Origin of the sequence: Embleya sp. NPDC005575, assembly GCF_040605455.1 — a bacterium.
Taxonomy (GTDB): Bacteria; Actinomycetota; Actinomycetes; order Streptomycetales; family Streptomycetaceae; genus Embleya.
Genome location: NZ_JBEXCV010000017.1, coordinates 1 through 57671 on the forward strand (window position 1 = coordinate 1; position 57671 = coordinate 57671).

Here is a 57671-nt window from a genome sequence, read left to right on the forward strand (position 1 = left end):
TGGCCCGTCGCGTGGCCCGGGCCCAGCGCACCGAGCTGACCGGATGCCGGCTGACCGAGGGCTACGCCGACGTCGAGGTGACCGCCCCCGCTCCTGCGGGCACGGCTCACGCCACCGCCCGCGCGGGCCCCGTCGACCCGATGATCACATCATCCGAGCCGACCCCCGGCGCGTCAGCGCCCCCGACCCCCGGCCGTCCCGCCCGACCCCAGCAGGGCGTCCAGTAGGGCGACCGCGCCGGGTTTGTCCAAGGGCTGGTTGCCGTTGCCGCATTTGGGGGATTGCACGCAGCTCGGACAGCCGTGTTCGCATGTGCAGGAAGCGATCGCCTCGCGGGTCGCGGTCAGCCAGGCGGCGGCGGTGACGTAGGCGCGTTCGGCGAAGCCCGCGCCGCCCGGATGGCCGTCGTAGACGAACACGGTCGGCAGGCCGGTGTCGGGATGCAGCGACGTGGAGACTCCGCCGATGTCCCAGCGGTCGCATGTGGCGAACAGCGGGAGCAGGCCGATCGAAGCGTGTTCGGCCGCGTGCGCGGCTCCCGGCAGGTCGGTCGGCTCGATGCCCGCCGCGGCCACCTGGTCGGGCGTCACCGTCCACCACACCGCGCGGGTGCGCAGGCTGCGCTCGGGCAGGTCCAGCTTGTGCTCGCCGAGCACCTCACCGGTGATGATCCGCTTGCGCTGGAAGGAGACCACCCGGCTGGTGACCTCGACCGAGCCGAAGTGCAGCCGGGCCGCGCCCCACTCCTGGCTGCGCACCGCCTCCAGGATCCGGATCTCGGTGACCTCACGTGCACTGGTGGTCCAGTCGGGGTTGGCAGCGCGCACCAGCGCCACGCCCTCGCCGAGGTCGAGTTCGCGGACCAGGAACGTGTCGCCCTGATGCAGGTGCACCGCGCCGGGATGGACCGCGGCGTGCGCCGCGGGCGCGTCGACCGTGCCGAGCAGGCGCCCGGTGTCCTGCTCGACCACCCGCACCGCCGGCCCGCCGGCGCCGCGGATGTCGGTCAGGTCGGTGGCCCGCTCCCGACTGGTCCAGTACCAGCCGGTGGACCGCCGGCGCAGCAGCCCGCGCCGCTCCAGACCCGGCAGCAGTTCCGCTGCCACCGGCCCGAACAAAGCCAGGTCCTCCTCGGTGAGCGCGAACTCCGCCGCGGCCGCACACAGGTGCGGGGCCAGTACGTACGGGTTGTCCGGATCCAGCACGGTCGCCTCGACCGGGCGGTCGAACAGGGCCTCGGGGTGGTGCACCAGGAAGGTGTCCAGCGGATCGTCGCGCGCGACCAGCACGGCCAGCGCCTCCTGCCCGGCCCGACCCGCGCGCCCGGCCTGCTGCCACAACGAGGCACGGGTGCCGGGATAGCCCGCGATCAGCACCGCGTCCAGGCCGGAGATGTCCACACCCAGTTCGAGCGCGGTGGTCGCGGCCACCCCGAGCAGGCTGCCGTCGTGCAGCGCGCGCTCGATCGCCCGGCGCTCGTGCGGCAGATAGCCCGCGCGATAGGTGGCCACCCGATCGGCCAGCGCCTCGTCCACCCGGGCCAGGTGGTCGCGCGCGATCACCCGCACCACCTCGGCGCCGCGTCGCGAGCGCACGAAGGCGACCGTGCGTACGCCGTCGAGCACCAAATCGGTGAGCAGATCGGCGGTCTCGGAGGTCGCGGTACGCCGGATGGGTGCTCCGTGTTCACCCTCATGGCCGGTCAGCGGCGGCTCCCACAGGGCGAACACCAGTTCGCCGTGCGGCGAGCCGTCCTCGGTCACCTCGACCACGGGCGCGCCGATCAGCCGCTCGGCGGCGAGTGCCGGATCGGACACGGTCGCCGACGCCAGGATGAACACCGGATCGGATCCGTACCGGCGACACACCCGGCGCAGCCGGCGGATCAACTGGGCCACATGAGAGCCGAAAACCCCGCGATACGTGTGGCATTCGTCGATCACGACGTAGCGCAGCGAGCGCAGGAACGCCGCCCACGAACGGTGTCCGGGCAGCAACGCACGGTGCAACATGTCCGGATTCGTCAGGACGTAGGACGCGTGCGCACGGATCCACTGCCGGACCTCCACGGGGGTGTCACCGTCGTAGGCGGCGACCCGGACACGCCCGAGCGCGGGGCTCGCCGCCCGCAACTCGTCGACGGCGCGCGCCTGATCCGAGGCCAGCGCCTTCGTCGGAGAGAGGTAGAGTGCGGTCGCACCGCGCCCGCTGGGCGCGTCCGCGCCCTCGACCAGGGTCGTGAGGACCGGCAACAGATAGGCGAGGGACTTGCCCGAGGCGGTGCCGGTGGCGATCACGACCGAGCGGCCCTGTGCCGCAACAGAGGCGGCGCGGGCCTGATGCTCCCACGGCAGTTCGATACCCGCAGCGCGAAACGCGTCGCCGACTTCCGGTCGAACCCAGTCGGGCCAGGCCGCGGTAACGCCTTCGCGAGCGGGTATACGCCGGACGTGCGTCACTCGATCGGGTCGATCCCGACCCGCCAAAAGGCGGCCGAGAAGACCTTCCGGGGGGCGTGTTCTGGGCTGCATCGGGCACCAGTGTTACATCCAATGTCGCGGGATTCATCGTCCCCTACTGCCCATAAGTGGTTGAATGCCTTGGCGGCTGCCGATCCATGGGGGGCGACCGCTCAAGAGCAAGGTGCTGGAGGATCCGTGGACTTGTCCCTGTCGACCCGAACCGAGGGCGGTCGTACGATCGTCGAGGTGGGCGGCGAGATCGATGTATACACCGCACCCAAGCTGCGCGAGCAACTGGTGGAACTCGTCAACGAAGGCCAGTTCCATCTGATCGTCGACATGGAAGCCGTCGACTTCCTGGACTCGACCGGGCTCGGTGTGCTGGTGGGTGGCCTGAAGCGGGTGCGTGCCCACGAAGGGTCGCTGCAGTTGGTGTGCACTCAGGAGCGCATCCTGAAGATCTTCCGCATCACCGGCCTGACCAAGGTCTTCCCGATTCATCCGTCGGTGGCCGTAGCCATCGCCTCGTCCGACTGACCGACGTACGTCCTGACCGGACGCACACCGCACCCGCGCCGGCCCGGGCGGGTGCTCGCACGGCTGGGGGAACCATGGCCATCGTCGAGCTGCGCTTCAGCGCGCTGCCCGAACACGTCCGCACGGCGCGGCTCGTCGCCGCCGCCGTGGCGCGGCGCGCGGGGGTTGCTGAGACGGTGCTCGACGAGGTGCGCCTCGCCGTCGGCGAGGCGTGTTCCCGCGCCGTCGGGATGCACCAGGACGGGGTGGACGACGACCACCCGGTCACGGTCACCCTGGACGACGGCAACGGCCGCTTCAGTATCGAGGTCAACGACGGCGTGCCACAGCCGGCGTTGACCGAGGCGGGCCTCGCGGAGGGCGCCGGGCTGATGCCCGACATGTCCACGAACGGCTCCGGCCTGGATCTGATCGAGAACGAGATGGGCCTCGCCGTGATCCTCGGCCTGGTCGACGACCTCGACGTGCGGGCCGGCGCCGAGGGCGGCGTGATCCGCATGTCGTGGCCCTCCGGCGCGAAGTCCGCCGAGACGGTGGGCTGAGCAAGCCCCACTCCGTACGACCCTCATCGCCCCCGGGACGCCCGGGGGCGATTTCGGCGTTCTCGTGTATCCCCTTTTCCGGGTCGTAAAACCTGATTCCGGATCGATACGCCGATTTTGGGAATCGCGCTCGGATTTCGTCGGTAATTTGATCTGATCATGGCGATTCCCATGGTCTGATCTTGATCATTTGCATACACTCCTTTCGCATTGAGAAGTCCCGATCTGAAAGTGCTCCTAGCCAAGGAGGACGAATGTCCGGGATCCACCCCTCCGAACTCACCGTCGCCGCGGACGTCTCCGTCTCCGGCGGCAACCTCACCTACGTCGTCATCGTCGCGGTGATCGCCCTCGGTGCCCTGGGCGTCGCCGCCGGACTCGTGCGTCAAGTGCTCGCCGCAGACGAGGGCACCGAATCCATGCGCCGGATCGCCGGCGCGATCCAAGAGGGCGCGGCGGCCTACCTGACCCGTCAGTTCCGCACCCTCGCGGTCTTCGCGGTGGGCGTCTTCTTCCTGCTCATGCTGTTGCCCGCGGACGACTGGAACGAGCGGATCGGCCGCTCGATATTCTTCCTGGTGGGCGCGGTCTTCTCGGCCGTCACCGGGTACGTGGGCATGTGGCTGGCGGTGCGCAGCAACGTGCGCGTCGCGGCAGCCGCCCGGGCCGGCAATGCCGGTCGGGACGCGGCGATGCGGATCGCCTTCCGCACCGGCGGCGTCGCGGGCATGTTCACGGTCGGCCTGGGCCTGTTCGGGGCCGCGCTCGTGGTGATCCTGTACCGCGAGGACGCTCCCAAGGTGCTCGAGGGCTTCGGCTTCGGCGCCGCGCTGCTCGCGATGTTCATGCGGGTGGGCGGCGGCATCTTCACCAAGGCCGCCGACGTCGGCGCGGACCTGGTCGGCAAGGTCGAACAGGGCATCCCCGAGGACGACCCGCGCAACGCCGCGACGATCGCCGACAACGTCGGCGACAACGTGGGCGACTGTGCGGGCATGGCCGCGGACCTGTTCGAGTCGTACGCGGTCACCCTGGTCGCCGCGCTGATCCTGGGCAAGGCCGCCTTCGGCGACGCGGGTCTGGTCTTCCCGCTGATCGTGCCCGCGATCGGCGTGCTGACCGCGATCGTGGGCATCTACACGGTCGCGCCCCGGCCGGGCGACCGCAGCGGCATGACCGCGATCAACCGGGGCTTCTTCGTCTCGGCGGTCATCTCGCTCATCCTGGTCGCGGGCGCCGCGTTCCTGTACCTGCCGAGCAAGTTCTCGGACCTGGACGGGCTGAGCGATCAGGAGATCCTCGCGCACGACGCCGATCCGCGGGTGTTCGCGCTGGTGGCGGTGCTGATCGGGATCGTGCTCGCGGCGGTCATCCAACAGTTGACCGGCTACTTCACCGAGACCAGCCGGCGACCGGTGCGCGATGTCACCAAGACCTCGCTGACCGGTCCGGCCACGGTGATCCTGTCCGGCATCGCGCTCGGCCTGGAGTCCTCGGTGTACGCGGCGGTGCTGATCTCGGTGGCGGTGCTGGGCGCGTACCTGCTCGGCGCCGGGATCATCATGCTCGCGCTGTTCGCGGTCGCGCTCGCGGGCACCGGCCTGTTGACCACGGTCGGGGTGATCGTGGCCATGGACACCTTCGGCCCGGTCTCCGACAACGCGCAGGGCATCGCCGAGATGTCCGGCGACGTCGAGGGCGAAGGCGCCCAGGTGCTCACCGAGCTCGACGCGGTGGGCAACACGACCAAGGCGATCACCAAGGGCATCGCCATCGCGACCGCCGTGCTCGCGGCGACCGCGCTGTACGGGTCCTATCGCGACGCCGTGCGCACGGCCGTGGACGAGGCCGGCGGGCTCGCGGACGCCTCCAAGCTCACCTCGTTCGCGCTCTCCACCGACATCACCCAACCGAACAATCTGGTCGGGCTGATTCTGGGCGCGGCCGTGGTGTTCTTGTTCAGCGGCCTGGCGATCAACGCGGTCTCCCGGGCGGCCGGCGCGGTGGTGTTCGAGGTGCGCAACCAGTTCCGGACCCGACCCGGGATCATGGACGGCACCGAACTGCCCGAGTACGGCCGGGTGGTGGACATCTGCACCCGCGACTCGCTGCGTGAGCTGGCCACGCCCGGGCTGCTCGCGGTGATGGCCCCGATCGCGGTCGGGTTCACCCTGGGCATCGGCCCGCTCGCGGCGTTCCTCGCCGGTGCGATCGGCACCGGCACGCTGATGGCGGTGTTCCTGGCCAACTCCGGCGGCGCGTGGGACAACGCCAAGAAGATGGTCGAGGACGGCAGCTACGGCGGCAAGGGCTCCGCCGCGCACGAGGCCACGATCATCGGCGACACGGTCGGCGACCCGTTCAAGGACACCGCCGGACCGGCGATCAACCCGCTGCTCAAGGTGATGAACCTGGTGTCGCTGCTGATCGCGCCCGCCGTGATCAAGCTGAGCATCGGCGCGGACGAGAACGGCGCGCTGCGTGCCCTGGCGGCGGCCTTCTCGGTCGTGGTGATCGTGGGCGCGGTCTGGTACAGCAAGCGCAAATCGGTGGTCGTCGGCGAGGACGAGGACGACCACGAGGAGCAGGTGACCAAGGCGGCCGCCTGATCCGATCCGAGGTACGTACGGGCGCGGAACCGGAGAAACCGGGACCGCGCCCGTGCCGCGTGCAAAGTGCGCGTTTGGCCGAACACCTTTGCGCTGTGCGACTCTGCGTCCGGCTCCGAGCAAAGGTGGAAAGCGTGTCGAGGAAGTTCCTGGTGGTCTCCGCGCTGGTCCTGGCATCGGCCTTGACCGCGTGTGGCGGCGGCGACGACAAGAACGACGAGAACAAGAAGAAGCAGGCCGAACTGCGGGCCTGGGCCGCGAAGGTCTGCGCGGTGGATGTGACGGCGCGGATCGACGAGGCCCGGGTGGCGCTGGCCGACGTGGACAAGGTGATCCCCAACGAGCAGCCCGCGACCCTGCGCACCCGGTTGGCGGCCGACATCTCGCGACTCGCCGACGCGGACAACGCGCTCGCCGACGCGATCGACAAGGCGGGCATACCCGCCGTCTCGGACGGCGCCGCGCTGCGCACGTCGGTAGTCGAGGAACTGCGCAACGCGGCCAAGGGGTGGGCCGGAATACAGGCCAAGGTCGAGGGCCTGGTCATCGACAAGCAGAACGTGTTCGCCGACGGGCTGCGCTCGCTGAACCCGGGGATCGACGGGCTGCGCGCGTCCTCGCACACGGCCCTGGACAAGCTGCACCGCGGCGACGCGGGCAAGGCGCTCGCGGCGGTGCCGGGCTGCGCGGCGGGCAAGCCGGACGCGATCCCGACCGCTCCGGTCACCTCGGCGCCCACGACGAGCACCACTCCCGGGGCCGGCGCCTCGGGCGCCGCGCCGAGCAAGTCCACCTCGCCGAGTGCTTCCTCGACCGGTTCCACCGCGCCGAGCAGCCCGCCGCCGAGCGCCGGCGCGGAGTCCTCGTCGGCGCCGCCGACCACCACGGCACCGGCCGGCTGACCGCCGCGGCGGCGCGCACGAGGCAGGATGGTGCGCGTGACCATGAACGACACCTCCCAGGTGGCCCGACTTCGCGAGGCACTGATCGCGGCCGGCTACACCGTCGACGGCTGCCTCGATGCCCTCGGCCCGCAGGCGTACGCGGCGCTGTCGCGCGGCGAGACCGTGCCGGCGCTGCGTGCCCTGCGGGCGGACGCGGCGAGCCCGCTCGCGGTGCTGATCCGGCTGTTCCTGCTGCAGACGCCGGCGCCCGAGGCGCACGTGCGGCGTGCCATCCCGCTGGCCGAGGCGCTCGCCGGCGGGCTGCTGGCGCAGGACGGCGACCACGTACGGCCGCTGGTGGACATCCGGCCCTATGGCGAGGCGGACACCGACTGGTGGGTGGTGTCCGACCTCGGCGCGGGCATCGGTGGGGTCAACGGCCCGGTCCGGGCGGACCACGTGCTGGGCATCGGCGGGGCGTCCACCACGCTCGCCGGGATCACCGTGCGCGAGCCGGTGGGCCGCGCGCTGGACCTGGGTACCGGGTGCGGCGTGCAGGCGCTGCACGCGTCGCGGCACGCCGACTCGGTGCTGGCCACCGATGTCAACAAGCGGGCGCTCGACCTGACCCGGCTGACCATGGCGCTGTCCGGGGTGGGCAACGTCGGCCTGGCCGAGGGCAGCCTGTTCGAGCCGGTCGAGGGCGAGCGGTTCGACCTGATCGTGTCCAATCCGCCGTTCGTGATCACTCCGGTGGGCGAGCGGTACACCTACCGGGACGCGGGTCTGCCCGGCGACGAGGTGTGTCGGCTGCTGGTGGCGCAGGCGCCGCGTTTCCTGAGCGACGGCGGCTACTGCCAGCTGCTGGCCAATTGGCAGCACCTGCGCGGCCAGGACTGGCAGGACCGGCTGGCGGCCTGGCTGGCACCCACCGGCTGCGACGCGTGGGTGGTCCAGCGCGACGTGCAGGACCCGGCGCAGTACGCCGAGCTGTGGTTGCGCGATTCGGGTGACCACCACGGCACCGCGTACGCCGAACGCTACGACGCGTGGTTGGCGGCTTTCGAGCGGGACGGCGTGGAGGGGATCGGATTCGGCTGGATCACGCTGCGTGCATCGGGCTCCGACACGCCGAACGTGCGGATCGAGGACTGGCCGCACGCGATCGAACAACCGCTCGGCGCGGAGGTGCATGCCTGGTTCGGTCGCCAGGACAGGTTGGCCGGGACGGACGACGACGGCCTGCTCGACCTCGCCTTCCGGCTCGCCGACCACGTGGTCCAGGAGCAGACCGGCGCGCCGGGCGCCGAGGATCCCGAGACGGTCGTGCTGCGGCAGCGGCGCGGCATGTGCCGGGCGGACCGGGTGGACACCGTCGGCGCGGCGCTGGCCGGGGCCAGCGACGGGCAGCTTCCGGCCGGCGTCATCGTGGATGCGATCGCCGAGCTGCTCGACGAGGACGCCGCCGGGCTGCGCGATGCCGTACCCGGCGAACTGCGCGGTTTGGTGGCCGACGGATTCCTGCTGTTCCCCGAGGTCGCAGAGCCTGCCGGGGAGGCATCCGACCCCACCGGCTGAGCGCGGCTTGGGCCGGTGCACCGTGATCCGGGGCGGTACGCCTGTACAGTCGCAGGTGTTGTCCCCACGGGATGCTCCTTGCCGTTGCCAAGAAAATGTGTTGTATGGAGGCGGCGGCCTCCCGCTCGACCGCGAACCAACGGGGTCGGGAGGCGGGAACCGCGATGCGCGCGTTACCGTTCGAGGGGCGGGGGACCCGGCCGTCGAAGCGAAGCGCCGGATCCGGGGGACGGTCCGGTCGGACCGCGGCCTCGGGACGACTCCGTGACGCAAGCCGAGCAGAACCGGTTTGACACACGGGGCCGACTCCCGGTCACGCTCCGCCACCCGGCAACCGCAATGTGAATACGAACCCCCGAGTACGGCCTTGCCCAACCGGGCACGGCCGCTGCCGACGACGATGGAGAGAGAAGCGAAGGTGTCCCCGAGCAGCGAGACCGCGCGCGACGGCCTGAGACTCGTCATTGTCGAGTCCCCGGCCAAGGCGAAAACGATCAAGGGCTATCTCGGCCCCGGTTACGTGGTCGAGGCGAGCGTGGGACACATCCGCGACCTGCCCAACGGCGCCGCCGAGGTACCGGCGGAGTACGCCGGCAAGCCGTGGGCCCGACTCGGTGTCGACGTCGACGCCGACTTCGAGCCGATCTACGTGGTCAACGCGGACAAGAAGTCCCAGGTCGCCAAGCTGAAGAAGCTCCTCAAGGACGCCGACGAACTCTTCCTCGCGACCGACGAGGACCGCGAGGGCGAGGCCATCGCGTGGCACCTCCTCGAAGTACTCAAGCCCAAGGTGCCGGTGCACCGGATGGTGTTCCACGAAATCACCAAGGACGCGATCCGCACTGCGGTGAACAACCCGCGTGAGCTGAACCAGCGGCTGGTCGACGCGCAGGAGACCCGCCGCATCCTCGACCGCCTCTACGGCTACGAGGTCTCGCCGGTCCTGTGGAAGAAGGTCGGTCCGCGCCTGTCGGCCGGCCGCGTGCAGTCGGTGGCCACCCGCCTGGTGGTCGAGCGCGAGCGGGAGCGCCGCGCGTTCACCTCGGCCTCGTACTGGGACCTGCTGGGCGTGTTCGGCACCGGCCGGGCGGGCGACCCCACCGACCCGAGCACGATGAATGCGCGCCTGGTCTCGCTGGACGGCAAGCGGGTCGCCTCCGGTCGCGACTTCGGCCCGGACGGCAAGCTCAAGAACGCCGGTGTGCTCCAGCTGGAGGAGGCCGGCGCCCGTGCACTGAGCGCCGCGCTGGAATCCGCCTCGTTCACCGTACGCGCCGTCGAGCGCAAGCCCTACCGCCGCTCCCCGTACGCTCCGTTTCGCACGACCACCCTCCAGCAGGAGGCCTCGCGCAAGCTCGGCTACGGCGCCAAGCGCACCATGCAGATCGCCCAGAAGCTGTACGAGAACGGCTTCATCACCTACATGCGTACGGACTCCACCACGCTGTCCGAGACGGCCGTCACGGCCGCCCGGGCGCAGGTGCGGGAGCTGTACGGCGCCGAGTACGTGCCGGACGCGCCGCGCGTCTACGCCGGCAAGGTCAAGAACGCGCAGGAGGCGCACGAGGCGATCCGTCCCTCGGGCGAGAGTTTCCGCACCCCCGCCGAGACCGGGCTGGCCGGCGACGAGTTCCGGCTGTACGAGCTGATCTGGATGCGCACCGTCGCGTCGCAGATGAAGGACGCGGTCGGCCAGTCGGTGACCGTGCGCATCGGCGGCATCGCCCAGGGCGCGGACCTGCCCGGGCGTGACGCGGAGTTCACCGCGAGCGGCAAGATCATCACCTTCCACGGCTTCCTCAAGGCCTACGTGGAGGGCTCGGACGACCCGGACGCGGAGTTGGACGACCGCGAGCGGCGGCTGCCGATGGTCACCGAGGGCGACGCGCTCAGCGCCGACGAACTCACCCCGGAGGGCCACGCGACCAAGCCGCCGGCCCGCTACACCGAGGCGTCGCTGATCAAGGAGCTGGAGGACCGGGAGATCGGCCGCCCGTCGACGTTCGCGTCGATCGTCGGCACCATCCTGGACCGCGGCTACACCTTCAAGAAGGGCACCGCGCTGGTGCCCTCCTTCCTGGCCTTCGCCGTGGTCGGCCTGCTCGAGGGCCACTTCGCCACGCTGGTGGACTACGACTTCACCGCGAAGATGGAGGACGACCTCGACCGGATCGCGCGCGGCGAGACCGAGGCCGTGCCGTGGCTGCGCAGGTTCTACTTCGGCGACGAGAGCCGGCCGGACGAGGACCACCTCGGCGGCCTCAAGGCCCTGGTCACCGACCTCAGCTCGATCGACGCCCGCGAGGTCAACTCGTTCCCGGTCGGCGACGGCATCGTGCTGCGCGTGGGCCGGTACGGCCCCTACGTCGAGCGCGGCGACCGGCGCGCGGACGTGCCGGACGACCTGCCGCCGGACGAGCTGACCGTGGCCAAGGCCGAGGAACTGCTCGACAAGCCCAGCGGTGACCACGAGCTGGGCATCGACCCGGTCAGTGGGCACATGATCGTGGCCAAGGACGGGCGCTACGGCCCGTACGTGACCGAGGTGTTGCCCGAGCCCGAGGCGCCCGCCGCCCCGGCCCCGGCCGCGGACGGCGCCAAGCCGGCCAAGAAGACCGCGAAGAAGGCCGCTGCGAAGAACGGCCCCAAGCCGCGCACCGCGTCCTTGTTCAAGTCGATGGCGCTGGACACGGTCACCCTGGAGGACGCGCTCAAGCTGTTCACGCTGCCGCGTGTGGTGGGTAAGCACCCGGAGACGGGCACCGAGATCACCGCGCAGAACGGTCGCTACGGGCCGTACCTCAAGATGGACACCGACTCGCGCTCGCTGGAGACCGAGGACCAGTTGTTCACGGTGACCCTCGAGGAGGCGCTGGCGATCTACGCCCAGCCCAAGGCGCGCGGGCGGGCCGCGGCCAAGCCGCCGCTGAAGGAACTGGGCACCGACCCGGTCAGCGGCAAGGCGGTCACGGTCAAGGACGGCCGGTTCGGCCCGTACGTGACCGACGGCGAGACCAACGCGACGCTGCGTGCGGACGACTCGGTCGACACGATCACCCCCGAGCGGGGCTACGAGCTGCTCGCGGACAAGCGGGCCAAGGGCCCGGCGAAGAAGACGACCAAGAAGGCGGCGGCCAAGAAGGCCCCGGCGAAGAAGGCGGCGGCGACGAAGACCGCCGCGAAGAAGACGGCGGCCAAGAAGACGGCCGCCGACGGCAAGACCACGAAGTCGGCGGCCGCGAAGGCGACGGCGAGTGCCGGTGCGAAGAACGCGGCCGACAAGGCGTGAGGCGACAAGGCTGAGGTAGGGATATCTCGGCACGTATCGATCAGGCGGTGCCGGCGGGATCCGGCGCCGCCTTGGTCGGTTCCGGCGACGACATCGGGCCCTGTGCTACGGTCCGCCGCCGGAGCACGGGGGATCCGGTCGAGGTTGCCGTTTCCCGTCAGGTGACGACGTTAGGGTTCTCCGTATGACGCACGCGGAGCAGCAAGCGCCGGATTCGGCGATACCGCCCCGTCAGGTCGAACCGACAGAGGGCATCGGGGGCGTGCTGAGCATCCGCCCCTTCCGCCGCTTCTGGTTCGCGGTCGCGGCGTCCGCGCTGGGCGATTGGCTCGCGTTGCTGGCGCTGACTTCGGCCGCGCTGTGGACCGTGGAGGGCGACTACCGCAAACACGCCACCGCGGTCGCGGTGGTGTTCGCGCTGCGGATGTTGCCGGCCGCGGTGGTCTCCTCGGTGGCGGGCGCGGTCGTGGACCACCTCGACCGGCGCTGGACGCTGGTGACGTGCGACGTGATCCGGGCCCTGGTGCTCGTGTCCGTGCCGTTGGTGGACGAGATGTGGTGGGTCTGGGGCGCGACCGCGGTGGTCGGCGTGGTCGGCGCACTCGCCGGGCCCGCCCGGGATGCCACCGTGCCCAACCTGGTGCCTCGCCAACGGCTGGGCACCGCCAACCAGTTCAACCTGGTCACCTCCTACGGCGCGGCCCCGGCGGCGGCGCTGCTGTTCATCCTCGGCGCGCTGATCGGCACCGCGTTCTCGCACGACGTGTCGATGTTCGTCGAGCATCCCTCGAACCTGGCCTGCTACACCGCGGGCGCGGTGTTCCTGCTCGCCTCGGTGTTCGCCTTCCTGATCCGGATGCCCACCCGCGGGCGCTCGGTCAGCACCCGGCGACCCAACCCGTTCAAGGTGCTCGCCGATGGGCGCAAGGTGTTCGGCCACGGTCGGACCGCGCGCGGCCTGATCGTCGGGATGATCGCGCTGTTCCTCGCGGGCGGCGCGCTGGTGGCCACCACGCCGCTGCTGGTGGTCGGCCTGCACGCGGGCAACGCGGCCTACGGCACGGTGTTCCTGATGCTCATCGTGGGCGTCAGCGCGGGCATGTTGTGGGGCCCGCGGGTGGTGCCGGCGTTCAGCCGGCGGCGGCTGTACGGCATGGCGGTGATGCTCGCCGGACTGACCCTGCTGATCCTGGCCGCGGTCGCCAACGTGGTGGTGGCCGCGGTACTGGCCGCCGTGCTCGGCGTGTTCGCGGGCGTCGCGTGGGTCACCGGATACACCATGTACGGCCTGGACTTCGGCGAGGATCTGCGGGCCCGAGCGTTCGCCTTCGCCCAACTGATCGTGCGGATCGTGCTGTTCGTGGCGCTGGTCGCCGGGCCGATCGGCGCGGGCTACGTGGGCATGCGCTCGTGGGTGATCGCGGACCGGTTCACCTTCGACTACAGCGGAGCCGCGCTGGTCCTGGCCGGCACCGGTGCGCTCGTGGTGATCCTGGGCTGGGTCGCGCTGTTGAGCGTGGACGACCGGCGTGGGGTGCCGATCCTGCGCGACCTCGCCGCGGCGACCCGCAACGAGGACCACATCACCGGCCGACCGGCCGGGGCCACCGGCTTCTTCATCGCCCTGGAGGGCGGCGAGGGCGCGGGCAAGTCGACCCAGGCCAACGCGATCGCCGCGTGGATCCGTGCCAAGGGGCATGAGGTCGTGGTCACCCGCGAGCCCGGCGCGACCGAGGTCGGCAAGCGGCTGCGCGCGATGCTGCTCGACCTGGACGGTGCTCCGGTCGACCCGCGCACCGAGGCGCTGCTGTACGCGGCGGACCGGGCCGAGCACGTGCAGACCGTGATCCTGCCCGCCCTGCGGCGCGGCGCGATCGTGATCAGCGACCGCTACATCGACTCCTCGATCGCCTACCAGGGCGCCGGGCGGGGCCTGGGCGCGCGTGAGATCGGCCGGGTCTCGCGCTGGGCCACCGACGGGCTGTTGCCCGACCTGACCATTCTGCTCGACCTGGACCCCGCGGTGGGACACGGCCGCTTCACCGAGGCGCCCGACCGCCTGGAGTCCGAGCCGCGCGAGTTCCACCTGCGGGTGCGGCACGCGTTCCTGGACCTGGCCGCGCACGACCCCGACCGCTACCTGGTGGTGGACGCCGACCAGGAGCCGGACGCGGTCACCACGCCGATCCGGCACCGGCTCGACCGCGAACTGCCGCTGTCCGAGCAGGAGAAGCGCCAGGCACTGGAGCTGGCCAAGCGCATGCGCGAGGAGGACGCCCGGCGCAAGGCCGAGCAGGCCGCCCGGGACGCGGAGAAGGCCGCGCTGATCGCCCGACTGCGGGCGGAGAGCGAGGAGCGCCAGCGCCAGGCCGAGCAGGCCCGGCTGGAGGAGGAGTCCGCGCGGCTGGCCGAGGAGGAGCAGCGGCACGCCGAGGAGGAGGCCCGTCGGATCGCCGCCGAGGCGGACGAGCGGGCCCGCACGGCGGCCGAGGCGGCCGAGGAGGCCCGGCTGCACGCCGAGGCGGAGCGCCGCCGGCTCGCGCTGGAGGCCGAGCGCCGGGCCGAGGAACAGCAGCGGGTCGCCGAGGAGGCCAAGGCCCGGGCCGAGGAGGCCCGGGTGCGCGCCGAGGAGGAGGCCGAACGCCGCGACGAGCAGCGCCGCCGGCTCGAGGAGGCGTCCGCGCTCCAGGCCGAGCAGGCCCGAGCCGGTGCCGAGGAAGAGCGCGAGGCGGCTCTGGAGCGGCAGCGGTTGGCCGAGGAGGAGCGCGACCGGTTGCAGGCCGAGGCGGCCCGCGACGTCGAGCGCATGCGCGCCGAGGAGGCGATTCGGGTCGCAGACGAGCGCCGGGCCGCCGAGGAGCGCCGCCGGGCGGAGGACGCACTGCGCCGCGCCGAGTCGGATCGCCGCCGGGCCGAGCGGGAGGCGACGCGCGCGGCCGAGGCCGCGGCATCGGCGCAGGCCCGCGCGGCGCAGGAGGCCGCCGCGCTTGCTGCGGAGGCGGGCCCTTCCCGGGACAGCGACATGGTCGAGACGCCCGTGCACGGGATCCGGCGGCCCGACCCGGCCCTGGCGGACACGCCGGTACACGGCATCCCGAAGCCCCCCGCGGACGACGCCGACACCACCGAGTTGCAGCAGATCCGGCTGCGCGAGGCGGCCGAGGACACCCGGGAGATCCCGCAGCTGAGCCTGGACGAGACGCACGCGCTGCCCACGGTCGTGCCGCCGGCGGAGCCGGGCGATCACACACTGGCCGACGATCTGCTCGGGCCGTGGACGGGCGCCCCGGACGCGGACGACGCGGACGACACGGACGCGGGCTCTCCCGACGAGCCGGCCGAGTCGGGGCGCAAGCGGCGCTGGCGCCGTAACAAGGCCTGAGCCCGGGCTTCGCCGGTCCGGCCGGTCGGCCGGGTCCGTCCGAGGGTGACGTGGCCTCGATTGTCACGTCACCCCGGTACGGTCGTACCGGGGGTACACCGGAACGAGGAGACAAGAGCGCGTGACCGTCTGGGACGACCTCGTCGGGCAGGATCGCGTCGCCGAACAGCTGCGCACCGCGGCCGGCGCCGCCCGGGCGGTCCTGGCGGGCGAAGGCGTCGGCGGGATGACCCACGCGTGGCTGTTCACCGGCCCGCCCGGGGTCGGCACGGCGACCGCCGCGCGCGCGTTCGCGGCGGCGCTGCAGTGCGTCAGTCCGGATCTGGCGCTGGGCGCCGAGCCCGGCTGCGGGCACTGCGACGGCTGCCACACCGCGCTCACCGGGACACACGCCGACGTCGACGTGGTCGCCACCGAACTGCTCTCGATCGGCGTCAAGGAGACCCGAGATCTGGTCCGACGTGCGGCCATGACGCCGGCGGGCGGGCGCTGGCAGGTGATCATCCTGGAGGACGCGGGCCGACTCACCGAGGGCGCGGGCAACGTACTGCTCAAGGCGATCGAGGAACCCGCCGACCGCACCGTGTGGTTGCTGTGCGCACCCTCCCTGGAGGACGCGCTGCCCACGATCCGCTCGCGCTGTCGCAACGTGGCGCTGCGTACGCCTCCCGCCGGCGCGGTGGCCGACCTGCTGATGCGCCGGGACGGAATCGACCCGGCGATGGCCGCGTTCGCCGCATCCGCGTCCGGCGGCGACATCAAGAGCGCCCGCCGGTTGGCACTGGACGAACAGGCACGCGGACGCCGCGCCGACGTCCTGCGGATCCCGATGGTGGTCGGCGACATCGGCCTGGCGATGGCCGCCGCACAACGGCTGGTGGACGCGGCCGCCGAGGACGCGAAGCAGGTCGCGGCGGACCTGGACGGTCGCGAGACCGAGGATCTGCGGGCCGCGCTGGGCGCGGTCGGCGGCGGCCGGATGCCCAGCGGCACGGCCGGCGTGATGAAGGAATTGGAGAACAAGCAGAAGAAGCGGGCCACCCGCACCCAGCGGGACTGCCTGGATCGAGCGCTGGTGGACCTGACCGCGTTCTACCGCGACGTACTGGCACTGCAACTGCGCGCCGCCGTTCCCTTGGCCAACGACGTGCTGCGCGCGGACCTGGACACGATTGCCCGTACCTCCACGCCGGAGGCGACGCTGCGCCGGATCGAGGCGATCCTGGCCTGCCGGCGGGCGATCGACGCGAACGTCGCGCCGCTGCTCGCGGTCGAGGCGATGGTGCTGATGCTGCGGACGGGGTGAAATCCCGGTTGGGCCGGGGTGGGCGGGGCTCATGCTCGCGTTGCACATCCGCCCGTCCGCTCCGCTGACCCGAGGTCGCGGGGTGGGCGGGAGCGGTCGGAATGAGGTGACCACTTCAGCCAACGGGAAGCCCCGCCGCGCCCTGCTCCGTACCAAACCCCGGGCCCGGTGTGCGCTGCTCGTCCGCTACGTGGCCGGGTGTGTGCGGCGTGGGGCGTGTTGGTGTTGCTCGTCCACTTCGTGGCCGGGGCGGGGTTGGTTCGCTGCGCGCCGGGGTGCTCGTCCGCTACGCGGCCGTGGAGGTGGGCGTGTGTCGTGGTGATGATGCTCGGCCGTCCGCTGCGCGCCCGGGTTGCCCGTGCGTGCCGCGCCTGTTGCCTGCCTTTCGTCGGTGTGCGCCTGTTGGGCCGGGGTCCGGCTGTGGGCGTTGCCCGTGCGGGTGGGTTCGGCCGCGTAGCGGACGTGTGTCCCGGCGCGGAGCGAACGGCGCGACGTGCAACGGGCCACGACCGGCCGGGCCGCGTGCGCGTTGGGCGTGCCCGGGCGGGTGCGTGCGGCCGCCCCCGCGCAGGTACTCATGCGCCACCGGCCGGCACTGCCTTTCGTCGGCGCGCGTCTCCCAGGCCGCCGGTCGCGTGTTGGGCGTCGCCCGAGCGGTGGCTGCGGCTGCGGAGCAGTCGGGCAACCGGCCACGCCCCGTGTCGGGTTGCGCCTCGCCGCCGCCCGCCCCAAGCCCGCTCCGCGTTGGCCCGCGGCGACGCCTCCATCGCCGCGCCGCCCGCCACGGACCAGGCAACGCTTCCACCAACCCGGGCTTCACCACGGCGCACTCGTCCGCCTGGTTGCCCGCTCGGCGGGTGTGTGCCGGTTGTTTGTACGTGCGTTCGGTTCGGTCCTTCACCCCTTGGAGCGGAGGTGCTCTTCGGGCGGAACCCGGAACCCCCACTTGGACGTCATCGTGGGAGAGTTCGCGGGAACATTGTGGCTGGTGAGGTTCGGAAGGACGGTGCGGGGTTGCGTTCCGTGACCAGGACGCTCAAAGGTCTGCTGATCGCGGTGACCCTCGGGGCGGTTGTCGTTCTCGTGCTGCGGGCGCGTAAGTCGCGTACCGCGGCCGACCCGGTCGAGAGCCTCTCGTCGACCGATTCGACAGCTGATCCACAGGCCGATCCGAAAGCCCATCCGAGGGCAGACGCAAAGGCCGAACCCGGGCCTCGCGCCGCCGCGTTGCCGCCGACCCAGGCGCGGATCCCGGGCCGAGAGCACGCGCCGACGCCGGAGCGGGGCGGCGCATCGAAGCGGCCCGCCCCGGTCGCCCCGGCCCAGCGGATCCATCCGGCGCAGCCGACGAGCGCGCCGGCGCCGACGAGCGCATCGGAGCCGCCCCGGGTCCGGGCCGAGGCGCCGCTGCCGTTCGCCTCGGTGGAGCTCACCTCCTCGGCGCCCGCGGGTCTGGCTCGACACGAGTCGATCCGCGTCGCCGAGCCCCGGCCGATCGGGGCCGATCCGGCACCCGTTCGCCGCAAGCGTGGTGTGCGTTCGCCGCTGGGCATCGGGCTGCTCGCGATGGCCGTGATCGCGGCGGGCGTCGGCGGCACCTTCGCGTACAAGGGGATCGCCGACGACGACAAGCAGAACGTCGCGTCCGCCACCAAGGCCGACCCGTCGGCGGAACCGCCCACCACGTCGGGCCGACCCAAGGCCGCGCCGCAGAAGTTCACCAAGGTGGCCGTCAAGTCCGGTGGCATGCTGACCAAGATGACCGTCGCGGGCAGCCGGTCCGGGGTCACCGCCGATGTGTGGGTCTGGCTTCCGCCGGGCTATGACACCCCTGCCAACCAGGGCCGCAGCTACCCCGTACTGGTCGCCCAGTCCGCGCTGCCCGGCGTCGAGTCGAACAGCTTCGTGGACGACTCGGTGGCGTTCCTGCCCAAGCTCGCGGCAGCCATCGACGAGGGCACCGTCCCGCCGTACATCGTGGTCGCGCCCGAGCTGATGCCGTACTCGAAGCAGGAGGTGGACGCCGGCCAGACGGCGGCCAAGGACACCGAGTGCAGCGACATCCCGAACCGGCCGAAGATGGCCACTTTTCACAACGAGGACGTGCGCGAGGCGGTGCTGGCAACCCACCGAGCGAGCGCCGACCGCGCCTCGTGGGCGCTGATCGGGGACGGCTCGGGCGGCCTGTGCTCGGTCAAGTACGCGTTGCAGTACCCGCAGTACTACGCGGCGGCGGTCAGCCTCTCCGGCCGGACCACGCTCAAGTCCCCGCTGTGGAGCACCGATGCGGCGGCCAAGGCGGCGAACGATCCGGTCAAGCTGCTCGACGCGCGGCCCGACGTACGGATCCTGCTCTCCGGCCACACCGGCAGCACGGGCAACGACTTCGCCGGGAAGGCGAAGGCGCCGACCACGGTCAGGGCGATCCCGGGCGCGGGCGGAGCGTCCGGCGACATAGGGCGTCAGCTGCCCGAGGCATTCACCTTCCTCGGCCGCAACACCCGGAATCCAACGGCGTGACGCGGCGCGGCGGGACCGGACCGGATACCCCCGGGTGGGGGTCGCGGGCCGGCACCGCCGCGTACCGTTCGTGCGTGAGTGTCCGTTCGATGGTAGGCAGTACGCGTGAAACGAATATCCCGGGTGGGACTCCTCGGCCGTGCGATTCCGGTCGCGCTCGCCGTCGCGACAGTCGCGAGCTGTTCGGTCGCGTCCGATCTCGGTGATGCCGCGGGGGGTGGGCGACCCGGCATGTCCCGGCCCACTGCGGCCGGAGCCAAGGGGCCGGCCACGCCCGGGGACCCCGACCCCCGGTTGGCGCGCTTCTACACCCAGCAGCCGACCTGGAAGGTGTGCGAGAGCGACGACCCCGATGAGCGCAGTCAGGCCAAGGCGTTCCGCTGCGCGACGTTCACCGTGCCGCTCGACTACTCCCGGCCGACCGGCAAGACCATCGACATCGCGGTCACCCGCAAGGCCGCGGGCAAACCGGGACAGCGGATCGGCTCGCTGCTGATCAACCCCGGCGGTCCGGGCGGCTCCGGGGTCGAGGCGGCGTGGTGGATGGCCGAGGACACCATCGGCAAGCCGGTCCAGGACGCGTACGACGTGGTCGGCTTCGACCCGCGCGGGGTCGAGCGCAGCGCGCCGGTGAAGTGCATGACCGACGCCGAGCGGGACAGGTACGTGGCCGAGGACCTGCCGGAGGACCCGGCGCGGGCCGAGGCACGGGCCAAGGAACGCGAGAAGACCTACGCGACGGAGTGCCAGAGCCGGTCGGGTGAACTGCTGCCCTACGTCGGCACCGACAACGCCGCACGCGACATGGACGTCCTGCGCGCGGCCCTGGGCGACGAGAAGCTCAACTACATCGGTTTCTCCTACGGCACCTACCTGGGCGCCACCTACGCGGAACGGTTCCCCACCCGCACCGGCCGACTGGTCCTGGACGGCGCGGTGGACCCGGCCGCGGACAACCTGAGCGCGTCGGTCGAGCAGCAGGTGGGCTTCGACCGGTCGTTGCGCCGATTCGCCGAGGACTGCGCGGGGCGTTCGGGCTGCGCGCTCGGCAACGACCCGAAGACCGCGCCGATCAGGGCCGCCGACTTCCTCGACGGCCTGCAGGAGAACCCGCTCACCGGCCGGGGCGGCCGCAAGCTCACCTCCAGCCTGGGCTGGACCGGCGTGATCAGCCTGCTCTACGGCGACAAGGACACCGCGTGGAAATACCTGCGCGACTCGCTCGCCGACGCGATCGTGCGCAAGTCGCCGGACGCGCTGCTGTTCTACGCCGATAACTACAACGGGCGGGACGAGGAAGGGCACTACGACAACAGCGCGGACGCGTTCATCGCGATCGGCTGTGCGGACGGGTCCGGGGACGCGCCGACGCCGGAGCAGGTGCAGGCCGCGCTGACCCGACTCAAGACCGACGCGCCGCTGCTCGCGCGCGATGTCACCGCCGAGGACCTGACCGGGCAGAGCTGCGAGGACTGGCCGTTCAAGTCGCCGGCGAAGCCGCACGCGATTCGCGCGCAGGGCAGCGCGCCGATCCTGGTGGTCGGTACGACGGGAGACCCGGCCACGCCCTACGCCTCGGCCGAGAAGCTGGCGAGCCAGCTGGCCGACGCGACGCTGCTGACCTTCGAGGGCGAGGGGCACACCGCGTACGGCGGCAACAGCACGTGCGTGGACGGGGCGGTGGAGGGGTTCCTGCTGCGGGGGACGATGCCGGCGAAGGGGAAGCGGTGTAGTTGACCGGCGGGGGCGTGGGGGCGCAGGGGTGCGGGGGTCGGCGGGGCGCGGCGGGTTCGGGAGGTCGCGCCGCCGGGTTGCCGGGTCAAAGCGTCGCCGTGCGGCTGCGTCTTGGCGTCACGGGCACCATGGCGTCGTCGCGTCGTCGCGTCGTTGGGGAGTATCGCCGAGCTGCGCGGTTACCCTCCCCAGGAGGTGCACGGTCGTACTGGGCTAGCCGAGGAGCGGGTCGCATGCTGCGGGGTTCGTGCGCGAGGGTCGTCGCGGCGGCGGTCGGCCTGCTCCTGGTGGCGGGATGCGGATCGGGATCGTCGGCGAAATCACCGGACCGGGTCGCCGACACGGCCAAGGCGCCCGTGACCGCAGACCCGGACGGCAAGGCGACCGACAAGGCGCCGCCGACCGCGGCGGTGGAGCCGATCGGGTGGACCGCGTGTACCGGCGGCTTCCAGTGCGGCACGCTCCAGGTGCCGCTGGACCATGCCAAGCCGGACGGTCCGAAGATCAAGCTCGCGGTGATCAAAAAGCCCGCCACCGGCCCGAATCGCATCGGCTCGCTGGTGCTCAACCCGGGCGGTCCGGGCGGCTCCGGCCTGGACTTCGCGCAGTACGCGGCCGTCAGGTATCCGGCCGACCTGCGCAAGCGCTTCGACATCGTCGGCTTCGACCCGCGCGGCGTCGGCCGCAGCACCGCGGTCGGCTGCCTGACCGACAACGCGATGGACACCTTCACCCAGCTCGACGCGACGCCGGACACCCCCGACGAGGAGCAGGCCTGGCTGGACGGCACCGGTGCCTACGGGCGGGCCTGCGCGAGCAAGTCGGGCGACCTGCTCGGCCACGTGAGCACCGTGGACGCCGCGCGTGACATGGACCTGCTGCGCGCGGCCCTGGGCGACGCGAAGCTCTACTACCTGGGCGCGTCGTACGGGACCTTCCTCGGCGCGACCTACGCCGAGCTGTACCCGAGCCGGGTCGGCCGGCTGGTCCTGGACGGCGCGATGGACCCGAGCCAGTCGGCGGTGGCCGCCAACAAGGTGCAGGGCGGCGGCTTCGAGACCGCGCTGGCGGCGTTCCTGGACAACTGCGTCGGCGGTGGCTCGTGCTCTCTCGGCGCGACCCGCGAGGCCGGACTGGCCAAGATCCGCGGTCTGCTCGAACAACTCGACGCACGCCCGCTGCCCGGCGACGCGACCCGCAAGGTCACCGAGTCGATCGCGACCACGGGCATCCTGTCGCCGCTGTACTCCAAGGACCAGTGGCCGGATCTGCGGCAGGCGCTGGAGGCCGCGCTGCGCGGCGACGGGCAGCCGCTGCTCGAACTCAACGACCAGTACTACGAGCGTGGCCCCGACGGAAAGTACAACAACCTGATGGCCGCCAACGCGGCGGTGAACTGCCTGGACGCGCCGCCGGCCGCCACGTCCCGCGAGGACGTCGAGCGCGAGCTGCCCGGCTACCTGGCCGACTCGCCGACCTTCGGCCGCAACCTCGCCTGGGCGGGCCTGACCTGCGCCTCCTGGCCGGTCCCGCCGACCGGCCGGCCCCACCCGATCAGGGCCGAGGGCGCCGCCCCGATCCTGGTGGTGGGCACGACCCGGGACCCGGCCACCCCGTACGCCTGGGCCCAGTCCCTGGCCGGCCAACTGGCCTCCGGCGCCCTCCTGACCTACGACGGCGACGGCCACACCGCCTTCGGCCGAGGCAGCGACTGCGTCGACCGCACGGTGGTCGACTACCTCACCCAGGGCACCGTCCCCACGAAGGGCAAGACCTGCCGCTGACCCCCGACAAACGCGCGTGTGGACCACCCCGGCGGGTGTGTACACTCATTCCCTGTCGCCACCTTCGAGGTGGGCAGACAAGCCGCCTTAGCTCAGTCGGCTAGAGCGACGCACTCGTAATGCGTAGGTCAAGGGTTCGACTCCCTTAGGCGGCTCAAAATATATGGACAGGTAGAACCTCATCGACGCGAGGTTTTACCTGTCCATTGCTTTTTGTTGCGCCTGTATTCGGACATCTACATCGAGCCTGCCGTTCCGCTGGCCCACCGCACCACTGCGTACGGGCCCCGCCGAATCGGCGGGGCCCGTGGTGTGTCCGCAGGGCACGCGGGGAGCAGCCGCAGACGCGGCGCGGTGCCGTGGGTCCGCTCCCAGCGACGACGCTGTCCCGAGGCCGGTCACCCGGCTCGCCGTGGTGGCGCTGTTCCCGCTGGACACGGCCTGCGGCGGCTCGATCCGAGGCGCGTTGTTGTCGCCCGTGATGTGCAGGTTGGACGTCTGCTGGACAGCCTGCTGCACCTGTTCCGGGGTGGGGTCCTGCTGTTCGGCGGGCATCGAGGCGCTCAGCTCTCCAACGAATCCGGCGAGACGGGCGCCGACAGGCTCGATCAGCCGATCGGTGGTGCGAGGTATTCCAGCGCATAACCGTCGCCGGAGGGGGTTACGCGGGCGATGCCGGGTGAGTCGAGATGGGCGCCGGCTACGAAGTGGTGTGGCTGGGTCAGTTGTTCGAGGAGGGCCGCTCGCGCGGCGCGGGCCTGGGATTGGTTGCCGTCGAGCTCCCAGGACACGTTCGGCTGATCGAATTGGAGCGTGGGAACGTGAACGGTGTCGCCCCAGGCGAGAAGGTGGCCGGTGCCGCTCCTGACCTCGTAGACGGTGTGACCGGGTGTGTGGCCCGGTGTCGGGATCGCGGTGGTCCAGTCGTTGATCGCGACCTTCTCCGACACGGGTACGACCCGGTCGCGGATCGGCTCGAGCCGCCCCGTGAACACCGAGGTGTCGCCGGCGCCGATCCACACGCGCTCAAGTTTGGTGAACGCCTCCGAACCGTCCGGCGCGATCAGGCCGCTCACGTGGTCTTCGTGCTTGTGGGTGATGGCCACATCGGTGACATGTGCACGGTCGATTCCCGCTTCGTCGAGCGCGTCGTAGATCAATCCCATGGTGGGGTCGTGCCAGGCGTTGGACGCGCCGGTGTCGATGAGAACCGACCGCGTGCCGTCGGTGACGAAGAAGGCGTTGACCGACAGCCGCAAGTTGTCGCCGGCCAGCGGGACGGCGGCCGGCAGCTCATCGAGCGTGCACCCGTCCTCGTCGCGGAGCCGTGTCGGCGGCATGTCGATGTACCCGTCTCGCAACGAGATCACCTGCAGATCGCCGAATTCGAACGTGGCATGGTGCCGGCCACTTGAGATCAGACGCATGGAACCTCCGTCGTGTCGGGCGCACATCGCACGTCTCTGATAGAAGATCATATCTTCTTTAGGAGAAACCCTACACTGTGGGCAGCGAGGTACTCATCGATCGAGGAGCACGGTGGCCGAGCAAGACGAAAACGCGGCCGAACCACGGCACGGTGACGACCTGGCAGGCGCGTTCGGCGGTAACGTGCGGCGACGCCGCGAGGAGGCGGGCCTGACGCTGGAGCAGCTGTCCACACAGTCGTCGGTCAGCCGGGCGATGCTGTCCAAGGTCGAACGCGGCGAGAAGAGCCCGACGATCGGCGTCGCGTCCAGGATCGCCCACGCGCTCGACGCGTCGCTCTCGGACCTGATCGGTGCGCCGGCTGCTGCCGCGTCCGGTGTGGCCGTTGTCATGCGCAAGAACGATCGCCCCGTTTTCCGTGACCCGGAAACCGGCTTCGAGCGGCACATCGTGTCAGCGGCCCCGGGCGCGGGACGATCCGAGATGGTCGTCCACTACCTCCCCGCGCAGGTCTCCACCGGGCTGCTGCCCGCGTATCCGCCGGGTACGGAGAAACAACTCGTGGTGCTCGAAGGCGCCCTCACCGTCGCGATCGGCGGGATCAGCGAGACCCTGAACACAGGCGACTCCCTGTTTTTCCAAGCCGACGCGGACCACGGCTTCGCCAACCGAACGAACGTTCCCTGCGAATACATCATGGTCATCTCGCGCAGAACCTGATCGGCCGCAGCTTGCGGGCCTGGACAAAGCCGGCTCGCCCGGGTCGAGCCCACCCGGTTCGGCAGGCCGTACTACTTGCGCCCCAACGGGCCTGGCGCCCTCAACCCGTATGTGCTCTTGCGCGAGGCGCAGCGCCGCTCCGGCAAGTCCGCGGTCGCCAGGTTCGCGATGTGCGGCCGCGAGATCCTCGGCTTCATCCACCCGCACGGCGACGTACTGGTCCTGTACCAGGCCTACTGGCCGGTCGTCTGCGTCATAGAAACTCAAACGAACCATCACAGCCCTGGCGCTGGCAACGGGTGCACTCGTCGGCGGCATGTCCCCGGCCGGAGCGGCCGACGCCGGCCCGGGCCAGGCCACGGTCAAGGCGAATGCTCCCGGAATCGAGAAAGGCAGCCCTGCCTACAGGACCGAATACCGAGACAAGAACGAGGCCACCAACTGCCCGTCAGGAGCCATGTGCCTCAGTGTGTGGGACACCACGCGCAGCCCGGATCAGTGGAAGGTGTTCATTCTCAGGACGTGCGGCATCTACAACTTGGCCTACTGGGAAGGTGGCGGCTTCTGGGAGAACAACCAGACCGGCGACGCCCGGGGCACCTTCTACCGGGGCAAGCACGGCACCGGCATCTACACCACCACCGACAAGCCCTACTCCAACGGCCTACGGCTGGGGTCCGATCACCGTGCACCCAACCGGCGCCGTGTAACTGTACGAGGCCCTCGCAGATCTGCGTGAACAGGGTCTCGGCGGACGCGGGTCGCGCTGTCCGCGCGAGGATGTGGTCGAGCGAAGTCTCGGCGTGGTCCAGCACCAGGACGGTGGCGCCGTCGAGGTCGGGGAGGGCCGAGTCGTCGACGGTCAGCACCTCGTGCATGCGGATCAGCCGGGGTGCGCGCACGCGGCGCAGCACATCGATCTCGCGCTCCGCCAGGTCCTGGAGGTGACGCAGTTGCCTCGGTGTGCGTGTCCCGGTGGGGAGGAACTTGAGCGCGGCTCTGCGCGGTTCGTCCGCCGTGGATCGTCGCGCGGTGTAGACGCTCCCGAACCCGCCGGACCCCAGGAGGCGTTCGACCCGCCACGAGCCGATCTCGTATCCCTCGGGTACGGCCACGGTGCTGGGTCGTGGCTGACGCTCGGTCATTCGGTCTCCCCGATCGCTGCGGCGTCGTCGAGGAGGGCCAGGTCCTCTTCCCGGACCAGATCAAAGCGAAGCGCGACCGCGACGAGCGACTCTTTGGTTCCGTTGCGCCGCGGCCCCGCTTCGGCGCCCTCCCGCGGGGGTCGCAGGCGGAGCTTCACGGCGAGGTAGTTGATGTTCCATTGGACTGCTGTTCTGCCGGCGGCGGACCATCCGGGGCGCAGCCGCCGTGCGATCTCCTCGGAGGTGGGCAGCGCGGTGTGGGCCGGCGTGTCGCGCAGTCGCGGCTCGCACAGGGCGACGAGGACCGCGAAGTAGCGCTTCGTGCGGTCCAGGCAGAATGCCGGGACGGTGGTGGCGCCGTGCGGCGCCCATGGCTCGGAGCCCAGGTAGTCGTGGCGCGGTGCCCATACCTCCAAGGCGAGGAGTTCGTCCGCCGCAGGCACGAGGATACGGGCGAACTCGAAGGGGATGGGCGCGTCCAGGCGGCCGGGGGCGAGTTTGATGTGTTCGCCCGCCCCCTCCGGATTCTCCACCACGTACGTCTGCCGGCGGTTGAGGTTGCTCAACGTCCAGAACGTGTTCACGGCCGTGATCTCGCCCGCGAGCCGGGACACGCCCGCGTGGGCGACCACCAGACCATGGCTGCGGCCGGTCAGGATGTCGGGCTCCCTCCCGAAGACGAGCCGTTCACCGGCGCCGAGTTCCACGTGGTCCTGGCGTCTCGTGCTCCCTGGCGGTACCACGATGATGCCGTGCATGTGTCCCCCAGCTTTTGTCGTCGGACAGAGTACGACCGCGACTCCGCCGCGAACGGCTCCGAACGCGGCGCGTGACATGCGCGGCGTCACGGCAACAGTAGGAACTCCGCCTCGTCCGCACGCGAGTTTCCGGACACCCGTTCGCGGCTTTCGATCAGGCCGATACGTCGGTGTCGGTGGATGGTGTGGACTTCTTTCGGGGCCCTGGTGCCGTACGGCACCAGGGCCCCTCGACGCGTTCCCGGGCAGCCCCCTCACGGATGTGAACTCGAGAGAGGCGCCGATGGCCCCCGAACCCGGCTCGACCTCGTCCAGAGCCGACAGGCTCGACGACGACTACCCCGCCTACACCATGGGCCGCGCGGCCGAGATGATCGGCACCTCGCAGGGCTTCCTGCGCGCGATCGGCGTCTGAGCAACGACCCACGACTTCGGGACAAGTGACGGTCATCCTTCGTGGGTGCCTGAGCAGGTAGAGTCGGGCGCATTCCCGGGCCGGCCCATGGCTGCCGGAAGAGAGCCTCCACGCGTGAGCCTCGCGTGCGCGGACGTTCCGGCACTCGCCGCCACGGCGCGGCATCGGCGCCCTGAAATGGCACTCCAGACCCTGTCAAAAGTGGACACACTGGCACCGCCCGGCACCCCACGTCATGATCCCTCTCGCGCTCGTAATGCGTAGGTCAAGGGTTCGACTCCCTTAGGCGGCTCCCCGAAAGCCCAGGTCACATGCTCTGTGACCTGGGCTTTTTGTCATTCCTTGGCCTTCGGTGGTGATCAGCCGGGAGTGTGCCGGTAAAAGAAGGTGGCGTTGAAGCCCGTCCGCACACCCGCCACCTGCCTCCTGCCGTCCGGGGAAGATCACTGACCGTGCCGCCGAGCAGGTCGAGCTGTTGGGCGAGGTGCACGAGCGCAGCGTGCGACTGCCGGTCTGAGTAGCCGTATGCCCAAGTGGGATGTGCGTCGAGGATCCGCCGATACGCAACGCCGTGGCGACTGTTGCTGTGCGGTTGATGACCCGGGCCTTTTTGGGGTGCTCCCGGTCATGCCCAGAGGCCGTTGCCCAGGGCTGTGCCCTGGGGGATGCCCGGGAGGATGTAGGCCACTGCGGAGGCTCGGTGTTCGAGGAAGGGGTTCAAGGCGTCTCGGGCCGATAGGCGGGTTTGGACTCGGGTGAACAGGGATGGGTCGCGCATGTAGGCGCAGAACAAGAGGCCTCTGTCGTTGGGGCCGTCGTCGTAGTTGTAGCTGCGGCGGAGCATGCGGGCGCCGGCGTCGAGGCGGGGACTGCTGAGGCGGACGTGGGCCGATACCGGGATGATGTAGGAGCCGTCCGGGTGCTTGGCGTAGATGTCCGGGTCGTCGTGTTCGGCGGTGCCGGTGAGGGGGACGCCGTCGGTGGCTCGGCGGCCGATCATCCGGTTTTGGTGGTCTTCCGGGACTGCGGCGAAGCCGGCTACGTCCATATGGATCCTGCGGAAGACCAGGGTGGTTCCGTGTTCGTGGGCTCCCGGTGGGCCCCAGACCCAGCGTTGGGCGGTGGGGTCGTCGGGATTGGCGGTGCCGTCCTTGAGGCCGAAGAGGTTGCGCGGGGTGATGCCCGGTGGGGTGTGGGGCAGGAAGCCGGATTGGGTCCAGCGGGGGACGGCGCCGGCGGACTGCGCGGCGGCGGTGGCCAGTTCGGCCACGATGGTGAGTGTCCAGCGGTCGGCGGCGCATAGCTGGAGCAATACGTCGCCGTTGCTGCGGGCCGGGTCCAGGCGGTCGCCGGGGAACGATGGCAGGTCGGCCAGTTCGGCGGGCACATTCAGGGCGAGGCGGGCCGCGAGGGCGGGGCCGACGCCGACGGCGCAGGCGAGGCGGGTCGGCTCTCCGGTGTGCAGGCGCGGGTCGGGCAGTGTGCCCGCGGCCGCGGTGGACAGGGTGTGGGTCAGTGCGGTGAGGATGTTCCGCAGCGTCTCGCGGTCCGCGCCGGCGGTCGTCGGCGGGACGTCGAAGGACAGTATGTGGGTGGCGGGCAACTGAAGCCCCGTCACGCCGGCTTGGCGCGGGCCGTGAAAGGGGATCGCGGCCGCCGGCGGGGCGTCGGACACGGTGTCGCGGCGCTGTGGTCGGCTCGCCTTCGGTTCCGCCGCCGCGCCGACCGTCGCGGCCAGCGCGGCTCCGGTCGCGAGCAAGGCTCTGCGTCCCAAACCGGATGTGGCAGGGCGCGCCTGCTCCTGTCGAGATTCCGGGTCGGTATGCATGGGCGACATTGCAGACGATAGAACACCTGTCATGCAACTCCTGTCTCCGCAAGGCTCGTTAGCTCCCGTGACGTCCCGGTCTGTCATGGTCCGGACGAGTACGACGACGCTTCGCTACCTGTCGCTGGTGCTCGTCTGCATCGCGCCGGTGCTCGCGGGTTGCTCGTCGACGGACTCCAAGGCGTCCGCCGAAAAGCACCCGGCCGGAAACGTGGTTCGCGTGCCGCAGGACTTCCGCACGGTGCAGAAGGCGGTGGACGCCGCCCGTGAGGGCGACACGGTGCTGGTCGACCCCGGCGTGTACCGCGAGAGCGTGCGGGTCACCACGCCACGCGTGGTGCTGCGCGGCGCGGACCGCAACGCGGTGATCTTCGACGGAGGTGTGCGGCTCGCCAACGGCATCACCGTCACCGGCGCCGGCTCGGTGGTGGAGAACCTCACCGTTCGCGGATACCTCGCCAACGGCGTCCTGTTCACCGGCGTCACCGACGAGCGACTGCAACAGCGAGGCGCGGGCGGCTCGGCGTACAGCCCGCTGGACACCGCCCGCTTCCCGATGGTGCGGGGGTTTCGGGCCACCAAGGTGACGGCGTACAACAACGGGCTCTACGGCATCTACGCCTTCGACGCGCGCGGCGGCGTCATCGAGGACTCCTACGCTTCCGGTCAGGCCGATTCCGGAATCTACGTCGGCCAGTGCAAGCCGTGCGACACGCTGGTGCGCGGCAACACGGTGGAGCGCAACGCGGTCGGCATCGAGATCACCAACGCCTCGGAGGGCTTGTCGGTGCTCGGCAACCGCGTCGTCGGCAACCGGGTCGGAGTGACGGTGAATTCCAACGACCTGGAGGCGCTCGCGCCTCAGCACGGCGCGGTGATCGCCGGCAACGTGATCACCGACAACAACGCGTCGGACACGCCCGAACAGGCCGACGGCGGCTTCGGCATCGGCATCGGCATCGGTGGCGGCCAGGAGAACCAAGTCGTGCGCAACCTCATCCGGGGCAACCGCTCGGCCGGGGTCGTCGTCACCGACCCGGCCGGGCATCCGGCCGTCGGCAACCGCGTCGAAGGCAACCGCGTCACGGGCAACGGCGCCGATTTGGTGGCGGCCGCAGCCGACCCCGGCAACTGTTTCACCGGCAACTCGCCCGCGACACAGAGCCCGAACGGCCTGGAGGACCTCGCCGGGTGCGGCGTCACCCCACGCCGGGCCGTCCCGCCGGGCCGGGTCGTCCCCGTCCAGCCGCCGCCCGGCGTTCCATTCCACGCCGTGCCCGCCCCGCCCGCCCAACCTTCGATGCCCGACCCCACGGTGCCCGGTCGTCCGGCGACGGATCTGCCCGGAACGGTCGATCCCGACCGCTACGCCCTGCCGACCGACGCCGCCGCGATGCCACAACCACGCTGAACGTGGTGGCGTGCGCCGGCGCGGAAGCGCACCAACGAGGCTTCTCGGCAGGCGGGTTGCCACGTCACGAGGCTCAGTCGGCCGTCGGGGAGCCGCGCCGCCTTCGGCGCGGTCGCCTCAACCGGCGGCCCATGGCGCTGCTGGCATGCGCGCTTTGTCGTCGCGTCCGGTGATCTCGACGGTCGTCGGGGTGCCGATGCCCGGCATGCGCATCGTCGCTCGCCGCAGACCGCCGTCGCCGTCGACCCAGTACGTAAGCGGCGACAATTCGCCGTCGGTCTTCCCGCCGCGCGCGGCGTCCTGGGCGCGCGGACCGGAGAACCTGTCGTAGTTGCGGCCCTGGATGCGATCGCGGCCCAGCCAGCGCGCCCCGGACTGCGCGAGCAGCAGCGGATTGTCGGGCCGGTCCGCTCCGAGCTGGATCAACAACCGGAGCCCGGAGTCGAGGGGGTCCGCGGTGTAGGCGCGCGACGACCAGCCCTGGCGGGGGATGTGCTCGGCCTGCTGCCACGGCGGGCCGCCGACGCCTTGCGGCACCGGTGCCAGTCCCAGACCGCCGCCGTCCCAGACGATCAGGCCGCGGTCGAGTTGACCGGCGGCTCCGGTGACCTGGTAGCCGCCCACGCCTCGGTGGGTGCGGTAGTCCACGACCGCCTCGACCCGGATCGTGACACCGCCGCCCTCGGCGGCGGTGAGGGTCACCGCGACCGGACTCGCCTGATACAACGTCAGCCGCGACAGCGCCAAGCGGGACGCCTCGTCGACGGTCACCGCCCGGTCCTTGTCGCCGCTGTCGGAGACCACCCGGTGGACGGCCAGGCCACCCGCGGCGGTCCCGCACAGCGCGACCGCCACCAGGATCGAGAACCAGAGTCTCCGACGCGGCGTGCGCTCGCCGGTCTTCTTCCGGGCCATGCGGATGCCTTCCCTCACATCGGTCAAACGCTCGGGCGGGTTCGCGGACCATCGGTCCGCGAACCCGCCCGATCCATCACTGTCGGCGGCCGGCTTTGTCGGCTTCGGCCGCCGGCCGCCGTGCCCGGAGTTACCGCTGCCGGGCTTCGCGCCTACGGAACAGCACCAGTGCCCCGGCGCCGAGGGCGATCAACGCCGCGGAGACGCCGAAGACCAAGGGCAGGTTCCCGCCCAGGCCGGTACGGGCCAGGGGCCCCGACGAGCCTCCGTGGTTGCCGCCCGATGACGTTGTCGGCGTGGTGGACGCCGTCGGTGTGCTCGTCGTCGGCGGAGGCGTGGTGGGCAGCAGCCGGTTGACCGCCGTCACCTCGACTCCGGCGTCGAGGTTTTGGGAGTTCAGCACCAGCGGGCCGAGCACCGGCTTGTCCGGAGGGGCGTAGCCCTCGGGAGGGCTGACCTCCCGCCAGTAGTACGTCCCGGGTACCACGTCGCGTTTGCAGCCGCCGTCGGTCCCGGTTGTACAGGGCTCGCCGACCTTCGTGTCGGGACTCGTCCCCTCGGGCTGCAATCCGTCGGTCCCGTTCGTCTCCCTCCACAGCTCGAACTTCGCTCCGGCCAGCGGTTTGGCGTCCTGGTCGTGTTTGACCAGGCGCACCGAACCTTCCTGTAGGCGGAAGCCGAAATCGAACGTGTGGTCGTTCTCGCCCGGTCCGCCGGTGGTCAGCGCCCGCTCCGGATAGCGTCCGCCCTTCGGGACGATGCCCTTGGAGTCCACGAAGCGGTTGTCGCCGACCCCCTCGTCGGTCGGCACCCACTGGTACAGCGGCCCGCCCGACGCGTAGTCGGCCGGGTTGTCGATTCGGATGGTGTACTTGGTCTTCGGCTTCAGGCCACCGGTCACGTTCGAGTCGTCGAAGTAGTACTCACCGCGCGGTGACGTCTTCGTCGTCCCGACCACCTTGCCGGACTCGTCGTAGAGGTTGACGGTGGCGCCGGGAACCGGACGCTGACCCGGGCTCTGGATGCCCTTGCGCTCGGGGTCGTACCAGACCCGGTTTCCGATCTGGAGCGGCGCCTGGTCGCAGAGCACCTCCAGGTCGCCCATCGAGGCGCCCTTGCCGAACGAGGCCTGACCCTCGGTGTTCAGGCGCAGACCCGCAGCGGGCTGCCTGGTTCCGTCGCGCTTGGTGAACATCGTGCCCGCGCCCCACGCCGTGTCGACGGGGTCCACACCGGCGGTGGCGACGAACTCCTCCACCTTCGACAGCGCGAGGCCGGCGTAGGCCGCGTTCGGGTGGCCGCCGCCCATGGTGTTCACGTCGAAGAACCTGGTTCCCCGCGGCGTCTTTCCGCAGCCGGTGTTCGTGTCCATGACGTACATGCCGTCGGCGAGGCACGCCTTGTTCAGGTCGCCGCCGGCCACCATCGCGAGGGCGGTCGTGGGGTCTTCAGGCCGTGCGTACGCCGTCGTCCGGTCGGTGAACCGGTCGCGGAACGCCAGCAGCATCGAGCCGTCGGTCTCGAAGGCGATGTCGGCCAACTCGGGTTCGGGGTTGGCCATGGCATTGACGCACGTCTGCCCGTTCTGCTGCGTGGGGAACGTGCTCGTCCACGGGAACCAGCCCGCCCCGGGGCAGGCCCCGCCGAGCGTGGCCTTGCGCGGGTAGTCCAGGGGCTGGTTCAGCACGGCCTTGCCGAAGACCCCCGTCGCCGGGTCGAAGGGCAGGACCACGGCGCGCAGGTCCGAGACCTTCCCGGTCGACTCGCCCGAGCAGACGCCGCCGACGTATCCGACACCGTCCTGCAGGCCCAGGCCGAACGGACGCCAGTCGCCCGGAGCGGGGCAGCCGGGGTCCGGGATGGCGTACGAGCCCACCGGCGCCGTCGCCGTCGGCAGGGTGGCGTCGTAGCGGTACAGCTTGCGGTTGTCGAGGTTGACCACGAACAAATCGCGGCCGTCGTCGGAGACCTCCAGGTCGCCCAGGCTCTCCTTGCCCGGCGCGGCGAGGAAGGCGTTGTCACTGGCGCCCACGCCGTGCGCCGAGGTTCCGGCGTCCGGGACGGTGGTGAACAGCGACGTCGTCTTGCGGGCGACGTCGGTGACGTAGATCCCGCCGGCGCCGCCGGGGCCGTACGTCGTGTCGCGCTTGGCCAGCGCCGAGCTGAACAGCCGCTTTCCGGGCTTGCTCCAGCCGATGCCGTAGAGGTTGCCGGTTGCGGCGTTCGTGGACAGGTCCGTCACGTTCGTGTTGACGCCGCGCGCGTTGTAGGGGAACGTCACCAGCGTCCGCTTGGACGTCGGTTCGTTCGTCGCGGGCTGGCATGCGGTCGCCAGCGGCGCGTTCTTCTGACAGTAGTCGCCGGGGCTCCACAGCCCCGTCGTGTACGCCACATGCTTGCCGCTGCCGAGGTCGACGAACTCCTCGTTGCTGCTGAGTTGGTTCGGCGCGCCGGCCAAGCCCTGCCGCGACGCGAACGCCGGGAACAGCACACCCGGCTTCGGATTCACGACCTGGACCCGGTATTTACCTGCGGTCGCCCGAGCCGTGCCGGGCGCCAGCGTGACCGTGCCGTCCGCGGCCGTCACCCCGGTGATCTTGCCCCCGTCGTCGTTGGTGAGTGTCACCGTGACGCCGCCGATGCCCGGTTCCAGGGCGGGACTCCACACGCCGGTCGTGTCCACGGCTCGCACCACCCGAACCGTTACGGAGCCGTCGTCCGTCTGCGGATACGCCGGCGCCGCGGACAGCGCGAAACCGCCGAACCCCACCGCGAGCGCTGCGAGACTGCCTAGCGAGCGGCGTGCGCGTACGGCCGACCGCAGTCGGGCCGGCCCATGCGCGGCGCCGTTCGTCTGTTCACTTGAAGGTGTCATACCTGCTCTCATCGCCTGGAAGGGCCGCGCGCGACCCTGCGGGAAACCCAACGGATCGGCCGTGACCCGACTCGTTGGCCGAAGCCTAGAGGGGATTCGGCAAGTGCGTGACAGCAAGGCGTAGTTGACGTTGAACCGGTTTCCGGCGCGCCCCCCGCAGCTCGTCGTACGCGCAGAAAGCCGATTCGGACAGCGATGACGAACGCGGATCCGCATGGCTGCCGCCCAAGCCGCCGCTGTCATACGGCAGGCAATCGGTCTCAGGCAGGGACGGCGCGGACGAAGCGACCAGGACCCTGCCGTACCCCGCGGCTACGCCGGCGCGGCCGAGCTCTGCGCCTTGCTCACACTGCGAACTTCGCACCACCACAAGGGCATCCACGGTTCAGGCGGCGACACGACTGCGCGAGATGGGCGTAGTCGTCTGGTGCTGCTCGAAGTGTCGGTCGTGTACGCGGAGTTGGTCCTGATCCCGACTGCGATCGCGAGCACCGTCCCCACCGTTGCCGACCATTGAGCCGAGCCCCCGACCGCCTCGGACCCGGACCCGGACCGCCGGACCCCCGACCGGCGCCGCCGCCCCTCACCCCTGCGCCGCCGCCTGGGTCTTGGATTCCTCGGCGTGCGTCTCCAGCAGCGCGTCCCGGGAGGCGGCCCGAACTCCCGGATGCTCCTTGGCCCATGTTCCGAGCCAGGCGACCAGCCGGTCGGGGTCGGTGCCCTCGGCCGCGCGGACCAGGATCTGCGCCGGCAGCCCGTTCGTGGTGTGCGGCGCGAGCAGGGACACCGGCAGGAGCAGCGAGTCGTAGCCCGGCCGGCTCTCGAACAGCGCGACCACCCGAATGTCCACGGAACTTCCGTCGCCCAGCCGCAGCCGGATCGTGTCGCCGACCCGTGCGTACTGGGCCGAAGTGTGTATGCCGGATCGTCCTCGCGCAGGGCGTGCCCGGCCGGGTCCCGGACCTAGCCTCGTAGCCGTATCCGCAGGTCGAGAAAAGGAGGAAGACCGTGGCGAAGGCACGCGGTTCGTTGGCGGCCGGCGTGGCGAGCGCAGTGGTGGGCGGGGCCCTGAAGCTGTTCGCGGACGACGTGGACACACCCGTGATCGCGCTCGGGAAGGTCGGCGTCGTGCTGCTGATCGTCGGCATCGCCGAAGTGCTCTACGGGCTGTACCAGTTGACCCAGGGCGCCCGGAAGGCATGACCGAACCGGGTCTGCCCGGGCAAGGCGATCAGCCGCCGGACCTGCCCGGGCAAGGCGAACAACCGGCTCGCCCGATCCGCTCAGTGCGGCCGCCGCCCCGGGCGACGGAACGCGACCCAGGCCAGGACCCCCACGCCGAGCAGGGCCGAGCCCAGGAAGGCCACGAGCAGCGGTCCGTCGCCCGAGTCGTGCCCGGCCCGAGCCCGCCCGGCCGAGGGCGCGCGGAATTCGTCGACGCCGCGATGCGCACCGAGCCTGCCCGTCCTCGGCTCGACCGTCCGTCTCGCCGCGCCCGGATCGGCAGCCACGTCGATCCGCACGCTCGCGGTGGCCTGGCGGCCGAGCCGGTCGACGACCGTGTAGTGGAAGCCGTCGCGCCCGGCGAAGCCCGGCCCCGGCGTGTAACGCAACACGGATCCGGTCGTGGTCGTGTCGCGGGAGTCCCCGAGGTCGAGCACCAGACCGTGTTCGGGATTGGTGTGCGACAGCACCACCAGCCCCTCGCCGGTGTCGCCGGCCAGGACCGGGACGTCCACCGACTGCCCGGCGCGGGTGGCGACCCGGTCCGCGCCGGCACGCGGTGCGGGCGGCACCGGCGCTCCGGGCCTGCCGGTCGGCCGCACCCGGTCGGCGGGCGAGCCCGCTGCGGATGCGCCGGGTGGGACGGACGCGACGGGCGGGTGGGACGGGATGGGGGCCATGGACGCGGCGGGATGCCCGGTGCCGACGACGGCGCCCAACAGCGCGGCGCAGCACGCGAGTACCGCGCCGACTCGACGCACCCGGATGGGCGGTTCGGGTGTTCCGGGCACGGCGGGCACGCATACCTCCGGCGCTGCCATCCGGACGCGGCCGGATCTCGGGTGGGTCCGACGGCGCCCGGCGGATCCGATGCCGGCCGAGGGACCGCTGTCGAATGCCGATCCTGTGCCGAGCGCCTGCCGGTTCGCGGCTCGGCACGCGGAGCGACGGTGAGCTTCACCCGCACGCGTGGACCGGCCGGGTCGCGGGTGGACCCGGCCCGCCGCCGGTTGCGCACCGACGAGCCACAGGTCGCCGCGTCGAACCTGTAGCTGGCCGTGGCCTCGCGGTTGTGGTCGGTGGCGCTGGACGCGGCGGTGCCCGACGGTTTCGTTCCGGACCTGGATCCGGCCCGGATCGGGTCGCGGGCGGTCGGGCGCGATGGCGCGGGCCGACCGGCGTACGAACGCCCGCTCGGCCGGGGCGCGCCCGGACCGGCCGAGCGGGTGATCCGTCGGACACGCCGCCGCGCATCCGGGTGACATTCCCGGATATGCGGCGCAGTTGTTTCTAGCCTCGACCGGGAGACACCGATTCCGGTATCGGCGCACCGAACGCCGGGACCGTGTCCTCGGTCCTGCCGGGTCTGCGCCCCCGGCAGGATCGGGGAGACGGCCCCGGCCGTCGAAGGCGCGCCGAGGACGAATGACCGGCCGTCCACAGGGCAGGCGCAAAGCGCGGTCCTCGGCGATGACGCGAGGACATCGAGCCCGTGAAGAGGAGTACGCACCGATGAGTACCCAAGGCCGGACCCCCGGCGGCAAGTCCGCGTCGGGCGAGCCGGAGGAAACCGTCGTCGCGCCGTCGAGCGAACCCGCAGCGGCGTCGTTCGGCGAACCCCACTTCCCGAGGCAGGAACCGGACCAGGAGGCCGAGCCGGATCGGCGGCCGGACCGCAAGCGCGAGCAGGTCGCGCACGCGGTCGAGGAGTTGACCCATGCGGAACTGCCGGCCGAGGTACACCAAAAGGTCGGCGAAGCCGCCGAGAACACCGGCCGGCGCGTTGCCCGGGCCAAGCAGAGCGCGCAGCGGGCAACCGGCCGGGCCAAGGAAACCGCGACGAACAAGGCCGAACAGGCCAAGGAGACCACGATGCACAAAGCCGAGCGGGCCAAGGAGAGCACGGCGCACAAGGCCGACCGGGCCAAGGAGGCCGCGGTGCACGGGGCCGACCGGGCCAAGGAGGCCGCGGTGCACGGGGCCGACCGGGCCAAGGAGGCCGCGGTGCACGGGGCCGAGCGGGCCAAGGAGGCGGCACTGCATCGGGCCGAACAGCTCAAGGAGGCCGCCGCGCACACCGGCGATCAGGTCAAGGAGGCCGCCCGGCACAAGGCCGCGCAAGCCGGGCACAGGGCGGACCGGGCCCGCGGGACGGCCGGCGACCGGATCGTTCAGGCCAAGGACCGCACCGTCGAGGTCGGGCGCACCGCCGGCGACCAGCTCTTCGAGCACACCCCCGACCCGCTTCGGCACGCGACGCTCACCGGTGCGGCGGAGGTTCGCAAGCGCCCGTTGCCCGCGATCGCCGCCGCGGTCACGACCGTCGTGCTCCTGATCTGGGCGATTCGGAAGTCTCGGGGATGAGCGGTGGATCCGGGTTCCAAGGGCGTTCGGACGAGGTGAACACCAAGTCCGCCATGCGTACCGGCAGGTTGATGTACCGCCCGATCGGCATGCTCGTCGGGGTGGTGGGCGGCATGGCGGCGACGAAGGTGTTCAACAAGACCTGGAAACTGCTCACCCACCAGGACGACGCACCCGACGCGATGGACCGCGACCGGGGCTGGGGCGAGATCCTTGCCGCCGCCGCGGTTCACGGCGCGATCTACGCCGTCGTGCACGCCGCCGTCAACCGAGGCGGCGCCGTGGCCTTCCGGCGGGGCACCGGCATCTGGCCCGGGCACTGAAGCATCGGTCGGGGTCGTAGCCCCTCTCATCGACTCGCCCGGGCTCAACCGGCCGCCGCGTCCTCGGTCCACATCCGCAATACCCGTCGGGTCGCCTCGTCCGCGCCGGGCCCGTACTTCGCGGGCGCCGTCGCGGCGATCGCGACCCGTACGTCCGCCTCCGACCGGCCCGCGCCCCGCGCGTACTCGGCCGGCAGCGCGGCCTCCAGCGCCGAGCCCAACTCGGGCTCGGCCGCGTGCGCCAGGATCAACCCGGTCAGGTCCTCGCCCGGTAGCCCGTAGCCCGCGTGCGACCAGTCCAACACCACGACGTCCTCGTCCCGCGCGATCAGATCCACCGGACGCAGATCCAGGTGGCACTGCACGTACGGCAGTTCGGCGGCGCGCGTCGCCAGCGGCCCGATCAAAGACGGGGGTTCGAACAGCCAGGACGGCCCGGCCGGTCGCGGTGCGGCCTGTGCCGCGCCGAGTCGGCGGGCGAAATCGACCCACCGGGTGAGGTCCCACGTGCTCCCGGAGGAGCCGCGCACATAGTCCAGCCACAGGGCCACCGACCCGTCCGTGCGCCGATCGACACGCAGCGCCTTGGGCGCGGTCAGGCCGTAAGGGGCGTACACGCCGGCCGCGAAGCCGCTCTCGTATGCCTCGACCTCGCGGGCCCAGTAGCGCGGATTGGCGGGTGCCGTACCGTCCGGCGTCGCGAGTTTGAGCACCATGTCGGTGCGGCTGCCGCACACGTGCCAGATGTCGGAGTGCGTGGACAGCGGGGCGGCGTCCAGAGGGGAACCCAACTCGGGCGGCACGGATTCGATACGCACCGGCGGCGGCGCGGTGGGCTCGCTCAGGATCGACTCCGGGACGGTGCGCCTGCGATCAGCGAAAGACCGGGGCTCGGGGTGGGCGTCGGCGACCGATGTGGTGCCGGTAGGCGTGCAGGGGGGTCGGGCGGCGGGCGTGGCGGGCGCGTCCCGATCGCATGGCGTGCCCGGCCGGACGCGGCACGGTGGGCAGTGCGAGTGCGGCCGGCGCGGGGATCGCGGCGGGTTCGACCGCCGGTCGTGCGGTCGACGGAAGGGGTACCGGCGCCGCCAGGGCCTCGGGCCCCAGCATGCGGTCCTCGAGCCAGGCCAGCCCGGGTATCAACAGGAACATGACGATCAGTGCGAGCAAAGCGAGAACCAAGTACATGATCTGCCGCCTGGGGGTGAGCGCGTCCGGGCCGTAGTGACCCCCTAGCCGGTAGAGATCGGCGCAAACGTGACGGTTAGGCAACGGACCCGTTGACCCAGGTTCGGAGGTGACAGCCTGGCCGTATGGCGAACAACGGCACGACGCTCGACTGCGACGCGATCCTGTTCGATCTCGACGGTGTGCTGGTGGACTCGCATCCCCTGATCGAACGCATCCTGCGCATGTGGGCGCTCGACCGCGGTGTGGACCCGGACGCGGCCGTCGCCGCTTCGTACGGGCGGCGCGACATCGACCTGGTGCGCGTGGTCGCTCCCACATTGAAGGCCGAGGCCGAGGCCGCGTGGATCGTCGAGCGCGAGGAACGGGACTTCACCGGTATCTGCCCGATGCCCGGCGCGGCCGCTCTGCTGGCCGCGCTGCCCGCGGCGCGCTGGGCCATCGTCACGTCCGGCACCCGCCGGGTGGCCAGGGGTCGACTGCGCGCGGCGGAGTTGCCCGAACCGGTGTACATGGTCACCGCGGAGGACGTCAGCGAGGGCAAGCCGGCCCCCGAGGGCTACCTGCGCGCGGCCGATCTGCTGGGTGTCCGGCCGGATCGTTGCCTGGTCGTGGAGGACGCGGAGAGCGGTGTACGTGCCGCGGAGGCGGCCGGTATGCGCTGCCTGGGCATCGGCGCGGCCCTGGCCGAGGGCGAGATCGGCGCCGCACTGGACGCGTGGGCATCCGATCTGCGGCCGGTCGACCCCGAACTGGTCACAGCGGGACATGTCCGACTGAACATTCACCCGAATGGGTCAAACTAAGGACGCAACCTCTCGGGTCCCATTGGCGTCTACAACGGTGCACGACTCGGGGAACACTCCACATTTGGGTTTGGGTCGGGAGAGGCACCACTCGATGAAGAAGACTCGCATATCCCTCGCGGTCACCGTGACCGCGATCCTGGCCTTGTCGGCCTGCAACTCCGGCTCGTCGAGTGACTCGACCGCGAAGGCCGGTGCGCAGTCGCCGCTACCCGCCACCTCCTCGTCCGCACCGGTGACGCCGGCGCCCGAGAGCACCGCGCCGACCTCCGCCGCACCCACGGCCGGCGCGCCGACCTCCGCCGCACCCACGGCCGCCAAGCCCAGCACGAGCAAGCCCGCCACCGCCAAGCCCGCCACGAGCAAGCCGCCGACCAGCAAGCCGCCGACCACCAAGCCCAAGCCGCCGGCCGGACTGGACGAGCGGTGTCTGACCGGTCGGGCGATCTGCATCGACAAGCGCACAGACCGGCTCACCTGGGTGATCGACGGCAAGGCCCAGTACTCGACGGACGTGCGCTTCGGCTCGGCCGAAACGCCGACCCGCGAGGGCGCGTTCAGCATCAACTTCAAAAGCCGCGACCACGTGTCGACGCTGTACCACACGCCGATGCCGTTCGCGATGTTCTTCTCCGGCGGCCAAGCCGTGCACTACTCGGCCGACTTCGCCGCCCGCGGCTACAACGGCGCTTCGCACGGCTGTGTGAACGTCCGGGACAAGGGCTTGGTGCAGCAGCTCTTCAACGAGACCCGCGTCGGCGACAAGGTGATCGTCTACCGCTCGGCCAAGTAGCCCCGAAGCCCCCGAGGTTCGACCACCGCTCGGCCACGACGACCGAGCGGTGCCGACCGATCGGGACGCGGGATCAGCGCTCGCGTGGCGAGCGCACCGTCTTGAACTCCGCCGGGCCCGCGCCCATTTCGAACGTGCCGTCCGGGTAGAGCATCGGGCGGCGCTCCTGCATCAGCTTCGAGTACTTCTCCACGTGCTGGATCGAGACGCCGTCGGGGTCGGTGAAGTCGACCAGCGCGATCGCCACCCAGAACACCGCGCGCTTGTTGTTGAACAGCGGCACATTCACGGTGGAGCCCTGACCGTCGGTGACCTCGGCGTGCGCGCCGTAGGACTTGAAGCTGCCGAAGCCGTTCTCGACCGCGCTGTACGCGCAGATCAGCACATAGCCCTGCTCGTCGGGCCGGGTGATCCGGACCGTCTCACGGCCGGGCGCACGCGAGTCGCCGTCCAATTGGATGTAGGGCGCGGCGGTCAGGCTGCCGAGCTCGCGGTAGTAGATCACCCCGTCCTTGTCGCCCTTCTTCGCGCCCACCTTGGACCGAGGCACGAACAGCGCGTACAGGTCCAGGTCGGCGCCGGTCTTACGGCGCGCGTCGTCGCCGCCGTCCCAGACCAGGGAAGCGGTGACAGTGACCGCGCGGTCGCTCTTGTCCATGTTGATCGTCGCCCGACCGCCCTTGGCCAGGTCGACCCGGCCGAGCGGCTCCTTGGCCATCGAGATCGGCGCCGGCGCGGCCGGCGCCGGCACCGCGGCGGGCTCCTTGACCATCACGTGCGCGGGCGCGACGGGCGCGGGGACCGGCTCCGGCTCCGGCTCGTCCTCGACCGAGATGCCGAAGTCGGTCGCCAACCCGGCGAGGCCGCTGGCATAGCCCTGACCGACCGCGCGCACCTTCCACGCGTCGCCGCGCCGATAAAGCTCGACCAGGACCGCGACCGTCTCGCCGCCGGCGAACGCGTCCGGCGCGTAGCCGATCCGCGCGTCCCCGGACACGGTGACCGCGCCCAGGCCCGGCACCTGGCCCAAGGTCATCCCGGGGCGGTCCGCGTCCGAACTCACCACGACCACCACACGGGCGATCTCGGCCGGCAGCTTGGCCAGTTCGATACTGACGTGGGTGGTTCCCGAGGGGCCGGCCGCCGTGCGCACCGCGCCGTCGCCGCCGACGGGATTGTTGAAGAAGACCAGATCCTCGTCGGTGCGTACCTTGTGCGCGTCGGTCAGCAGCACGGCGGACACGTCCACGACGTCGGTCGAGCCCCACCCGATCGAGACCTCGGCGCGGTCGCCGGTCAGGGGCGCGTTGGCGCCGGTGGGCAGCGTGACGTCGGACATGGAGGGCCCTCCCGCGTTGGACAAAGGCGCCGTTTCGCGCCCTGATCAGGGGAACGACCCTCCCACCGACGACGTTCCGCAAACCCGGAACTTTCCCCAAGCTGGGGTAAAGTCCCAGGTGGAAAGCGTCACTCGGGCGCGGCTCAGCCCCCGGATACCACCTTGTCGAACAACTTCCTGGCCTCGGCGAAGAACGCGGGCGCGTCCTCGGGGCCGGTACAGAACACCTGGATGGGCAGGTGTACGGCCGTCGCACCGGCGGCGATCACCTCGCTCGCGCCGGCCATCGTGCGGGCCAGGTCGAACCGCCCGGCGTCGTCCTTGACCATCGGCAGCGGGCCCTGCACGCGCAGCGTCCCCGGGTCGCGACCGGCCGCGGCGAGCGCCTCACGGATACGCACCACGTCCCGGGCCATGTCGGCGGTGGACAGGCCCATGATCGGAATCCAGCCGTCGCCGCTGCGCACGATCCGGTCCAAATTGCGCTTGTTCAGCGTGCCGCCGATCCACAGCGGCACGCCGCCCACCTGTACGGGCTGCGGCGCGCAGTAGACGTCGGCGAAGTTCACCGTCTCGGACGCGAAGGACGCGGGCAGGTTCGTCCACAACGCCTTGCACGCGGCCAGTGTGTCGGTCAGCAGTCGCCCGCGCGCGTCCCAGTCGATCCCGGCCGCGTCGTACTCCTCGCGCTGCCACCCCGTGGCCACGCCCAACTCCAACCGTCCGCGCGAGATTTGATCCAGCGTGGCCGCGGTCTTGGCGAGCAGCGTGGCGCTGCGCAGCGGGGCGACCAGGATGCCGGTGGCCAGGCGCACGTTCGAGGTGACGGCGGCGATCGCGGCGAGCAGGGTGAGCGGCTCGGGCCAGGCCGCCTCGGGCGGCGTGGGGAAGCGGCCCCACGTGTAGTTCTGCGTGTTGGGGCCCATCACCACGTGGTCGACCAGGACGATCCGGTCGATTCCCGCGTCGTCGGCGGCCCGGCCGACATCCACGAAGCCGCGCCAGTCGCCGGCGGGCCAGGCGCCGAAGTTCGGCAGGCCGATGGAAAGTTGCACGTCGGTGGTCATGCGGATGCTCCGTCGCGTCGAAGTGGGTGGAGGTGGGGTGGGGGTCGAAGTCGGGCCGGGATCGGGGTCGGTTCGAGGCGGGCAGGGGCCACGGATCGGAAGCTCGCCGGGGTCAACGCGACCCGGCGTACGGATCGCGGCCGGCCGTCGCCGCGTCGATCACCGCGTCGCCGAGCGCGGCGCGGGCGTACTTCTCGAAGGACGGCGCCCGGCGCAGCTCGTTGCCGCCGTCCACGGCCAGGCTCTGGCCGGTGGTCCAGGACGATTCGGGGCCGGCCAGGTGGCGGACCGCCTCGGCGATGTCCTCGGGCAGGCCGGTGCGGCCCAGCGGCTTGTTCGCCACGAAGCGCGCGATCATCTCCTCGTCGCGGAAGATCCGGGCCTCCTCGTGCGAGCGCACCAGGCCGGGACGGACCGCGTTGACCCGGACACCGGCTGCGCCCAACTCGTCCGCGGCGGCCCGGACCAGCGCTTCCAGGCCCGCCTTCCCGGCCGCGTAGCCACTCAGGAACGGCATGGTCAGCTTGGCCGCGGTCGAGGACACGCACACGATCGCGCCCCCGCCGCGCGCGGCGATCACGGGGGCGGTGTACTTGATCGCCAGGAACGCGCTGTGCGTGTTGCGGTGCAGGTCGGCCAGGAACGTGTCGTCGTCCATGGCCAGGATCGGTGCGGTGCTCCCGCCGCCCACGGTGGCAACGCAGACGGCGAGCTCGGGGCCCGCCGCCCGGACCGCGGCACGAATCCCGTCGGTGGTGCAGGCGTCCGCCGCGACGATGCGCACCTCGGTGCCGGCCGGGGCCCGCGCGCGCAGTCGTTCGGCCGCTGCCGTGAGCGCGTCGGCCCGCCGGGCGGTGAGCGTGACCGAGCAGCCGTCGCGCAGCAGTCGGGCCGCACATGCGGAGCCGATGCCGCCGCTGCCACCGGTGACCAGGGCCATCCGGCCGGCCAGGATTGCGGGCATGGGCGGGTTCCTCCCGAGGCGACCAAGGAAACTGATGATGTGTCAGCTCCGAGTCGACGTTACACCTCGAATCATTCGAGCTGTAACGAAGTTCGGCTAGAGTGTGGCCATGACCACGGGGGAAGGCGAGCTGCCGGGACTGACCGCGCTGCTCTACGCGGCCACCGCACGGCTGGACGCGCACTTCGCCGCGTGCGCCGGCGCGGTCGGTCTGACCGCGTCCCAGGCGAACGCGGTGCACGAACTCGCCGAGCCGCTGGGCATGCGCGAGCTGGGTCGGCGGATGTGCTGCGAACCACCCAACGTGACCTTCGTAGTGGACCGCCTGGCGGAGCGCGACCTGGTCGAGCGCCGGCCGCATCCCGGGGATCGCCGGGCGAAGGTGATCGCGCTCACCCCGGCCGGCGCCGAGCTGCGCGAGCGCCTGTTCGCCGCGCTCGCCTGTGATCCGCCGCTGACCGGCCTGCCGGACGCCGACCGGCGCGCCCTGCGCGTACTGCTCGACCGGGCGCTGCGCACGGGCTGACGAGGCCGGCCCTGGCTCTCCTCGACGTGCGCCACTAACCTGACGCCCCATCAGAGAGTGCGACGCCGTTCATCCCGGCGACGCCGGGGACAGGAGAACGGCATGGCTGTGTTCGCGCTGCGTTTCGACTTCCGCAATCCGGCTTTCGCCGGGACGAGCATGGGGGAGCGCTACGCGGCGGCACTCGACATGGTCGAATGGGCCGATCGGCACGGGTTCTTCATGGTCACGCTGTCCGAGCACCACGGTTTCGCCGACGGCTACCTGCCCGCCCCGCTTCAGTTCGCCGCCGCGATCACCACGCGGAGCCGGAACATGGGCGTGACCATCGCGGCGATACCCGCGCCGCTGCACGATCCGCTGCATCTGGCCGAGGAACTCGCGGTGCTCGACCTGCTCAGCCAGGGCCGGGTCAACGTGGTGCTCACCAACGGCTACGTCGACAGCGAGTTCGCGATGTACGACGTACCGATGCGCGAGCGGGTCAAGCGCACCGTGGAGACCGTCGAGACGCTGCGCAAGGCGTGGACGGGCGAGGAGTTCGAGTTCCGGGGCCGGACCGTGCGGGTGACCCCGGAGCCCTTCCAAAAGGGTGGCCCGCCGATCATCCTCGGCGGCAGCGTCGAGGCCGCGGCGCGCCGTGCCGCGCGCATCGCCGACGGGTTCATGCCGTCCAACCCGGCGATCTGGGAGTTCTACCGGGACGAGAAGGTCAAGCTCGGCGAGGAGGACCCGGGCCCCTACTTCGGCGGCGACACCAGCTTCTTCCACCTCTCGAACGACCCCGACCGGGACTGGGACAAGATCGCGCCGCACGCGCTGCACGAGGTCAACGCCTACGGCGAGACGATGGCCGCGGCGGGCACCTCGGGCCTGGGCGGCTATGCGAGCGTCACCGACGCCGACGCGCTGCGCGCGGGCGGGCAGTATCGGGTGATCACCCCGCAGACCCTGGTCGCCGAGCTCAAGGCCCAGGGCGACGCGGCGTTCGCGATCCTGCACCCGATGATGGGCGGCATCCCGCCGGAGCTCGCGTGGGAGAGCCTGCGCCTGTTCGAGAACGAGGTGCTGCCGAACCTGTAGAGCCGCAGCCGTGGCGCGCACCGCGTCCGAGGGCCACCCCCGCGGTCACCGGTGCGGTGCGCCCGCCACGAAGTCCTTGGTGTGGTCCCACCATGTGCGCCGGTCGGGCGGGAACCGGCGCAGCGAGCGGGCCAGCTTGGTGTCCGCGTGCGGCGAGGTGCGCCCGGGACCCTCCTTGTACCGCCAGCGCGCCCACGGCGACTCGGGCTTGGCGATGCGCATCGCCGACATCATCGCGACGAACGGTACGAACACGCCGATCAGCCCGGTGGCGACCTTGCCCTTGGCCAGCGCGCACAGTGCGAAGGCCAGGTTGAACACGACCACCGTCGCGGCCACCGGCTTGCTGTCGCCGTCGCCGAGGCCGAGCGGATTGGCGCCGACGAACAGCAGCAGCCCCATCGCGGCGGTGATCAGCACCGCGTCCACCGACTTGCGGCCGTCCGCCGCCCAGTACACGTCGTCCAGGTGCACGAGCAGCGCGAACTCGTCCAGCGTCAGGGCGGCGCCCATCCCGAAGAGCCCGGCGAGCACCTGGCGCAGCGCGCCGCCCGGTTCGTAGGCGAACTCCAGCGCGCCCGCGATCAGCATCAGGAAGATCCCGTACACCTGGTGGTGCACGTGCACCTTGCCCACCACCATGTTGCGGAACGGGCCCTTGCCCGCCCGGATCAGCCGGGTGATCAGGCGGGTCACCGCGAACGTGAAGATGAATGCGGCGAGCATCCAACCGACGCCGTGTGGCCCGGGCTCGGCGTCGCCCGCCAGCCGCGCCGTGGTCGAGATCCAGCCCTGGTCGTGCACAAACCGTCCCTGCTCGCGATTCCCGTGTGAGGAGGATTGTCCATGATCGAATGGACCGCATGGCACCATCGCCGCACCGGCACGATGGCGACCGGATCGAATCGAGGTTAGGACGCACATGGCCCTCCCCACGACCTCCACCGAGGTGACCTTCCCGGCGGGCGCGACCACCGGCGCCGCGCCGATCCTGGCCGCGCCCGTGCTGCCGGACGGGCGGACCGCCCTGGTGGTCGCCAGGACACCGTTCCACCCGCTGGACCACACGTGGCCGGACCAGCCCGCCGACACCGGGGTGATCCGGGTGGCGGGCGCGGAGTTGGTCGTGTCGGACTGCCTGACCGGCGCGGTCGGCCCGGGTGGCGAGTTCGCGGTCGGCGAGGCGATTCCGGTCCGGCGCGGCGACGAGGACTGGTCCTGGCTCGTGCTGCACGTCCTGGACCGGGCCCCGGGCGATCCGGGCGATCTGGTCGGAGCAGGTGCCGAGTTGGCCGTCGACGCCGACCGCCGGGCCGCGCTCGGCGCCGCACACACCTCGTGCCATCTGCTGGCGTTCGCGCTCAACGCGGTGCTCGCGCCGCGCTGGCGCAAGGAGGTACGCACCGACAGCCTCGGCCGCCCCGACTTCGACAACCTGGCGATCACCTCGTCCCGGATGGACGAGGGCGGCAGCCGCGACGATTACCGGATCGGCAAGTCGCTGCGCAAGAAGGGCTTCACCGCGGACGGCCTGGCCGAGGACCTGCCCGGCATCCGCGAGGAGGTCGAGGCGCTGCTCACCCAATGGCTGAAAACCGATGCCGAGGTGCGGATCGAGGTGCCCGGCCCGGCGCTCACCGCCCGTCGGGTGTGGCACTGCGGGCTGCCGGACGGCGACGCGCACATCCCGTGCGGCGGCTCGCACCTGGGTCGGCTCGGTGATCTGCGCGCCTTGGCGATCGAATTGACCATGGACGAGGACGGTGCACTCGTCGCGCTGACCCGGCCCGAACGCGCCTGACACCCGCCCGAGGACTTGCGCATCGCACCGGCGGGAACCGGTCCCACGATGTGGACGTTACCTTCGAAAGGAATTCTCTTTACCTAACCATGACCTGGTCGGGGGACTTCCGATGTCCGCCGTCACCCGTTCCAGGAGGCTCGCGCCGTGAACACCATCGCCCTGGGTCCATCGTTCCTGGACCCGGACAAGCTGATCTCCACGTTCGGCCTGATCGGCATTCTGGTGATCGTCTTCGCCGAGTCGGGGCTGCTGATCGGCTTCTTCCTGCCGGGCGACTCGCTGCTGTTCACCACCGGCCTGCTGGTCTCGGACGGCAAGTACATCTCGCAGCCGCTGTGGCTGGTGTGCCTGTTGTTGTGGATCGCGGCGGTGCTGGGCGACCAGGTCGGTTTCCTGTTCGGTCGCAAGGTCGGGCCGTCCCTGTTCAACCGGCCCGACTCGCGGTTCTTCAAGCGCGAGAACGTGGAGAAGGCGCACGAGTTCTTCGAGAAGTACGGACCGCGCTCGATCGTGCTGGCCCGGTTCGTGCCGATCGTGCGCACCTTCACCCCGATCGTCGCGGGCGTCGCCCGGATGAGGTACCGCACGTTCGTGGTCTACAACGTGGTCGGCGGGTTCCTGTGGGCGTGCGGGGTCACCCTGCTCGGCCACTCGCTGGGACAGGTGCGATTCGTCCGGGACAACATCGAGTTCATCCTGGTCGCGATCGTGCTGATCTCGGTGATCCCGGTCGCGATCGAACTCCTGCGCGCCCGCTCGGCGTCGCGCAAGCGGGCAGCGCGGGACCGGGCGGAGTCGGCCCCGGGGCGGGGCCGAAACCGCGCGAGCGACGACCGGCCGTGACGCGGAACCGGGTCACCGGCGCCGAGCCGTACGGGTTGGTGCCGGCCGCCAATAGAGTTCACGCCATGCGCGCTCAACTTCTGGCCCGGGCAACCCTGCCGTCCCTGTGGAGTCTCGACCGCATTCCCGGTGCGGCGGCCTGGCTCGCGCACGGTGTGGACGGCTCGCTCGTCGTGCTCGACGACTCGCTGAGCACCGTGCGCCAGGTGCGACTGCCCGAGGACTGGCGGGGCGGCCACTCGGTCACCCCCGACCTCGGGCACTTCGTCGCCTCGGCACCCGATCGCGTGGTGGTACTGGATGCGGAGGGGCGCGAGGTGTGGGCCCACCCGCACCCGCCGTGGGAGTCCGAGGAGGCCGGCTCCTGTGCGGTCACCTCGGCCGGGATCTGGGCGGTGGTGCGCACCGCCGAGGGCGACCGGTGTGTGCTGCTGGACGGCGCGGACGGCACCCCGCTGACGGCGTGGCCGCTGCACCCGGCCACCGTCGGCTCCGAACTGCTTCCGCATCCCGACGGCGGGCACGTGGGCCTGGCCGCTTCGCACGCCGACGACGCCTACCGGGTCTTCGTGCTCGGCACGGACGCCCCGGACCGGGTCGCCGAGGTGCCGCCGGGGGAGAGCCGGGTGCTCACCGACATCCACGGCTCCGGTCGGATGATGCTGACCACGCCGATCGAGGCCGGACCGCTCGCGCTGGTGCGCTACCCGGACGGCGCGGTGATAGCGGCCCGGCCGGGGGAGCAGGTCTTCCCGGACCCGGACGAGGTGTTCGACATCTACGCCGGTTTCGTGCGCCGGGACCTGGTGCTCGCGGCCTCCTCGGGCGAGCGGCACGTGCTGTTCTCGGTGCCGGACCTGCGGGCGATCGCCGAGGTCGAGTACCCCGAGGACGCGCCACGCGAATGGCTCGTGGTGCGCGGCGACGGTGTCTGGCTGACCGCCGACTCGGAGTCGGGCACGGTGTGCATGTGGTCCCTGGAGCAGCCGGCGGCGACCGGCTGACCCGTTCGCGGGGCCGATCGGGCGCCCGGGTCTCCGCGACCGACGCGGGCCCGGGAACGGACCGATGTTCGACGGTGATCCCAGGGAAATGAGCCCATTAGCGGGAAATATGTAGCTTTTGGTGCATTTATGATCACCGCTCGCTGACACCATGCTCTACATGGGCACCCCGGACTTCCACGCCCGCCCCTCCTGACCGTGCCCACGATTGCTCGGTCGACCGACCGCCACGACGAGAAACGCCGGTCGCCGGCAGCCACCCGGCCGGGTGGCCGCCGGCGACCGGCGTTCACGCGAGGGATCGGCGGGTCAGTGGTGACCCTGCTCGGTGAGCCGCTTGCGCGAGGCCTCGACCTCGGCCTCGGCCTCGTCGCGGCCGACCCAGTTGGCGCCCTCGACCGACTTGCCCGGCTCCAGGTCCTTGTAGACCTCGAAGAAGTGCTGGATCTCCAGCCGGTCGAACTCCGAGACGTGGTGGATGTCACGCAGGTGCTCCACGCGCGGGTCCGTGGCCGGCACGCACAGGACCTTGTCGTCGCCGCCGGCCTCGTCCGTCATCCGGAACATGCCGATTGCGCGGCATCGGACCTGGACGCCCGGGAAGGTCGGCTCGTCCAGCAGCACCAGCGCGTCCAGCGGGTCACCGTCCTCACCGAGGGTGTCCTCGATGAAGCCGTAGTCCGCCGGGTAGCGCGTCGACGTGAACAACATCCGGTCGAGCCGGATGCGGCCCGTCTCGTGGTCCACCTCGTACTTGTTGCGCGATCCCCGGGGGATCTCGATGGTGACGTCGAACTCCAAGGCTCCTCCATAGTGCTGCGCCGGGACCGTTGCCGGGACCGTTAGGGTCGTTCTGTCCGCGAGGCCGAACCCGGCACAGGTCCCGGACAGAACCTGATCTGATCTCAGTGTCTCGCATGGCCGGTGGTCCGGCGGAAGGGGATGGTCTCGCGTGGCCGGCACAAGGAGCAAAGCGATCGCCGCGGCCCTGGCGGCGATCGTGCTGGCCGTGCTCACCACGCTCGTGCACGGGTCGTGGAAGGGCGAGCCCCTGGCCGCCCGAGCCGATGAGCAGACCAAGCGGGTCGCGAGCGCGCAGCCGGTGCTCGCGCCGGTTTCCGGGGATCCCGCCGGCACGACCCCGACCGAGGCCGGCATCCGGGCCGCGCTGGATCCGCTGACCAAGGCCACCGCGCTCGGCGCCCCGCCCGCGGTCGCCGTCGTCGACGCGCTGACCGGGAAAGCGCTGTACGGCGCCAACCAGGATCGGGCGGCCACCCCCGCGTCCACCACGAAGATCACCACGGCGGTGGCCGCGCTCACCGCCCCGGGTCCGAGTCACCGGATCGCGACCCGCGTGGTGCCGGGCGCGACGCCGGGCACCATCGTGCTGGTCGGCGGCGGAGACCCGACGCTGACCGCGCTCGACGGCAAGCAGTACGGCAGCGCCTACCAGCCCGCCCGGCTGTCCGACCTGGCCGCGGCGACCGCGACCGCGCTCAAGGCCACCGGCACCACGCAGGTCAAGCTGCAGTACGACACCACCCTGTACACCGGCCCGGCCCTGCACGTGATCGGCGTCAACGAGAACATCGCCCCGGTGGTGTCGCTGATGGCCGACGAGGGCCGGGTGGACCCGATGGTGGTGGGCAAGGAGAGCAACCGGGTGCAGTCCCCGGGCATCGACGCCGCACGGAAGTTCGCGGGGCTGCTCAAGACCTCGGGCATCGCCGTCGACGGCACGCCCGCCCCGGGTACCGCGCCCGCCGGCGGCGCGCCCGAACTCGCCTCGGTACAGTCCCCGCCGATGTCCGCGATGGTCGAGCAGATGTTGACGGTCAGCGACAACGATCTGGCCGAGGCCCTGCTGCGGCAGGTCGCGATCGCCAACGGACAACCCGCGAGCTTCCAGGGTGGCACCGTCGCGGCGCGCAAGGTCCTGGAGGGCCTGGGCGTGACCTACGGGACGTCCAACCTCAAGGACGGCAGCGGCCTGGACAAGGAAAACCGGCTCACCCCGCAGACGCTCGTGCAAACCCTTGCGGTGGCCGCGTCCGAGCCGCACCCCGAACTGCGCTGGGCACTCTCCGGCCTGCCGATCGCGGGCTTCACCGGCACCCTGACCGACCGGTACGGTCCGAACAGCGGCTCCGCCGACGCGGCCGGCGTGGTCCGGGCCAAGACCGGCTCGTTGACCGGGGTCAGCACACTGGCCGGCCTGGTCCGGGACCGGGACGGCCGGCTGCTCGCGTTCGCGATACTGGCCGACAAGTTCACCGGCGACCCCGACCCGGCCCGCGCGGCGATCGACCGGATGGCCGCCGCGCTGGCCGACTGCGGCTGCACCAGCGGCTGACGCGGGTGGCGGGTGGCGGCCGATCCGGCCCGCCCGCCCACAAAACCCGATTCCGATGAAGTCGTGGACCCCGGTTCCTCTTTCGGGGACCCATGGAGCACGTACCGTGGCCGTATGACGAGCGGCAACGGTGCGGACATGATCGATTGGGACCTGGCCGTGGCGACGGCGAACCGGCTCGTGCGGCCGGGACCCGACGTCGGACGGGACGAGGCGCGGGCGGTCGTGGCGGAGCTGCGCGCGCACGCCAAGACGTCCGAGGGACACGTACGGGCGTTCACGGGACTCGATTCGGGCGACAACGACACCCCGGTCCTGGTGGTGGACCGACCGGGCTGGGCCCGGGCCAACGTGCAGGGCTTCCGGCACGTGCTGCGACCGCTCCTGGACAAGGTCGAACAGCGCCGCGAGAGCGTGCCTGGCGGTATCGCCCTGGGCACCGTGGGCGGCAAGGTGACCGGCCTGGAACTGGGCACCCTGCTCGCGTTCCTGTCCTCGCGCGTGCTCGGCCAGTACGAGACCTTCGCGCCGCAGGCCCCGGGCGCGAGCGGGCGCGGCCCCGGGCGCCTGCTCCTGGTCGCCCCGAACATCGTCCAGGTCGAGCGCGAGCTCGGCGTGGACCCGCACGACTTCCGGCTGTGGGTGTGCCTGCACGAGGAGACCCACCGGACCCAGTTCACCGCCGTGCCGTGGTTGCGTGACCACCTGGAGCAGGAGATCCACGGCTTCCTCGGGCAGACCGAGGTCGACCCCTCCGCGGTGCTCGGCCGGCTGCGCGAGGCGGTCTCCACGTTCGCGGGCGCGCGCCGCGGCGGCGCCGACGGCGACGGCGAGGGCGGCTCGCTGGTCGAACTCGTCCAGACACCCGAGCAGCGCGAGATCCTGGGCCGGATCACCGCGGTGATGTCGCTCCTGGAGGGGCACGCCGACTTCGTGATGGACGGGGTCGGGCCGCAGGTCATCCCGACCGTGACGGAGATCCGGGAGAAGTTCGCCGAGCGGCGCGCCCAGGGCACCGGGCGCTTCGACCAGGTGCTGCGCAAGCTGCTCGGCATGGACGCGAAGCTGCGTCAGTACCGCGACGGCGAACGATTCGTGCGCGAGGTGGTCGACCGGGTCGGCATGGACGGCTTCAACCGGGTGTGGACCTCGCCGAACACGTTGCCCACCAAGGCCGAGGTGGCCGAGCCGGGCATGTGGGTGGATCGGGTGCACGGCAGGAACGGCGCCGCCGGCGCCGCGCCGACCAAGGGCCCCGCCGACCCCGCGTGAGTCGACGCACGACACCCGACGCGGCACCGCCTCGCGCCGCGGCGGGTCGGTGCCGGCGCGCCCGCGTCCTCATCCGGGCGACATCTCGTGGTGTCGGCCGCCCGGGGCGCTTCGGGTGACGTAGCGTGGGCAAACCAATTCTCTTCGGCACATCTCGCGGAGGCCGCGACCTCCGCGAACCGGCCGAACCGGACGTGCAAGGAGGTGTCGTCGAGCCGTGGGACCCCATCCCGCCGTGGCCGCCACCAGGCTGGCCGTCCGCAAGACACTGCGCGAGCTGCAATCGGGTGACCTCGTCCTGGTGGCCTGCAGTGGTGGCGCGGACTCGTTGGCGCTCGCTGCGGCCACCGCGTTCGAGGCCCCCCGCGCGGGTCTGCGCGCCGGAGCCATCACCGTCGACCACGGCCTCCAGGCGGGTTCCACCCGCCGCGCCGTGGACCTGGTCGCCCGACTGCGCGATTTGGGCCTGGGCCCGGTCGAGGCGCTCGGCGTCACCGTCGGCACCCGGGGCGGCCCCGAGGGCGCCGCGCGGCTGGCCCGATACAACGCCCTGGACACCGCCGCGAAGACGCACGGCGCCGCGCTCGTGCTGCTCGGGCACACCCTCGAGGACCAGGCCGAGACCGTGCTCCTCGGGCTCGCCCGCGGCTCCGGCGCCCGATCGCTCGCCGGCATGCCGCCGCTGACCGGCCACTACCAGCGCCCGTTCCTGGAGTTGGGCCGCGACATCACCCGGCAGGCGTGCGTCGCGCAGGACCTGCTTCCCTGGGAGGACCCGCACAACGCCGACCCCGCCTACACCCGGGCGCGGGTGCGCCACGAGGTGCTCCCGGTGCTGGAGAAGGCGCTCGGCCCCGGGGTGTCCGAGGCGCTGGCCCGCACCGCGCGCCTGTTCCGCGACGATGCCGAGGCTCTCGACCAGTGGGCCGACCGCGCCCAGGCGGATGTCACGCACGACGACGGCGAGCTCGAGGTCGCCGGGTTGGCCGAGTTGCCCGCCGCGGTCCGCCGCCGGGTTCTGCGCCGCACGGCGGTCGGCGCGGGCAGCCCCTCCGGTGCGCTGTTCGCCCGGCACGTGGAGGCGGTGGAGAAGCTGGTCATCTCCTGGCACGGCCAGGGGCCCATCCACCTGCCCGGGGGCGTCGAGATACGCAGACGGTGTGGCAGGCTTCTCTTTCACCGGCCGGCTCAATCCTGACCGGTGACCGCGGGGCTCAGTCGAAAACTTCGTAGTAAGGCATGTGGTGGACGAGAAGGACATGGGCGCCGACCTCGAAAGGGTCCTCGTCACGCAGGAGGAGATCGAGGCGAAGCTCGTCGAGCTCGCCGAACGGATCGACGAGGACTACCGGGGTCAGGACCTGCTCCTCGTCGGCGTGCTCAAGGGCGCCGTCATGGTCATGGCCGACCTCGCCCGGGCGGTGCACTCGCCGGTCAAGATGGACTGGATGGCGGTGTCCTCCTACGGCTCCGGCACCAAGTCCTCGGGCGTCGTGCGCATCCTCAAGGACCTCGACGCGGACATCGCCGGTCGGCACGTCCTGGTCGTCGAGGACATCATCGACTCGGGTCTGACCCTGTCGTGGATGCTCGCCAACCTCACCTCGCGGGGTCCCGCCTCGCTCGAGGTGTGCGCGTTCTTCCGCAAGCCGGAGGCCGCCAAGGTCGACATCCCGGTCAAGTACGTGGGCTTCGACATCCCCAACGAGTTCGTGGTGGGCTATGGCCTCGACTACGCCGAGCGCTACCGCAACCTGCCCTTCGTGGGCACACTGGCCGAGCATGTATACGGTGGTTCGAAGCCGACCTGACCCGCTCGGGCGCATGGATGACGGCTTCGGGTTTGCGTGATCGACAACCTGTAACAGCATCCGGGAACAAGGGGAACGTTTCCCCTCGTTGGAGGGTGCGTCGGGGGTCGGTGCACGAAGGCGCGCAATGTGAGTGAACGCGCGGCGCGTTGACGTGCGGACGCCCGGTGTACCGTCTAACGCAGTGACATCCGATCAGCACGGGCGACCGTGCCGGGCGATACCGGACAGGCAACGTACCCGGGGGCCATAAGGCGTCCGGGTCAAAAGTCGGCAGGAGGGACGGGGCGTCTGCTGCCCCGCATCGATGGACGTCAAGCGCTATTTCCGCGGGCCGGTCATGTGGATCGCGCTGGCCGTCATTGCTGTGATCCTCCTGATGCAGCTCGTCTCCTCTTCGAGCGGCTTCAAGGGCGTCGACACCGGCAAGGCGATCCAGGCGATCCAAAACGACCAGGTCAAGTCAGCCAAGCTCATCGGCGGTAACGACCAGTCACTCGAGCTCACCCTGATCGACGGGGTGAAGATCGACAAGCACAACAAGATCAAGACCTCGTACATCGACGAGCAGGGCGTGGAGATCCAGCGCCTGCTGCAGTCCAAGTACGAGCAGGGCAAGATCCAGGACTCCTACACGGTCAAGCTCAGCAAGCAGAGCACGATCGTCAGCATCCTGTTCTCCCTGCTGCCGTTCGTGCTCATCGTCGTGGTCTTCCTGTTCCTGATGAATCAGATGCAGGGCGGCGGCTCCCGGGTCATGAACTTCGGGAAGTCCAAGGCCAAGCTGATCTCCAAGGACACGCCGAAGACGACCTTCTCCGATGTGGCCGGCGCGGACGAGGCGGTCGAGGAGCTCCACGAGATCAAGGAGTTCCTCCAGGAGCCCGCCAAGTTCCAGGCGGTCGGCGCGAAGATCCCCAAGGGTGTGCTGCTGTACGGCCCGCCCGGAACCGGCAAGACGCTGCTCGCTCGCGCGGTCGCGGGTGAGGCCGGCGTGCCGTTCTACTCGATCTCCGGTTCCGACTTCGTCGAGATGTTCGTCGGTGTCGGTGCCTCCCGAGTGCGCGACCTGTTCGAGCAGGCCAAGGCCAACGCGCCGGCGATCGTCTTCGTCGACGAGATCGACGCGGTCGGCCGACACCGCGGCGCGGGCATGGGCGGCGGTCACGACGAACGCGAGCAGACGCTCAACCAGCTCCTGGTCGAGATGGACGGCTTCGACGTCAAGGGCGGCGTGATCCTGATCGCCGCGACCAACCGGCCGGACATCCTGGACCCGGCGCTGCTGCGCCCGGGCCGCTTCGACCGGCAGATCGCGGTCGACCGACCCGACATGCAGGGCCGCTGGGACATCCTCAAGGTGCATGCCAAGGGCAAGCCGGTCACCGAGGACATCGACCTCAAGGCGGTCGCCCGGCGTACCCCCGGGTTCACCGGCGCCGACCTGGCGAACGTGCTCAACGAGGCCGCACTGCTGACCGCCCGCTCGGACGCCAAGCTGATCGACGCGAAGTCGATGGACGAGGCGATCGACCGGGTCGTGGCCGGGCCGCAGAAGCGCACCCGGATCATGAGCGACAAGGAAAAGAAGATCACCGCGTACCACGAGGGCGGCCACGCCCTGGTGGCGCACGCGTTGCCGAACACCGACCCGGTGCACAAGATCACGATCCTGTCCCGCGGTCGCGCGCTCGGCTACACGATGGTCCTGCCCGAAGAGGACAAGTACTCCACCACGCGCAACGAGATGCTCGACCAGCTCGCCTACATGATGGGCGGGCGCGCGGCGGAGGAACTGGTCTTCCACGACCCGACCACGGGCGCCTCGAACGACATCGAGAAGGCCACCGGTCTGGCTCGTTCGATGGTCACGCAGTACGGCATGACCGAGCGCCTGGGTGCGATCAAGTTCGGCAACGACGGTGCCGAGCCCTTCCTGGGTCGTGAAATGGGTCACCAGCGCGACTACTCCGAAGAGGTCGCGGCTATCGTCGACGAAGAGGTCAAGAGGTTCATCGAGACCGCCCACAACGAAGCGTGGGAGATTCTCGTCGAGAACCGTGACGTGCTGGACAATCTGGTGCTGGAGCTGTTGGAGAAGGAGACCCTGGACAAGGCCCAGGTCGCCGAGATCTTCGCTCCGGTCACCAAGCGCCCGGCCCGTCCCGCGTGGACGGGTTCGAGTCGGCGTCAGCCGTCCAGCCGTCCCCCCGTGATGACGCCGCGCGAGCTCACGCTCTCCGGCGGCGGCAGCGACAATGGGATTCTCAACGGTGGCTCGACCTCTACGACGGGCACCACGACGGGGTCCGGTGGGGCGGTAGCGCACCCCGAGCCGCCGTCCGATTCTCCGGAGAACTGAACGTGACGATCGACCCGGTCACCTTCGACGGTCGTGCCGTGGGTGAGTTCGACCAGGACCGCGCCGAGCGCGCGGTTCGGGAGCTGTTGCTCGCGGTCGGGGAGAACCCCGACCGCGAGGGTCTCAAGGACACCCCGGCCCGGGTGGCCAGGTCGTATCAGGAGATCTTCGCGGGGCTGCGGCAGGATCCCGAGGACGTGCTCACCACGACCTTCGACCTCGGCCACGACGAGATGGTCCTGGTCAAGGACATCGAGGTCTACAGCACGTGCGAGCACCACCTCGTGACCTTCCACGGGGTGGCGCACGTGGGGTACATCCCGTCGGAGGACGGTCAGATCACCGGCCTGTCCAAGCTCGCGCGCCTGGTGGACGTGTATGCCAAGCGTCCGCAGGTGCAGGAGCGGCTGACCACCCAGA

The 57671-nt window shown here is 71.1% G+C and carries 45 protein-coding genes, 1 tRNA gene and 4 pseudogenes (1 of these 50 running past the window's edge); 34 read left to right on the forward strand and 16 right to left on the reverse strand.

The window, feature by feature from the left end:
* Positions 1 to 227: pseudogene (locus tag ABZS54_RS08415) on the forward strand (hypothetical protein); the annotation flags it as partial.
* Here ABZS54_RS08415 and ABZS54_RS08420 read toward each other — a convergent pair.
* On the reverse strand, positions 174 to 2531 hold the full coding sequence (locus ABZS54_RS08420) for a DEAD/DEAH box helicase (RefSeq protein WP_355532408.1): 2358 nt from the start codon (positions 2529 to 2531) through the stop codon (positions 174 to 176). The pseudogene ABZS54_RS08415 and the gene ABZS54_RS08420 sit on opposite strands and share 54 nt — an antisense overlap.
* A gap of 126 nt (positions 2532 to 2657) precedes the next feature.
* Between ABZS54_RS08420 and ABZS54_RS08425 the strand changes: the two genes are divergently transcribed.
* The 12 genes from ABZS54_RS08425 (at position 2658) to ABZS54_RS08480 (ending at position 22782) form a co-directional block, all read left to right on the forward strand.
* Entirely contained in the window at positions 2658 to 2999 is a 342-nt protein-coding gene (locus ABZS54_RS08425) for an STAS domain-containing protein (RefSeq protein WP_020549531.1), read from the forward strand.
* A gap of 74 nt (positions 3000 to 3073) precedes the next feature.
* A complete protein-coding gene (locus ABZS54_RS08430; protein WP_355532411.1) occupies positions 3074 to 3541 on the forward strand; it encodes an ATP-binding protein in 468 nt (155 codons plus the stop codon).
* Positions 3542 to 3795: 254 nt separating this feature from the next.
* On the forward strand, positions 3796 to 6150 hold the full coding sequence (locus ABZS54_RS08435; RefSeq protein WP_355532413.1) for a sodium-translocating pyrophosphatase: 2355 nt from the start codon (positions 3796 to 3798) through the stop codon (positions 6148 to 6150).
* 134 nt (positions 6151 to 6284) lie between these two features.
* A complete protein-coding gene (locus tag ABZS54_RS08440) occupies positions 6285 to 7052 on the forward strand; it encodes a hypothetical protein (protein WP_355532415.1) in 768 nt (255 codons plus the stop codon).
* A gap of 27 nt (positions 7053 to 7079) precedes the next feature.
* A complete protein-coding gene (locus ABZS54_RS08445) occupies positions 7080 to 8612 on the forward strand; it encodes a class I SAM-dependent methyltransferase (protein ID WP_355532417.1) in 1533 nt (510 codons plus the stop codon).
* Between the two features lie 418 nt (positions 8613 to 9030).
* Positions 9031 to 11901 carry a type I DNA topoisomerase gene (gene topA / locus ABZS54_RS08450; protein ID WP_355532419.1) on the forward strand — a complete coding sequence of 957 codons (2871 nt, stop codon included), beginning with the start codon at positions 9031 to 9033 and terminating at the stop codon, positions 11899 to 11901.
* A 184-nt stretch (positions 11902 to 12085) separates the two neighbouring features.
* Complete coding sequence (tmk, locus tag ABZS54_RS08455; RefSeq protein ID WP_355532421.1) at positions 12086 to 15283, forward strand: dTMP kinase; 3198 nt, start codon at positions 12086 to 12088, stop codon at positions 15281 to 15283.
* A gap of 121 nt (positions 15284 to 15404) precedes the next feature.
* Entirely contained in the window at positions 15405 to 16589 is a 1185-nt protein-coding gene (locus tag ABZS54_RS08460) for a DNA polymerase III subunit delta' (protein WP_355532423.1), read from the forward strand.
* A gap of 1023 nt (positions 16590 to 17612) precedes the next feature.
* Entirely contained in the window at positions 17613 to 19109 is a 1497-nt protein-coding gene (locus ABZS54_RS08465; protein WP_355532425.1) for an alpha/beta hydrolase-fold protein, read from the forward strand.
* Positions 19110 to 19340: 231 nt separating this feature from the next.
* Complete coding sequence (locus ABZS54_RS08470; RefSeq protein ID WP_355532427.1) at positions 19341 to 20846, forward strand: alpha/beta hydrolase; 1506 nt, start codon at positions 19341 to 19343, stop codon at positions 20844 to 20846.
* A gap of 230 nt (positions 20847 to 21076) precedes the next feature.
* The gene (locus ABZS54_RS08475) at positions 21077 to 22627 is read left to right on the forward strand and encodes an alpha/beta hydrolase (RefSeq protein WP_355532429.1); all 1551 of its coding nucleotides are present in this window, start codon (positions 21077 to 21079) and stop codon (positions 22625 to 22627) included.
* Between the two features lie 81 nt (positions 22628 to 22708).
* A tRNA-Thr gene (locus ABZS54_RS08480) sits at positions 22709 to 22782 on the forward strand.
* 453 nt (positions 22783 to 23235) lie between these two features.
* Here ABZS54_RS08480 and ABZS54_RS08485 read toward each other — a convergent pair.
* The gene (locus ABZS54_RS08485) at positions 23236 to 24054 is read right to left on the reverse strand and encodes an MBL fold metallo-hydrolase (RefSeq protein WP_355532431.1); all 819 of its coding nucleotides are present in this window, start codon (positions 24052 to 24054) and stop codon (positions 23236 to 23238) included.
* 112 nt (positions 24055 to 24166) lie between these two features.
* Between ABZS54_RS08485 and ABZS54_RS08490 the strand changes: the two genes are divergently transcribed.
* The 3 genes and pseudogenes from ABZS54_RS08490 to ABZS54_RS08500 all read left to right on the forward strand — a co-directional run bounded on the left by ABZS54_RS08490 (position 24167) and on the right by ABZS54_RS08500 (position 25514).
* The gene (locus ABZS54_RS08490) at positions 24167 to 24775 is read left to right on the forward strand and encodes an XRE family transcriptional regulator (protein WP_355532433.1); all 609 of its coding nucleotides are present in this window, start codon (positions 24167 to 24169) and stop codon (positions 24773 to 24775) included.
* Between the two features lie 51 nt (positions 24776 to 24826).
* A pseudogene (locus ABZS54_RS08495) lies at positions 24827 to 25006 on the forward strand (Ku protein); the annotation flags it as partial.
* Between the two features lie 226 nt (positions 25007 to 25232).
* Positions 25233 to 25514: a hypothetical protein gene (locus tag ABZS54_RS08500; protein ID WP_355532550.1), complete on the forward strand. Its 282-nt coding sequence runs from the start codon at positions 25233 to 25235 to the stop codon at positions 25512 to 25514.
* A gap of 1 nt (position 25515) precedes the next feature.
* Here the strand turns inward: ABZS54_RS08500 and ABZS54_RS08505 are convergent.
* Both ABZS54_RS08505 and ABZS54_RS08510 read right to left on the reverse strand, forming a co-directional pair.
* Positions 25516 to 25920 (reverse strand): annotated as a pseudogene (locus ABZS54_RS08505) (serine/threonine protein kinase); the annotation flags it as partial.
* Complete coding sequence (locus ABZS54_RS08510; protein WP_355532435.1) at positions 25917 to 26678, reverse strand: FHA domain-containing protein; 762 nt, start codon at positions 26676 to 26678, stop codon at positions 25917 to 25919. The gene ABZS54_RS08510 and the pseudogene ABZS54_RS08505, both read right to left, overlap by 4 nt.
* A 283-nt stretch (positions 26679 to 26961) precedes the next feature.
* Here ABZS54_RS08510 and ABZS54_RS08515 point away from each other — a divergent pair.
* Positions 26962 to 27087, forward strand: a pseudogene (locus ABZS54_RS08515) (MerR family transcriptional regulator); the annotation flags it as partial.
* A 631-nt stretch (positions 27088 to 27718) separates the two neighbouring features.
* Here ABZS54_RS08515 and ABZS54_RS08520 read toward each other — a convergent pair.
* Complete coding sequence (locus ABZS54_RS08520) at positions 27719 to 28852, reverse strand: Dyp-type peroxidase (protein ID WP_355532437.1); 1134 nt, start codon at positions 28850 to 28852, stop codon at positions 27719 to 27721.
* Positions 28853 to 28952: 100 nt separating this feature from the next.
* On the opposite strand from ABZS54_RS08520, the gene ABZS54_RS08525 reads away from it, so the two are divergent.
* Positions 28953 to 30332, forward strand: coding sequence for a right-handed parallel beta-helix repeat-containing protein (locus ABZS54_RS08525; protein ID WP_355532439.1), 1380 nt, complete (start codon positions 28953 to 28955; stop codon positions 30330 to 30332).
* A gap of 117 nt (positions 30333 to 30449) precedes the next feature.
* On the opposite strand, the gene ABZS54_RS08530 is transcribed toward ABZS54_RS08525, so the two are convergent.
* The 3 genes from ABZS54_RS08530 to ABZS54_RS08540 all read right to left on the reverse strand — a co-directional run bounded on the left by ABZS54_RS08530 (position 30450) and on the right by ABZS54_RS08540 (position 34972).
* Complete coding sequence (locus ABZS54_RS08530; protein WP_355532441.1) at positions 30450 to 31247, reverse strand: hypothetical protein; 798 nt, start codon at positions 31245 to 31247, stop codon at positions 30450 to 30452.
* Positions 31248 to 31377: 130 nt separating this feature from the next.
* Entirely contained in the window at positions 31378 to 34122 is a 2745-nt protein-coding gene (locus ABZS54_RS08535; protein ID WP_355532443.1) for an SdrD B-like domain-containing protein, read from the reverse strand.
* 583 nt (positions 34123 to 34705) lie between these two features.
* Positions 34706 to 34972, reverse strand: a complete 267-nt coding sequence (locus ABZS54_RS08540) for a hypothetical protein (protein WP_355532445.1) — start codon at positions 34970 to 34972, stop codon at positions 34706 to 34708.
* Between the two features lie 158 nt (positions 34973 to 35130).
* On the opposite strand from ABZS54_RS08540, the gene ABZS54_RS08545 reads away from it, so the two are divergent.
* The gene (locus ABZS54_RS08545) at positions 35131 to 35325 is read left to right on the forward strand and encodes a DUF5708 family protein (protein ID WP_355532447.1); all 195 of its coding nucleotides are present in this window, start codon (positions 35131 to 35133) and stop codon (positions 35323 to 35325) included.
* 80 nt (positions 35326 to 35405) lie between these two features.
* Here ABZS54_RS08545 and ABZS54_RS08550 read toward each other — a convergent pair whose 3' ends face one another.
* Entirely contained in the window at positions 35406 to 36146 is a 741-nt protein-coding gene (locus ABZS54_RS08550) for an Ig-like domain-containing protein (protein WP_355532449.1), read from the reverse strand.
* Between the two features lie 712 nt (positions 36147 to 36858).
* Here ABZS54_RS08550 and ABZS54_RS08555 point away from each other — a divergent pair.
* Positions 36859 to 37710: a hypothetical protein gene (locus tag ABZS54_RS08555; RefSeq protein ID WP_355532451.1), complete on the forward strand. Its 852-nt coding sequence runs from the start codon at positions 36859 to 36861 to the stop codon at positions 37708 to 37710.
* Between the two features lie 53 nt (positions 37711 to 37763).
* Complete coding sequence (locus ABZS54_RS08560) at positions 37764 to 38033, forward strand: DUF4235 domain-containing protein (protein ID WP_355532539.1); 270 nt, start codon at positions 37764 to 37766, stop codon at positions 38031 to 38033.
* A 44-nt stretch (positions 38034 to 38077) separates the two neighbouring features.
* On the opposite strand, the gene ABZS54_RS08565 is transcribed toward ABZS54_RS08560, so the two are convergent.
* Positions 38078 to 38851, reverse strand: a complete 774-nt coding sequence (locus tag ABZS54_RS08565) for a phosphotransferase (protein WP_355532453.1) — start codon at positions 38849 to 38851, stop codon at positions 38078 to 38080.
* A gap of 55 nt (positions 38852 to 38906) precedes the next feature.
* Positions 38907 to 39221 carry a hypothetical protein gene (locus ABZS54_RS08570; RefSeq protein ID WP_355532455.1) on the reverse strand — a complete coding sequence of 105 codons (315 nt, stop codon included), beginning with the start codon at positions 39219 to 39221 and terminating at the stop codon, positions 38907 to 38909.
* Between the two features lie 125 nt (positions 39222 to 39346).
* Between ABZS54_RS08570 and ABZS54_RS08575 the strand changes: the two genes are divergently transcribed.
* Entirely contained in the window at positions 39347 to 40027 is a 681-nt protein-coding gene (locus tag ABZS54_RS08575) for an HAD-IA family hydrolase (RefSeq protein WP_355532457.1), read from the forward strand.
* Positions 40028 to 40121: 94 nt separating this feature from the next.
* On the forward strand, positions 40122 to 40820 hold the full coding sequence (locus ABZS54_RS08580) for a L,D-transpeptidase family protein (RefSeq protein ID WP_355532459.1): 699 nt from the start codon (positions 40122 to 40124) through the stop codon (positions 40818 to 40820).
* Positions 40821 to 40893: 73 nt separating this feature from the next.
* Here ABZS54_RS08580 and ABZS54_RS08585 read toward each other — a convergent pair whose 3' ends face one another.
* The 3 genes from ABZS54_RS08585 to ABZS54_RS08595 all read right to left on the reverse strand — a co-directional run bounded on the left by ABZS54_RS08585 (position 40894) and on the right by ABZS54_RS08595 (position 44190).
* Positions 40894 to 42159 carry a TerD family protein gene (locus tag ABZS54_RS08585; protein WP_355532461.1) on the reverse strand — a complete coding sequence of 422 codons (1266 nt, stop codon included), beginning with the start codon at positions 42157 to 42159 and terminating at the stop codon, positions 40894 to 40896.
* Positions 42160 to 42302: 143 nt separating this feature from the next.
* Positions 42303 to 43226: a TIGR03619 family F420-dependent LLM class oxidoreductase gene (locus tag ABZS54_RS08590; protein ID WP_355532463.1), complete on the reverse strand. Its 924-nt coding sequence runs from the start codon at positions 43224 to 43226 to the stop codon at positions 42303 to 42305.
* Positions 43227 to 43338: 112 nt separating this feature from the next.
* Positions 43339 to 44190 (reverse strand): SDR family oxidoreductase, encoded by an 852-nt coding sequence (locus tag ABZS54_RS08595; protein WP_355532465.1) that lies wholly within the window; start codon positions 44188 to 44190, stop codon positions 43339 to 43341.
* A 109-nt stretch (positions 44191 to 44299) separates the two neighbouring features.
* On the opposite strand from ABZS54_RS08595, the gene ABZS54_RS08600 reads away from it, so the two are divergent.
* Entirely contained in the window at positions 44300 to 44716 is a 417-nt protein-coding gene (locus ABZS54_RS08600; protein ID WP_355532467.1) for a MarR family transcriptional regulator, read from the forward strand.
* Between the two features lie 102 nt (positions 44717 to 44818).
* Entirely contained in the window at positions 44819 to 45799 is a 981-nt protein-coding gene (locus tag ABZS54_RS08605) for an LLM class flavin-dependent oxidoreductase (RefSeq protein WP_355532469.1), read from the forward strand.
* A 45-nt stretch (positions 45800 to 45844) separates the two neighbouring features.
* Here ABZS54_RS08605 and ABZS54_RS08610 read toward each other — a convergent pair whose 3' ends face one another.
* Positions 45845 to 46603, reverse strand: a complete 759-nt coding sequence (locus tag ABZS54_RS08610) for a hypothetical protein (protein WP_355532471.1) — start codon at positions 46601 to 46603, stop codon at positions 45845 to 45847.
* A gap of 118 nt (positions 46604 to 46721) precedes the next feature.
* Between ABZS54_RS08610 and ABZS54_RS08615 the strand changes: the two genes are divergently transcribed.
* From ABZS54_RS08615 to ABZS54_RS08625, 3 genes are all read left to right on the forward strand, one after another.
* Complete coding sequence (locus tag ABZS54_RS08615) at positions 46722 to 47600, forward strand: metal-dependent hydrolase (RefSeq protein WP_355532473.1); 879 nt, start codon at positions 46722 to 46724, stop codon at positions 47598 to 47600.
* A 147-nt stretch (positions 47601 to 47747) separates the two neighbouring features.
* Positions 47748 to 48446 carry a VTT domain-containing protein gene (locus tag ABZS54_RS08620; protein ID WP_355532475.1) on the forward strand — a complete coding sequence of 233 codons (699 nt, stop codon included), beginning with the start codon at positions 47748 to 47750 and terminating at the stop codon, positions 48444 to 48446.
* A 65-nt stretch (positions 48447 to 48511) separates the two neighbouring features.
* A complete protein-coding gene (locus tag ABZS54_RS08625; protein WP_355532477.1) occupies positions 48512 to 49450 on the forward strand; it encodes a hypothetical protein in 939 nt (312 codons plus the stop codon).
* Between the two features lie 309 nt (positions 49451 to 49759).
* On the opposite strand, the gene ABZS54_RS08630 is transcribed toward ABZS54_RS08625, so the two are convergent.
* Entirely contained in the window at positions 49760 to 50251 is a 492-nt protein-coding gene (locus ABZS54_RS08630; protein ID WP_020549566.1) for an inorganic diphosphatase, read from the reverse strand.
* 151 nt (positions 50252 to 50402) lie between these two features.
* On the opposite strand from ABZS54_RS08630, the gene dacB reads away from it, so the two are divergent.
* From dacB to folE, 6 genes are all read left to right on the forward strand, one after another.
* Positions 50403 to 51806, forward strand: a complete 1404-nt coding sequence (gene dacB / locus ABZS54_RS08635; protein WP_355532479.1) for a D-alanyl-D-alanine carboxypeptidase/D-alanyl-D-alanine-endopeptidase — start codon at positions 50403 to 50405, stop codon at positions 51804 to 51806.
* A gap of 114 nt (positions 51807 to 51920) precedes the next feature.
* On the forward strand, positions 51921 to 53078 hold the full coding sequence (locus ABZS54_RS08640; protein WP_355532481.1) for a zinc-dependent metalloprotease: 1158 nt from the start codon (positions 51921 to 51923) through the stop codon (positions 53076 to 53078).
* A gap of 217 nt (positions 53079 to 53295) precedes the next feature.
* Positions 53296 to 54276, forward strand: coding sequence for a tRNA lysidine(34) synthetase TilS (gene tilS / locus ABZS54_RS08645; protein WP_355532483.1), 981 nt, complete (start codon positions 53296 to 53298; stop codon positions 54274 to 54276).
* 46 nt (positions 54277 to 54322) lie between these two features.
* Positions 54323 to 54889: a hypoxanthine phosphoribosyltransferase gene (gene hpt, locus ABZS54_RS08650; protein WP_078979398.1), complete on the forward strand. Its 567-nt coding sequence runs from the start codon at positions 54323 to 54325 to the stop codon at positions 54887 to 54889.
* A 307-nt stretch (positions 54890 to 55196) separates the two neighbouring features.
* A complete protein-coding gene (gene ftsH, locus ABZS54_RS08655) occupies positions 55197 to 57251 on the forward strand; it encodes an ATP-dependent zinc metalloprotease FtsH (RefSeq protein WP_355532485.1) in 2055 nt (684 codons plus the stop codon).
* Positions 57252 to 57259: 8 nt separating this feature from the next.
* A protein-coding gene (gene folE, locus ABZS54_RS08660) for a GTP cyclohydrolase I FolE (protein WP_040876323.1) crosses the window boundary here: on the forward strand, positions 57260 to 57671 show its 5' portion. 188 nt of this gene lie beyond the right edge of the window; only the first 412 of its 600 coding nucleotides appear in the window; its start codon is at positions 57260 to 57262; its stop codon lies off the right edge, out of view.

Bases quoted from the DNA above. Each gene is read 5' to 3' on its own strand.
- ABZS54_RS08555 (WP_355532451.1), top strand. From the start codon at position 36,859: ATGAGTACCCAAGGCCGGACCCCCGGCGGCAAGTCCGCGTCGGGCGAG.
- tmk (WP_355532421.1), top strand. From the start codon at position 12,086: ATGACGCACGCGGAGCAGCAAGCGCCGGATTCGGCGATACCGCCCCGT.
- ABZS54_RS08445 (WP_355532417.1), top strand. From the start codon at position 7,080: ATGGTGCGCGTGACCATGAACGACACCTCCCAGGTGGCCCGACTTCGC.
- ABZS54_RS08420 (WP_355532408.1), bottom strand. From the start codon at position 2,531: ATGCAGCCCAGAACACGCCCCCCGGAAGGTCTTCTCGGCCGCCTTTTG.
- ABZS54_RS08525 (WP_355532439.1), top strand. From the start codon at position 28,953: ATGCAACTCCTGTCTCCGCAAGGCTCGTTAGCTCCCGTGACGTCCCGG.
- ABZS54_RS08470 (WP_355532427.1), top strand. From the start codon at position 19,341: ATGTCCCGGCCCACTGCGGCCGGAGCCAAGGGGCCGGCCACGCCCGGG.
- ABZS54_RS08605 (WP_355532469.1), top strand. From the start codon at position 44,819: ATGGCTGTGTTCGCGCTGCGTTTCGACTTCCGCAATCCGGCTTTCGCC.
- ABZS54_RS08625 (WP_355532477.1), top strand. From the start codon at position 48,512: ATGCGCGCTCAACTTCTGGCCCGGGCAACCCTGCCGTCCCTGTGGAGT.
- ABZS54_RS08615 (WP_355532473.1), top strand. From the start codon at position 46,722: ATGGCCCTCCCCACGACCTCCACCGAGGTGACCTTCCCGGCGGGCGCG.
- ABZS54_RS08575 (WP_355532457.1), top strand. From the start codon at position 39,347: ATGGCGAACAACGGCACGACGCTCGACTGCGACGCGATCCTGTTCGAT.
- ABZS54_RS08485 (WP_355532431.1), bottom strand. From the start codon at position 24,054: ATGCGTCTGATCTCAAGTGGCCGGCACCATGCCACGTTCGAATTCGGC.
- ABZS54_RS08590 (WP_355532463.1), bottom strand. From the start codon at position 43,226: ATGACCACCGACGTGCAACTTTCCATCGGCCTGCCGAACTTCGGCGCC.
- ABZS54_RS08430 (WP_355532411.1), top strand. From the start codon at position 3,074: ATGGCCATCGTCGAGCTGCGCTTCAGCGCGCTGCCCGAACACGTCCGC.
- ABZS54_RS08580 (WP_355532459.1), top strand. From the start codon at position 40,122: ATGAAGAAGACTCGCATATCCCTCGCGGTCACCGTGACCGCGATCCTG.
- ABZS54_RS08435 (WP_355532413.1), top strand. From the start codon at position 3,796: ATGTCCGGGATCCACCCCTCCGAACTCACCGTCGCCGCGGACGTCTCC.
- ftsH (WP_355532485.1), top strand. From the start codon at position 55,197: ATGGACGTCAAGCGCTATTTCCGCGGGCCGGTCATGTGGATCGCGCTG.
- ABZS54_RS08475 (WP_355532429.1), top strand. From the start codon at position 21,077: ATGCTGCGGGGTTCGTGCGCGAGGGTCGTCGCGGCGGCGGTCGGCCTG.
- ABZS54_RS08570 (WP_355532455.1), bottom strand. From the start codon at position 39,221: ATGTACTTGGTTCTCGCTTTGCTCGCACTGATCGTCATGTTCCTGTTG.
- ABZS54_RS08595 (WP_355532465.1), bottom strand. From the start codon at position 44,190: ATGCCCGCAATCCTGGCCGGCCGGATGGCCCTGGTCACCGGTGGCAGC.
- ABZS54_RS08585 (WP_355532461.1), bottom strand. From the start codon at position 42,159: ATGTCCGACGTCACGCTGCCCACCGGCGCCAACGCGCCCCTGACCGGC.
- ABZS54_RS08530 (WP_355532441.1), bottom strand. From the start codon at position 31,247: ATGGCCCGGAAGAAGACCGGCGAGCGCACGCCGCGTCGGAGACTCTGG.
- ABZS54_RS08535 (WP_355532443.1), bottom strand. From the start codon at position 34,122: ATGACACCTTCAAGTGAACAGACGAACGGCGCCGCGCATGGGCCGGCC.
- ABZS54_RS08640 (WP_355532481.1), top strand. From the start codon at position 51,921: ATGACGAGCGGCAACGGTGCGGACATGATCGATTGGGACCTGGCCGTG.
- ABZS54_RS08600 (WP_355532467.1), top strand. From the start codon at position 44,300: ATGACCACGGGGGAAGGCGAGCTGCCGGGACTGACCGCGCTGCTCTAC.
- ABZS54_RS08500 (WP_355532550.1), top strand. From the start codon at position 25,233: ATGTGCCTCAGTGTGTGGGACACCACGCGCAGCCCGGATCAGTGGAAG.
- ABZS54_RS08560 (WP_355532539.1), top strand. From the start codon at position 37,764: ATGCGTACCGGCAGGTTGATGTACCGCCCGATCGGCATGCTCGTCGGG.
- ABZS54_RS08510 (WP_355532435.1), bottom strand. From the start codon at position 26,678: ATGCACGGCATCATCGTGGTACCGCCAGGGAGCACGAGACGCCAGGAC.